At 51.0% G+C, this 57,671-nt stretch carries 36 protein-coding genes and 2 pseudogenes (2 of these 38 running past the window's edge); 11 read left to right on the top strand and 27 right to left on the bottom strand.

Going from position 1 to position 57,671, the window contains the following annotated elements; genetic code table 11:
• On the bottom strand, window positions 1–617 hold the 5' portion of the coding sequence (locus AC0LWT_RS04235) for a glycerophosphodiester phosphodiesterase family protein (RefSeq protein WP_474679967.1). The gene continues 256 nt to the left of window position 1, outside the view; only the first 617 of its 873 coding nucleotides appear in the window; it begins with the start codon at window positions 615–617; its stop codon lies beyond the left edge, outside the window.
• 261 nt (window positions 618–878) lie between these two features.
• Here AC0LWT_RS04235 and AC0LWT_RS04230 point away from each other — a divergent pair, with 261 nt between their 5' ends.
• Window positions 879–1,871: a LacI family DNA-binding transcriptional regulator gene (locus tag AC0LWT_RS04230; protein WP_474679966.1), complete on the top strand. Its 993-nt coding sequence runs from the start codon at window positions 879–881 to the stop codon at window positions 1,869–1,871.
• Between the two features lie 607 nt (window positions 1,872–2,478).
• Here AC0LWT_RS04230 and AC0LWT_RS04225 read toward each other — a convergent pair.
• The 10 genes from AC0LWT_RS04225 to AC0LWT_RS04180 all read right to left on the bottom strand — a co-directional run bounded on the left by AC0LWT_RS04225 (window position 2,479) and on the right by AC0LWT_RS04180 (window position 26,886).
• Complete coding sequence (locus tag AC0LWT_RS04225) at window positions 2,479–3,186, bottom strand: response regulator (RefSeq protein ID WP_474679965.1); 708 nt, start codon at window positions 3,184–3,186, stop codon at window positions 2,479–2,481.
• The gene (locus AC0LWT_RS04220; RefSeq protein ID WP_474679964.1) at window positions 3,173–5,866 is read right to left on the bottom strand and encodes an ATP-binding protein; all 2,694 of its coding nucleotides are present in this window, start codon (window positions 5,864–5,866) and stop codon (window positions 3,173–3,175) included. Before AC0LWT_RS04220 ends, AC0LWT_RS04225 begins: the two co-directional genes overlap by 14 nt.
• A 38-nt stretch (window positions 5,867–5,904) precedes the next feature.
• Window positions 5,905–8,229, bottom strand: a complete 2,325-nt coding sequence (locus AC0LWT_RS04215) for a histidine kinase (protein WP_474679963.1) — start codon at window positions 8,227–8,229, stop codon at window positions 5,905–5,907.
• Window positions 8,216–8,779 carry a potassium-transporting ATPase subunit KdpC gene (gene kdpC / locus AC0LWT_RS04210; RefSeq protein ID WP_474679962.1) on the bottom strand — a complete coding sequence of 188 codons (564 nt, stop codon included), beginning with the start codon at window positions 8,777–8,779 and terminating at the stop codon, window positions 8,216–8,218. Before kdpC ends, AC0LWT_RS04215 begins: the two co-directional genes overlap by 14 nt.
• Before the next feature lie 24 nt (window positions 8,780–8,803).
• The gene (kdpB, locus tag AC0LWT_RS04205; protein WP_474679961.1) at window positions 8,804–10,846 is read right to left on the bottom strand and encodes a potassium-transporting ATPase subunit KdpB; all 2,043 of its coding nucleotides are present in this window, start codon (window positions 10,844–10,846) and stop codon (window positions 8,804–8,806) included.
• A 29-nt stretch (window positions 10,847–10,875) separates the two neighbouring features.
• Window positions 10,876–12,549, bottom strand: a complete 1,674-nt coding sequence (kdpA, locus tag AC0LWT_RS04200; protein WP_474680252.1) for a potassium-transporting ATPase subunit KdpA — start codon at window positions 12,547–12,549, stop codon at window positions 10,876–10,878.
• Between the two features lie 45 nt (window positions 12,550–12,594).
• Complete coding sequence (locus AC0LWT_RS04195) at window positions 12,595–12,672, bottom strand: potassium-transporting ATPase subunit F (RefSeq protein ID WP_474680251.1); 78 nt, start codon at window positions 12,670–12,672, stop codon at window positions 12,595–12,597.
• A 471-nt stretch (window positions 12,673–13,143) separates the two neighbouring features.
• Window positions 13,144–13,611 carry a hypothetical protein gene (locus tag AC0LWT_RS04190; protein ID WP_474679960.1) on the bottom strand — a complete coding sequence of 156 codons (468 nt, stop codon included), beginning with the start codon at window positions 13,609–13,611 and terminating at the stop codon, window positions 13,144–13,146.
• A 260-nt stretch (window positions 13,612–13,871) separates the two neighbouring features.
• Window positions 13,872–21,029, bottom strand: coding sequence for an S-layer homology domain-containing protein (locus tag AC0LWT_RS04185; protein ID WP_474679959.1), 7,158 nt, complete (start codon window positions 21,027–21,029; stop codon window positions 13,872–13,874).
• 70 nt (window positions 21,030–21,099) lie between these two features.
• Complete coding sequence (locus AC0LWT_RS04180; protein ID WP_474679958.1) at window positions 21,100–26,886, bottom strand: Ig-like domain repeat protein; 5,787 nt, start codon at window positions 26,884–26,886, stop codon at window positions 21,100–21,102.
• A 578-nt stretch (window positions 26,887–27,464) separates the two neighbouring features.
• Here AC0LWT_RS04180 and ppsA point away from each other — a divergent pair.
• Window positions 27,465–30,062: a phosphoenolpyruvate synthase gene (gene ppsA, locus AC0LWT_RS04175; protein ID WP_474679957.1), complete on the top strand. Its 2,598-nt coding sequence runs from the start codon at window positions 27,465–27,467 to the stop codon at window positions 30,060–30,062.
• Between the two features lie 27 nt (window positions 30,063–30,089).
• On the opposite strand, the gene AC0LWT_RS04170 is transcribed toward ppsA, so the two are convergent.
• The gene (locus AC0LWT_RS04170; protein WP_474679956.1) at window positions 30,090–33,275 is read right to left on the bottom strand and encodes a DEAD/DEAH box helicase; all 3,186 of its coding nucleotides are present in this window, start codon (window positions 33,273–33,275) and stop codon (window positions 30,090–30,092) included.
• Between the two features lie 119 nt (window positions 33,276–33,394).
• Entirely contained in the window at window positions 33,395–34,012 is a 618-nt protein-coding gene (locus AC0LWT_RS04165; RefSeq protein ID WP_474679955.1) for a hypothetical protein, read from the bottom strand.
• Window positions 34,013–34,558: 546 nt separating this feature from the next.
• On the opposite strand from AC0LWT_RS04165, the gene AC0LWT_RS04160 reads away from it, so the two are divergent.
• Window positions 34,559–35,947, top strand: coding sequence for an MFS transporter (locus tag AC0LWT_RS04160; RefSeq protein ID WP_474679954.1), 1,389 nt, complete (start codon window positions 34,559–34,561; stop codon window positions 35,945–35,947).
• Between the two features lie 55 nt (window positions 35,948–36,002).
• On the opposite strand, the gene AC0LWT_RS04155 is transcribed toward AC0LWT_RS04160, so the two are convergent.
• From AC0LWT_RS04155 to AC0LWT_RS04130, 6 genes and pseudogenes are all read right to left on the bottom strand, one after another.
• Complete coding sequence (locus tag AC0LWT_RS04155; RefSeq protein WP_474679953.1) at window positions 36,003–36,725, bottom strand: alpha/beta hydrolase; 723 nt, start codon at window positions 36,723–36,725, stop codon at window positions 36,003–36,005.
• Between the two features lie 144 nt (window positions 36,726–36,869).
• The gene (locus tag AC0LWT_RS04150; protein WP_474679952.1) at window positions 36,870–37,130 is read right to left on the bottom strand and encodes a metal-sensitive transcriptional regulator; all 261 of its coding nucleotides are present in this window, start codon (window positions 37,128–37,130) and stop codon (window positions 36,870–36,872) included.
• A gap of 87 nt (window positions 37,131–37,217) precedes the next feature.
• Window positions 37,218–37,700, bottom strand: coding sequence for a DsrE/DsrF/DrsH-like family protein (locus AC0LWT_RS04145; protein ID WP_474680250.1), 483 nt, complete (start codon window positions 37,698–37,700; stop codon window positions 37,218–37,220).
• A 28-nt stretch (window positions 37,701–37,728) separates the two neighbouring features.
• A pseudogene (locus AC0LWT_RS04140) lies at window positions 37,729–37,923 on the bottom strand (sulfurtransferase TusA family protein); the annotation flags it as partial.
• A gap of 54 nt (window positions 37,924–37,977) precedes the next feature.
• A pseudogene (locus AC0LWT_RS04135) lies at window positions 37,978–38,544 on the bottom strand (sulfurtransferase TusA family protein); the annotation flags it as partial.
• A 16-nt stretch (window positions 38,545–38,560) separates the two neighbouring features.
• Window positions 38,561–39,694 carry an MBL fold metallo-hydrolase gene (locus AC0LWT_RS04130; RefSeq protein ID WP_474680249.1) on the bottom strand — a complete coding sequence of 378 codons (1,134 nt, stop codon included), beginning with the start codon at window positions 39,692–39,694 and terminating at the stop codon, window positions 38,561–38,563.
• 418 nt (window positions 39,695–40,112) lie between these two features.
• On the opposite strand from AC0LWT_RS04130, the gene AC0LWT_RS04125 reads away from it, so the two are divergent.
• The 6 genes from AC0LWT_RS04125 to AC0LWT_RS04100 all read left to right on the top strand — a co-directional run bounded on the left by AC0LWT_RS04125 (window position 40,113) and on the right by AC0LWT_RS04100 (window position 42,218).
• A complete protein-coding gene (locus tag AC0LWT_RS04125) occupies window positions 40,113–40,547 on the top strand; it encodes a hypothetical protein (protein ID WP_474679951.1) in 435 nt (144 codons plus the stop codon).
• Window positions 40,548–40,933: 386 nt separating this feature from the next.
• Complete coding sequence (locus AC0LWT_RS04120) at window positions 40,934–41,257, top strand: IS66 family transposase zinc-finger binding domain-containing protein (protein WP_474679950.1); 324 nt, start codon at window positions 40,934–40,936, stop codon at window positions 41,255–41,257.
• A 171-nt stretch (window positions 41,258–41,428) separates the two neighbouring features.
• A complete protein-coding gene (locus AC0LWT_RS04115; RefSeq protein ID WP_474679949.1) occupies window positions 41,429–41,533 on the top strand; it encodes a hypothetical protein in 105 nt (34 codons plus the stop codon).
• Window positions 41,496–41,639: an IS66 family transposase gene (locus AC0LWT_RS04110; RefSeq protein ID WP_474680248.1), complete on the top strand. Its 144-nt coding sequence runs from the start codon at window positions 41,496–41,498 to the stop codon at window positions 41,637–41,639. Before AC0LWT_RS04115 ends, AC0LWT_RS04110 begins: the two co-directional genes overlap by 38 nt.
• A gap of 133 nt (window positions 41,640–41,772) precedes the next feature.
• Window positions 41,773–42,015, top strand: a complete 243-nt coding sequence (locus AC0LWT_RS04105; RefSeq protein WP_474679948.1) for an IS66 family transposase — start codon at window positions 41,773–41,775, stop codon at window positions 42,013–42,015.
• Window positions 42,012–42,218, top strand: coding sequence for a transposase domain-containing protein (locus tag AC0LWT_RS04100; protein ID WP_474679947.1), 207 nt, complete (start codon window positions 42,012–42,014; stop codon window positions 42,216–42,218). Before AC0LWT_RS04105 ends, AC0LWT_RS04100 begins: the two co-directional genes overlap by 4 nt.
• Window positions 42,219–42,656: 438 nt before the next feature.
• Here the strand turns inward: AC0LWT_RS04100 and AC0LWT_RS04095 are convergent, their stop codons facing one another.
• The 4 genes from AC0LWT_RS04095 to AC0LWT_RS04080 form a co-directional block, all read right to left on the bottom strand.
• On the bottom strand, window positions 42,657–43,367 hold the full coding sequence (locus AC0LWT_RS04095) for an SIR2 family NAD-dependent protein deacylase (protein WP_474679946.1): 711 nt from the start codon (window positions 43,365–43,367) through the stop codon (window positions 42,657–42,659).
• 573 nt (window positions 43,368–43,940) lie between these two features.
• On the bottom strand, window positions 43,941–44,513 hold the full coding sequence (locus AC0LWT_RS04090; RefSeq protein WP_474679945.1) for a TetR/AcrR family transcriptional regulator: 573 nt from the start codon (window positions 44,511–44,513) through the stop codon (window positions 43,941–43,943).
• 67 nt (window positions 44,514–44,580) lie between these two features.
• Window positions 44,581–44,973 (bottom strand): MerR family transcriptional regulator, encoded by a 393-nt coding sequence (locus AC0LWT_RS04085; protein WP_474679944.1) that lies wholly within the window; start codon window positions 44,971–44,973, stop codon window positions 44,581–44,583.
• Window positions 44,974–45,157: 184 nt separating this feature from the next.
• Complete coding sequence (locus tag AC0LWT_RS04080; RefSeq protein ID WP_474679943.1) at window positions 45,158–46,198, bottom strand: NAD(P)-dependent alcohol dehydrogenase; 1,041 nt, start codon at window positions 46,196–46,198, stop codon at window positions 45,158–45,160.
• A 572-nt stretch (window positions 46,199–46,770) separates the two neighbouring features.
• Between AC0LWT_RS04080 and AC0LWT_RS04075 the strand changes: the two genes are divergently transcribed.
• On the top strand, window positions 46,771–47,244 hold the full coding sequence (locus AC0LWT_RS04075; RefSeq protein ID WP_474679942.1) for a hypothetical protein: 474 nt from the start codon (window positions 46,771–46,773) through the stop codon (window positions 47,242–47,244).
• Window positions 47,245–47,728: 484 nt separating this feature from the next.
• Entirely contained in the window at window positions 47,729–53,461 is a 5,733-nt protein-coding gene (locus AC0LWT_RS04070) for an invasin domain 3-containing protein (protein ID WP_474679941.1), read from the top strand.
• An 87-nt stretch (window positions 53,462–53,548) separates the two neighbouring features.
• Here AC0LWT_RS04070 and AC0LWT_RS04065 read toward each other — a convergent pair whose 3' ends face one another.
• The 4 genes from AC0LWT_RS04065 to AC0LWT_RS04050 all read right to left on the bottom strand — a co-directional run.
• On the bottom strand, window positions 53,549–54,508 hold the full coding sequence (locus AC0LWT_RS04065; RefSeq protein ID WP_474679940.1) for an ABC transporter permease: 960 nt from the start codon (window positions 54,506–54,508) through the stop codon (window positions 53,549–53,551).
• Window positions 54,508–56,013: a sugar ABC transporter ATP-binding protein gene (locus tag AC0LWT_RS04060; RefSeq protein WP_474679939.1), complete on the bottom strand. Its 1,506-nt coding sequence runs from the start codon at window positions 56,011–56,013 to the stop codon at window positions 54,508–54,510. Before AC0LWT_RS04060 ends, AC0LWT_RS04065 begins: the two co-directional genes overlap by 1 nt.
• A gap of 25 nt (window positions 56,014–56,038) precedes the next feature.
• Window positions 56,039–57,034 carry a substrate-binding domain-containing protein gene (locus AC0LWT_RS04055; RefSeq protein WP_474679938.1) on the bottom strand — a complete coding sequence of 332 codons (996 nt, stop codon included), beginning with the start codon at window positions 57,032–57,034 and terminating at the stop codon, window positions 56,039–56,041.
• Window positions 57,035–57,154: 120 nt separating this feature from the next.
• A protein-coding gene (locus AC0LWT_RS04050) for a sugar ABC transporter ATP-binding protein (RefSeq protein ID WP_474679937.1) crosses the window boundary here: on the bottom strand, window positions 57,155–57,671 show its end. The gene runs 968 nt beyond the window's last position; 517 of the gene's 1,485 nt are visible here — the last part of the coding sequence; its start codon lies off the right edge, out of view; it ends in the stop codon at window positions 57,155–57,157.

Below are 57,671 nucleotides of genomic sequence, written 5' to 3'. Positions count from 1 at the left end.
TTGATTCGCGCCAGCAGATCATCCAAGTGCCCGAGCAAATGCTGATTGGATTCATCGATAATTTGCATATATTCCGGGCGCTCCGCTTTGTTTTCGAGAAACTCCCCGACTTCTTCGATCTCTGCCGTGCTTTTGAACAACCCCTGCTTCACCGTTCCGGTCTCCATCAAAACCCGATAAACCTCTTCGCGCACGTTCCAGCATTTATCCAAATTGATCATAATTTTATCTTTTGCCAACAGCATGGCCTCGGCCAGCGTAGGAATCGTTTCGTCAGTCAGCATGGCATTCCGTTCGCCTTGACCCTCCTTGAGACGAAGCGCCCGAAGCTCGTTAAAAGTGAGGTCGCTGATCCGGCCGGAGCCGTTCGTCATGCGGTCGACCGTTTCGTCATGCATCAGGATAAGGCAGCCGTCTTTCGTTGGCTGCACATCAATTTCGACCATATCTATTCCTGCATCGATCGAATGTTGTATGGCTTTCAAGGAGTTTTCAGGCGCCTGCCTCCAATTCCCCCTGTGCGCCACAATCATGGTCCTGCCGCTGCAATCCAGGAAATCGGAATAAATGTTTTCAAAAATCGTTTGATTAGCTTGTTTGCCTTGTTTGCGGTTCAATTGCTTCAGCCTCTATTCTGTGTCTGTTTTTAGGGTAAGTAGTTCGAAAATGACAAAAAATAGCTTGATTAAAGTAAAATTATTATCTTTAATATAGTGTTTAATTTACTATAGTATTGTAAAATCTAATCATCGATTATATTAATGTTTTGTGAATACGAATGGTCTTAACACTTCCCGCTTCCCATTTATAGGAATATTGATTATAATGAGTTGATATGAAGTAAAATTATCACTAAAATTTTTAGGAGTTTGATGTACATGGCAACAATTAAAGATATCGCCCAGCTAGCCAATGTTTCGGCAACTACCGTATCGCGGGTGCTGAATAACGATCAGTCTCTGAGCGTTTCCGATAAAACCCGGAGCAAAGTGCTGGAAGCCGCCAGGCAGTTGGATTACAAAACCGTCGTGGAACGGTACGCCAAAAAATATTACCGGCTCGCTCTCATATACAAACCGAGCATCTTCTACAGCCATCTGGAAAATGATTTTCATTTCTCGATCCGCAACGGCATCGATAAAATTTGCCTGCAGTACGAAATCGACATCGTCAACGTATTCAATGTGTCCAACACGTCTTTTGAAAATTTGCACGGCGCCATCATTCAGGGAAATTACACCAATGAAGAAATCAGGGAAATGACGGCCGGGCTTCAAGCAAAGCACGTTCTGATTGTCGGCAGATGCCCGGACGACAACAAATACGACTGCGTCTGGTTCGATGCGAGGCGGGCCGTTTACTCGGCGCTGAACTATTTAACGGGGCTCGGGCACCGCGACATCGGCTTTATGGGATGCTACGAAAGCCCGGATCTCGACATGGAGGATCGAAGAGATCAAATTTTTCTTCGCTATATGTCGAAGTTTTCGGAGAATGCGGCTTCGCGGGTATATGTAGGGGAACACGGCCTTAAAAACGGCTACAAATTAATGGAGCGCGCCTTTCATGACGGACCGCTGCCGTCAGCCTTTTTCATTGCGAACGATCCTACGGCGCTCGGGGCGTTGGAATTTTTGAAGGAGCACAACATTTCGGTTCCCGAAACACTCAGCATCGTCAGTTTCGACGGCCATCACATGACGCAATATACGACCCCGGCGATGTCGACGGTGCAAATACCGACGGAATACATGGGCAAAGTTGCCGTACAGACGATCATCGAAAAAATCGAGGAAACCCGCAGTTTGACCAAAAGGGTGCTCGTTCCGACGGAATTGTGCATCCGCGACAGCTGTAAAGCTTACAAGTAATGTATGGCTTTGCCCGGGAAGCTTCGTTTGCCGGAACATGCAAAACGCGCCGTACGCAAGCCCCTCTTCGGAGGAGCCGGCATACGACGCGGCCATTCTTTTGCTATTTATAGCACCGTTGAAAGACGCATCGGTTTGTTGTTGCGGCAAGGGCGGTTTTGGCTATAAGAAAGGGAACTATTGACTGAGTTTAACTAGTTTTTGCGAAAAAAAACATGCAGTGTGTTCGGATCAAGAACCGGATCTGAAGGAACCGGAAACCCACGCGCCGGAGCCGGTCGCCAATCTGCCTGGTTGCGCGAAGAAAACCTGCAAAAGTGCAGTTTTTGCTCGATGGATACGCCGACTACGACAAATTCCTGCAAATGTGCAGGCTTTTCGCTGCGAACATGGGTTCAGATTCAATTTTGCGGAAAATTCCTGCACAATCGCAGGTTTTTCGCCAAAATGAACCATTTACATGGAAAAAACCTGCATTTTTGCAGGTTTTACGTTGCCAAGCCGACTTGTCCCCCCACTTCAGCTCCACAACCTATGAAGGAGAGACGTGGTCCACTTCAGCTCCACCCCCGTGCAGAGATATTTCAAAAGAGCTCGGCTATCGCAATCACCCCTCCGGCAAATGGGGCAGGAAGCGGTAGCCGATGCCAGGCTCGGTTTCGATAAACTTCGGCCGCGTTGGATCTTCTTCCAGTTTCTTCCTCAGATGACCGATGTAGATGCGCAAATAGTGGCTATCCGATTCATGATGATGCCCGCCCCATACTTGCTGGAGCAGCTGCCGCTGCGTGACGACTTTGCCTGCGTTGGAGGCGAGTGCTTTCAGAAGATCGTATTCCGTCGGCGTCAGCTTTACCCGGCTGCCGTCCAGCTCTACTAACCGCTGGGCCAGATCGATCACCAGATTGCCGAATTGCAAAATCGGCTCGTTCGCCGTTTTCGCCACGTGCCGCAGCGCTACGCGGATTCTGGCGACAAGCTCCCCCATGCCGAACGGCTTGGTGACATAATCGTCGGCTCCGCTGTCCAGCGCGGCGATTTTATCTTCTTCACGGTCTTTCGCCGTAAGCACGATAATCGGTATCCGCGACCATTCGCGGATTCGGTGCAGCACCTCCATCCCGGACATGCCCGGCAGCCCGAGATCCAGCACGACGAGGTCCGGATGCACGATGCTCGCCTGATATACGCCGTCTTCTCCCGATGCCGATTCATGAATCTCAAAGTTGTGGGCTTGCAGGGTCACTTTTAGCAGCTTCCGGATTTGGGGCTCGTCATCAATGATTAATATGCGTGCTCCATTAGTCGTTGTCATGATGTTCATTGTCCCCTTCCGGCATTGGTCTATGAAAAAAACGATGATCTCCCTTGGGCAAAACAATCGTAATGACAGTGCCTTTGTCTACATTCGGTTCCGCGGCGATCGTTCCTCCGTGGGCTTCGACGATGCCTTTGCAAATGGCAAGCCCCAAGCCTGTTCCGGGTACGTGCCTTGTCGCGACCGCGCGATAAAATTTATCAAAAATCCGCTCGCGGTCGGCAGCCGCAATCCCCGCCCCCGAATCGGCCACGGCCATCGTTACGCGGTGCTCGTCCTGCCCGACGGTGATGACGATTTCGCTGTAATCCGGCGAATATTTGATCGCATTGCTGACTACGTTCACCAGCACCTGCTCCAGCAGCACTTCATCGCCCAGCAGGAACGGGGCGGGCTCCGGCAGCATGACGCGGATTTTGCGGTGCTGCTGAAAATCTTTCACCTGCGCCAGAACGACGCCGATGATGTCCTCGGCATCGCACCACTTTTTGCGCAGCCGGAGCATGCCGCTTTCCAGCTTCACCATGCCGAGCAGGTTCGTGACCAGCCGGTTCATCCGCAAAGCGCCGTCCCTGATCGTCGCCAGCAGATCGAGCCGGTCCTCCGGCGAAAAAATGCGATCGCCTTCGATCAGGCCGGTCGCCGATCCGATGATCGTCGCCAGAGGCGTGCGCAGCTCATGGGATACGGAATCGAGCAGCGCCGTTCTGATTCTCTCCGATTCGGCGGTCAAATGGGCAAGCTTGGCCTCCTCGCCCAATTTCACGCGGGCGATGGCGCTTGCGGCCAAGCCTCCGATCGCTTCCAACAGCCGCACATTTTCCGGCGCGGCGCCTGCATCCTGGCCCTCCATATCGAGATTGACGGCCAATACGCCGTAAACCCGATCTTCCGTGCGCAGAGGAACGTATAAGCCTGGGGATTCCCTGAGCGTGTTGGACCCCCTTCCGGCCATTTCGCCATGCTCATATACCCACTTCGCTATTGCCATTTCCGATTCTCCCCTCCCCCAGTCCGAAGGGCCGGGAGAATAGACGGTCACCGCCAGCTCGTCTTTGCTGTCCGGCAAAAAAATCGCGACTTGCGTATGGATCGTATCGGACACTTGGCGGGAAACGTTCTCCAAGAGCGAATTCAAATCCGTTATCGCCGTCATTTGCCGGCTGATCGCATACAGGGAGGCCGTCGTCGCCTCCCTTTGCTTGGCAAAATTCAGCTGCTGTCTTAGCCGGGCGGCGAGACTGGCTGTCAGCGCGGCGACGGCCATATACACGGCAAAGGAAAGCACATAGCGCAAATCCGCGACCGTAAAGCTGAGAAAAGGCGGGACAAAAAAGAAATCGAAAGCAAGCACGCCCGCGCTGGCCGCGTAGATAGAAGGTCCGAGTCCCCAATATACCGCGCTAAAAAGAACGGGCAGCAAATACATCAACGCAATATTGACCGTGTCAAACGATTGCTCGAAAATGCCCAGGATAACGGTTAAAAGGATAACGGCAAAAGTAACCCATGCATAAGGCTTCCAACCGAAAATGCGCGGCGGGCGGGCCGCGCCTTCTTTGTCCGGGGACCCTTTCGGCTTCCCCGGTATGACGTGGATGCTGATCCCGCCGCTGCCCCGGATCACTTGCTCCACAACGGAACTGCGGAACCATTCCACGATGCGGGAACGGTTCGGCTTGCCGATAATGATCTGCTTCACATTGCGGGCGCGCGCCAAAGACAGCAGCTCTTGGGCGACATCGCTGCCTGTAACGGACATCACCTCGGCGCCCAATTGTTCGGCCAGCTGCAAGTTGCGCGCAAGCTGGTCGTGCTGCCCTTCGCCGCCCGGCATCCCTCGCGGCGTCTGCACGTAGACGGCTATCCAGTCCGCTTTGAGACTGGCGGCCATTTGCCGCCCCGTCCGGATAAGCTGATAGGAGAAGGGGCTTGCGCTTACGCAAACCATCACCTTCTCCGCAACGGGCCAGGGGCCTGCAATATCCTTGGCGTGCATATACCGCTCAAGCTGGCTGTCCAGCCGCTGGGCGGCATAGCGGAACGCCATTTCGCGCAGCGCGTTGATGTTCCCGATGCGGAAAAACCGCTGCAGCTCGGCTTGCTTTTTGCCGCCATGAAACAGCCGCTCCATTCGCCCGATCCACTCGTCCGTCGGTATATCGACCAACTGAATTTGGTCCGCCCGCTCCAGAAAAGTATCAGGCACCGTTTCGGCGACTTCGCTTCCGATAATCCGGGTCACCGTATCGTTCAAGCTTTCCACATGCTGGATGTTGAGCGTAGTGTAGACGTCTATTCCTTGCGAAAGAACGGCCTCCACGTCCAAATAACGCTTGGGCTTCAAAGCACCCGGCGCATTCGCATGTTCGAGGCGGTCGATGAGCACCAGCCCCGGACGTCTCCTTATAATTTCTTCCGTATCCATTTCCCGGGCAATGCGGCCCCGGTACTCAACGGCGCGGGGCGTTACGCGCGGAAACATCTCCCGGGAGAGCAGCTGCTGCGTTTCCGGGTAATCCCCGGCGTCCACCCACCCGAGCAGAACGTCTGTCCCTTTGTCTCTTTGCCGTTTGGCTGCCGCAAGCATCGCGTATGTTTTGCCCGCACCGGGAGCGGCGCCCAGAAATAAAGTTAATTTCCCTCTTTCATTGCGTGAGGAATCGATCCTGATCACACCCTGTGCACACTCGTATATTCAACTGTTCCATTCCATTATAATGCGATATTGGGATCAAAATCAGCTACAATTAAAATATCCCTATGTCTGGAAAAACGAATCAGCCGCTTCACAACGGAGCCTCGCCGCAGCTCTTCCCGCCAAGAAAGCTTCGATTGGCCGATCACCAATTGCGTCGCTTCCGCCTCATCCGCTTTCGCTGATAAAACTTTGGCGATATCCCCCGGCGTATCGCTTTCATGAACCGCAAACTTGCCGCCCAGTCTGACCGTCAGCCTCTCCATGGCTTCCAGCCTCTGCTTCAGCTCATCGGTAACGGCGCCGCCGGCCTGGACGTAATTGACGTACCATGGGGCCTTCAGCCGATAAGCGGTGCGGAAGCCGCGCCGAATTAACCGTTCGGCATGCGGCGTGCTGTTCACGCACACGAATATCACTTCTTTTCTTCTCCACGGGCCGCGGAGCGAGCTTTTTCGTTCCAGCGATTCCAGCCTTTCGTCGACATCGTCGGCGATTTCGCGCAGCGCAAGCTCGCGCAAGGCGATGAGATTTCCCGTTTTAAAAAAGTGATGCAGCGCCTGCTCGATTTTGGCCGCGGCATATATTTTCCCCTCGCGCATGCGCTGCTGCAGCGCTTCCGGGGCGACATCGATCAACTGCACTTCATCGGCCATTTGCAAAATGCTGTCCGGCACCGTTTCCCTGACGCGGATGCCGGTTATTTGCTCCACAGCATCGTTCAAGCTTTCCAAATGCTGCACATTCACAGTCGTAATAACGGATATTCCCGCATCCAAAATTTCCAGAACATCTTCATATCTTTTTTTGTTTTTGCTCCCGGGGACGTTCGTATGCGCGAGTTCGTCGACCAGCACGACCTCAGGACAGGCGCGAATGATCGCCTGCGTATCCATCTCCTCCAGCGTTACGCCCTGGTACACCGTGCGCTGCCGCGGGATGACCGGCAAATTCCCGGTCTGGGCGATCGTCTCTTTGCGGTTGTGCGTTTCCAGCAGGCCGATTCGCACATCGATGCCTTTTTTCAGATGGTCGTTGCCCTCGCGGAGCATCATATACGTTTTCCCTACGCCGGGCGCGGCTCCGATATACACTTTGAACTTGCCGCGCTTGATTTTGCCGATTTTTTCGGCGACCTCCTGCTCGCTTAGCCGGCGGTATTTGTGCTGTTCTTTGGCGGCTACGATTTTGGCCGGAAGAATCCGTTCGCCTTCATGCTCCGCGCGGTCGGCTACCAGAAAGACGTCGATATTTTTTACAATTTTCAAAAGCGCGTTGACGACGGAACCCTGCCAAAACTCCTGCCATCTCGTATGCTTCGTATGGCCCATCACGATGCGCGTGACATGATGACGGGCCGCGTATTGAACGATCGTTTTGGGAATGCGACGGCGATTTTGAAAAGGATGCTCCGCGAACTCGCCGCCGACTTTTTCCACGAGCTTGATCATATTTCTGCGAAAAGTGGCCGCTTCTTTCGATAACGGCTTTTTAAAATCGCGGAACGTGATCACCGCCAGATCGCCGTTCAACCTTTTGGCCACTTGCTGGCCCCTGCGGACGTAAATCGAGCCGTTCCAATGATACTGCGTGGACACCAGAATGCGCTCGGCGGCTCCGGACGGGCCCAGAAGCCCCATTTCTTCCCGGTGCTCCTTCAGGGACTCGTTCACATCCTCGGCGACCAACCGCAGGGCAAGCTCCCGCAAAACGCCCAAATTGCCGCGCTCAAAAACCGGCGCATCCTTGTTTATTTTCAGATGCCCCTCGGCAAGCCGGTTCAGAACCGTTTCGGGCGTAACATCGATGAGCCTTACTTCGTCGGCAAGCTCCAGCGTGTCCGCGGGAACGGTATGCTCGACCTCGATCCCCGTCAGCTTTTGGGCAAGCTCGGTGTACCCCTCCAATTCATACACGTTAACCGTCGTGATCACGCTAATGTCATGGGCGAGCAAAAACTTGATGTCGTCCAGCCTGGTCGGAAAACGGGCTTCCGGACGGTTCCGGTGGGCCAGCCCGTCAACGAGCACGACTTCGGGATTTCGCGTGAGTAAGGCATCCAGATTTAAATCTTTCATTTCGGTATCATGGCGGAACCAATGCAGGCTGGAAACCCTCTCCAGATCGCCCAGCTGCTCCACGGTCTCGGGCCTTTGCAGCGTTGAAACCGCGCAAATGACGACGTCGATCCCCTGCTGCCTGAGCGTATGTCCTTCGCGCAGCATATGATACGTCTTCCCGGAACCGCTGACAGGACCGATATAAATTTTTAAAGTGCCGCGGTGGAGCTTGGAAATTGAGTGCAAAATTTCTTCCGGCGTCTTTCTTTTAAAGCTTTCCACTGCCTATCAGCTCCATGTTCAATTCCGTTACGTTCACGCGCGGTTCGCCGAAAATGCCAAGCTGCCGGGCTTTCGTATGGGCGTCGATCATTTGATACAGCTGCCGGCTGCCGATTCCCGTTTCCCGGCTGATTCTCGGAACTTGCGCCCTCGCCGCTTCCGGGGACAGATCCGGGTCGAACCCGGAGCCGGAAGCCGTGACCAGATCGGCGGGGACGCTTTGCATATCCGGGTTCTCTTTTTTCACATCGCCGATTTGACCGGCGACGCCTTTTACATAATCGTCGGAGGCGACCGCCACATTCGAACCGGCGGAAGCGGCAGGATCGTATTTGGCGTTCGACGCTCTGGGGTGAAAAAGCTTCGGCGACTCAAAATTTTGCGCCAACAGCTCCGAACCGACCGTTACGCCTCCCGATTCGATCAAACTGCCGTCAGCCTGCTTGGGGAATAGCGCTTGAGCGACCCCGGTCGTAACCAGGGGATAAATGAGTCCGCAAATAAGCATCAGCACTACGGATACGCGGATCGCAGTCCATATCGTTTTCATATTCATATCTCCTAATTTATGTTTTTAGACGATGTGCAGCCCGGAAAGCACCAGATCAATCGCTTTAATGCCGATGAACGGAACGATCACGCCGCCGACGCCGTAGATGAGAACGTTGCGCGCAAGCAGTCTATCCGCTGTCATCGCGCGGTATTTCACGCCTTTCATCGCAATCGGGATGAGCAGCGGGATAATGACGGCGTTGAAAATCAATGCCGATAAAATGGCCGACTGCGGCGAGGCCAAATGCATGATGTTCAGCGCCGCGAGCTGCGGCATCGCCAAAATGAACATAGCGGGAATGATCGCAAAATATTTGGCGATATCGTTGGCGATGGAAAAGGTCGTGAGTGCGCCGCGCGTAATCAGCAACTGTTTGCCGATGGAAACGACGGACAGCAGCTTCGTCGGATCGGAATCCAGATCGATCATATTGGCGGCCTCTTTGGCGGCCATCGTGCCGGAGTTCATCGCGAGCCCGACATCCGCCTGCGCAAGAGCCGGGGCGTCGTTCGTGCCGTCGCCGGTCATGGCGACAAGCTTGCCCTCCATCTGCTCTTTTTTGATCGCAGCGATTTTATCCTCCGGCTTCGCTTCGGCGATGAAATCGTCCACGCCCGCCTCCAGCGCGATCGTGGCCGCGGTAAGCGGATTATCGCCCGTGCACATAATCGTCTTGATCCCCATCGCCCGAAGCTCCGCGAACCGGTCTTTCAACCCGGGCTTTACCGTATCTTTCAGGTAAATCACGCCATAGATGCGCTCGCCGACCGCTACGGCCAGCGGCGTGCCCCCGGCCTTCGCGATGCGGCTCGCGATCTCTTCCAGGTCGGCGGGAATCCCGCCGCCTTGGGCCAGCACATGCTTCCTGATCGCATCGACCGCGCCTTTGCGGATTTGCGCGCCGCCGGCCAGGTTAAGGCCGGACATCCGCGTCTCCGCCGTAAACTCGACGGCTTCGGCGCCGGCATATTCGCTTTCGGCCCACGATTCTCCGAGCTTGCCGGCAAGCTCCACGACGGAACGCCCTTCAGGCGTTTCATCCTTGACGGAAGCTTTCAAAGCGGCCAAGGTCATTTCTTTGGACGATACGCCCTTGACGGGCACGAACTCCGCGGCCATCCGGTTTCCGTAAGTGATCGTCCCTGTTTTGTCCAGGATCAGCGTATCGATATCACCGGCCGCCTCAACCGCTTTGCCGGACATCGCCAGCACGTTGAACTGCGTAACCCGGTCCATCCCCGCGATGCCGATCGCGGACAGCAGCCCGCCGATCGTCGTCGGAATCAGACAAACGAGCAGGGCGATCAAAGTCGCCAGATCCAATTGAATGTTCAAGTACTGCGCCATGGGAACCATCGTCATAATAACAATAAGGAAGATGAGCGTTAATACGGCAAGCAGCGTCGTTAAAGCGATCTCGTTCGGCGTTTTTTGCCGTTTGGCGCCTTCGACGAGGGAAATCATCCGGTCCAAAAAAGATTCGCCGGGGTCGGTCATCACTTTCACGACGATATAGTCCGAAGCGACTCGGGTTCCCCCGGTAACGGAAGAAAAGTCCCCGCCCGCTTCTTTAATGACCGGCGCGGATTCCCCGGTTATCGCCGATTCGTCGATGGAGGCGAGCCCTTCGACGATTTCGCCGTCCGTAGGAATGATTTCGCCGGCATCGACGCGGACGATGTCTCCTTTTTTCAATTGAGTGGACGATACTTGCTTATAAGAGCCGTCTTTTTGCACGAGCTTCGCCATCGTCTCGGCTTTCGTTTTGCGCAGCGTATCGGCTTGCGCCTTGCCGCGGCCTTCCGCCAGCGCTTCGGCGAAATTGGCGAACAGCACCGTGAACAGCAGGATGAAAAATACGGCGATATTGTAGCCCCGGCCTGCATTTGAAGCGACAAAAAGATCCGGCTTGACCGACAGCAGCAAAGTGATGAAAGTTCCTACTTCTACAATAAACATCACCGGATTTTTAATCATTGTTGCGGGATTGAGCTTTTTAAAAGCATCGATGATCGCCTGTGAGACGATCTCTTTCGTTAATGTTTTTTTACGTGCAGCAGCCATATGGATCCTCCCTCTTCTCTGCGCCGCGCTTAATGCGGCATGGCCAAATGTTCGGCAATCGGTCCCAATGCAAGTGTGGGGAAGAACGTAAGCGCCCCGATCACGACGATGATCACCACCAATATTCCGGTGAACAATGGGGTATTCGTCCGCAAAGTCCCTGCGGTTGCCGGAACCGTACGCTTGACGGCCAAAGAACCGGCGATCGCCAGCATCGCAATGATCGAAATATACCGGCCGAACAGCATGACGAGCCCAATGCCCACATTGTAAAAATCCGTATTTGCATTCAAGCCCGCAAAGGCGGAACCGTTATTGGCAGCCCCCGACGTAAAGGCGTAAAGCACTTCCGAAAGGCCGTGCATGCCCGGGTTGGCAATCGAAGCGACCGCTTCCGGACGCATGAGCGCCAAAGCCGTAGGCGCAAGAATGATGATCGGATGGACGAGCAGCGCGATGGAAGCCAGCTTGATCTCTTTGCCTTCGATCTTTTTGCCGAGAAATTCCGGCGTCCGCCCGACCATCAGACCGCAAATAAAAATGGACAAAATAAGATACAATAAACCGTTCAAAAGCCCTACGCCTTTGCCGCCAAAAACGTTATTGAGCATCATCTCGGCAAGTGCGGTAAAACCGCCCATCGGCGTCAAAGATTCATGCATATTGTTGACGGAGCCTGTCGTCGCGGCGGTCGTCACCGCTGTGAACAGCGCGGATTCCGCCAGCCCGAACCGGACCTCCTTGCCCTCCATGTTGCCGTGAACGCCCATTGCATCAAGCGCGACAACTCCGCGGTACTCGGAGACAAACACCGTCGTCAGCATGACCAGAAAAATGAAGCCCATCGCCGCAAATACGGCCCAGCCCTGCTTTTTATTTTTGATCATGAGGCCGAACGCATAGACTAGCGCCGTCGGCAGCAGCATCATGCAAACGATTTGGACCAGGTTGGCCAGTGGAGTCGGGTTTTCAAAAGGATGCGCGGAGTTCGTACCGAACCACCCGCCTCCGTTCGTGCCGAGATGCTTGATGGATTCAAGCGATGCTACAAGCCCGCGTGTTATCGTCTGCTGAGCGCCTTCCAGCGTCGTCGCCGTCACTGCGCCCTGCAGCGTCTGCGGTACGCCCTGGAACACCAGGAATAGGGCGACAATAAAACTGAGCGGCAAAAAGATGCGCGTAATCGAGCGGACCAGATCTACGTAAAAGTTGCCGAGATTATCCTCGCGGCCGATTAATCCGCGAATGAACGCGATCGCCACCGCAAAGCCAGTCGCCGCCGACGTGAACATCGGAAACGTGATGGCCAGCATTTGCGATAAATACGACAGCGCATTTTCCCCACTGTAGGACTGCCAGTTCGTATTGGTTATAAACGACGACGCCGTATTAAAAGCTTGCGCGGCCGGCATATTATCAATCCCGTCCGGATTGAGCGGCAAATACTTTTGCAGCCGCAGGACGAGAAACAGCAGAATGAACATAATGAAATTAGAAAGAAGCATGGCTGCCAAATATTGCTTCCAGCCCATGGACTCCTGTTCGTGGACTCCCATCGTCCGGTAAACGATCCGCTCGAACGGACCGAAAACCCGGTCCAGACCGGTCTTTTCATGACTAAACACTTTAACCAAATAGCTGCCCGCAGGCTTAACCAATAACATGATGATGATCAGCGTTACGGCTACCTGTAACAATCCCATGCCCATGCAAGATTTCCTCCTCGCTCGACTAAACCCATAATCTCTTTAAAACTTCTCCGGCTTTACCAGAACAAACCCAAGGTACACGATCAAGGCAAAAGCAATAATCCCTATCACCGTCATGGGGCTACCTCCTCTTGGCAACAACTGTCGATTAAGCCCGCTTTCCCTTAAAGAATCAATCGCATGCGAGCTCCCCCTCGTCGCCACAGTGAAATCTTAATACGGATCGGCGTAAAAAGGGGGTAAATAAACGGGGCCAGGGTGTAAAAAAAACATAAAAATCGCACGCAAAAAGTGTATCCGCAGCGAAAAGGGCAACTGCCCTTTTATCCGATGCAAAGGGCTGGGAGGGGCGGCCGGTGAGGCGAACGCCGCCATGTAGCGGTACGCTACGCGCCGGGATTCGTTGGCTCCGCGAACCCCGCCCGTTGGGCCCGCACCATGCTCCTCCACACCTGCCCGCCGGATTCGCGGGCTCCGCGCTACGCGCCCGTGCCTTCCCTCGCGGATTACGTCGCCGCAAGACGGGCGGTCCGGCAAGACGAAATCAGGAAAAACCTGCAAAAATACAGGTTTTCCAGCGGAAATGATTCATTTTGGCAAAAAGCCTGCAAAAGCGCAGGCTTTTTCGGCGAAAATGAACCTGAGCCTATGTGCGCGGCGCAAAACCTGCACAATTGCAGGAATTCTTCGCGGCCGGCGTAAAAAGGGTGCAAATTCATGTATTTTTGCAGGTTTTCTTCGCGCCGCTAGGCATCCGCTAGCCGGAATCAGGAAAAACCTGCAAAAGTGCAGGCTTTTCAGCGGTAATGATTCATTTTGGCTAAAAGCCTGCAAAAGCGCAGGCTTTTTGGGCGAAAATGAACCTGAGCCTATGTGCGCGGCGCAAAACATGCACAATTGCAGGAATTCTTCGCGGCCGGCGTACAAAGGGCGCAAATTCATGTATTTTTGCAGGTTTTCTTCGCGCCGCCAGGCAGATTGCGGCTGTTCGGCTCTGGCGCGGGGGTTTTTAGGCTTGATCTCGCTGTCGGTCTGCCTGTCGGGCGGCTGCGCCATCTTTGAGCGGCATGTGGCCAACCGACCGCCGTCATGCAGCGCGACACCGCGCGCTGGGAGCTGCGCGCGGTGCGAACCGCCGCGAACCGCCGCAACCCACCGCCGGACGAGCCTCGGGTAGGCTTCGGGCGAGTCACGGACGGGCGCCTGCGACACCATCGGATGAAGGACATCGGTGAAGGCGTCGAGTTTTTAGAATAAAAAAAGACAGACCCCAAAGGATCTGTCCCAAAGTTACTGCCGCCTTGCAAGAAGGCTGTTTATTTATCCAAATAACTGATCAATCTGTGAATCAATACGGCTGTTTCTTCCCGGGTCATCGGGTTCGAAGGCCTGAACGTGCCGTCTTCGTAGCCGTCCATGAATCCGCTCTGACGAATTTGCTTGACATAGGAACGCGCATATTCCGGTATGTCGGCCGCATCTGCGAACGGCTTCCCGTCTCCCGCCGCACTGCTTGCGCCGCTCACAACTCTGCCCAAAAGCGCAACGGCTTCCGCGCGCGTAATCGGCGCATCGCTATCCAGCACGAGTCCGCTAGCGGTTTGACGGCCTCCCATAATATTTTGAACCACGGACGTATACAGGTAAGGCTTGGCCCAGTCTGCAATTCGATTCCAATCTTTAAACTCATTCTCCAGATTGCCGTTTTGCAAGGCCAGTTTTTTCGCCGCAACGAGCAGTTTCATAAATTCCGCCCTTGAAATGCTGCGCTCCGGCTCGAAAAGGAGATTATCGCCTTGGGAAACGCCGTCGACGACGCCCAGCGATTGCAGCGCGTAGATGCCTGCGGCGGACCATCTGCCTTTGGCAACATCTTTAAAGTTGACAGGCTGTGCGACATTAAACAATGCAAACTTGCCCAGACGCCCGGCCTGCACGGTGACCTCGCCGCGAGCGGCGTCGTTCACGCCCTGAACCATTTCCCATTTTTGCATATAGTCGTTAAAACGGTATACCGTCAAGCCGCTTGAATCCGGGAATTGCGAAGCGTCGTAATGGAACTTCACTTCGGCCGGCTTGCTCGTCTGCTTGCCGCTGCGGACAATACCCAGCTCATAAATGCCGGAAACAAGCTGTTTGGTGCGCTTCTCTTCGCTGCTGACGTATTTGCCGGCGTCGCTTGCTTTGCCGACAACCAGTTTGTCAGCCTGGCTGACCGTACCTTTATAGATGGAAACGGTAATTTCTTCAACCCGCTTGCTTTGCAAATCGGTATCCGGGTACAGATCGAATACGCCTGATTCCTTAATGCCTTGCGTTTTGAAGCGGTCGAGCATTTGCTGCAGCAGCGCATCCAAATCCTTGTTCTTGTCCTTGTTTCCGTCTTCGGCGGGAACAACCGGACCGGTGATCGGCGGTGTGCCGCCGCTATCCGAGGAATCGCTTTTCGCCTCGATCTTAATCGTCTTCGTATCCTGCAAGGCGGTTCCGTTATCCAGCGTGTAGGTGGCGAGTACGCCGACATCGCCGGCCTGCAGCGCCTTCAGCTTGCCGGATACATCTATAGATGCGATCTCTGAGCCTTTGGTCAGCTCCCACTTGATCTGATCCGGTTTGAGAGCTACCGTGGAACCCTCGTCATCGATGCCGGTAAGCTTCAGCTGAAGCGATTCGCCTGCTTGCATTTTGGACACATCCGGCGACAGTTTGACGCTAACAAGCTGGATCGTCTTCGGATCTCTTTCAATATGAATCGTCATTTCATCTTGGACCGTTACGCCGCTGCTCAGCTTGTAGGAAGCGCGGACAGTAACATCGCCCTTGGCAAGCGCCGACAGGCTGCCGGAGCGGTCGAGGCTGGCGAAGGTATCGCCGCTCGTAAGCTCCCAGGTCACCCTGCTGTCATCGAGTGTGACGGCGGTGCCGTCATCCCTCAAGCCGGTGAGATCCAGCTTGACCGTATCGCCGATGAACATTTTTTGCACGGTCGGAGACAGCTTCACTTTGCTTATCGGTTTGATATCCGTTTCCCCGCCGACCTTCACAACGACGGCATCCTGGAACGAATACGTATCCGCCACTTGATACGAGGCTAGGAGAACGACATCCCCTTCCTGGTTCACCGTCAGCTTCCCGCTCGCATCCACTTGGGCGATCGACTCGCCTTCCATGAACTCCCATTTCACATATTCCGGATCGACGACCATTTCAGTTCCTGCGGCATCGTTTTGAATGCCGATCAGTTGAAGCTGCACGGAATCCCCGGCTTTCATCTTCTCCACATTCGGCGTCAAGCGCACTTTCTTGAGCGGCTTGATGGAGCCGTTGATAACCTGCAGCCTGGAAGTAGTCGTATTGCCTACGGCGTCCGAAGATGAAACGGCAATCTGACTTTTATACTGATTGCTCAGCGGTATGGACGCATGGAATTTGCCTTTGTCGTCAACGGACACTTCGCGGCCGTCAACGACCACTTTGGCGCCCGCTTCCGTACTGCCTTGAATTTCCGCGGTGCCGCTTGGCGCAATCGAATCGGATGCAGGGCTATCGAGCATCACTACAGGCGCCTTCGTATCGACGACGAACTTCACCCGCTTCACGGCGATGTCTCCGTCTTTGTTTTTAGCGACCACATCAACATAATGAATGCCGTCCGTCAGCTGATAGAGGGTAAGCTCATCGCTTGTGCCCTGCAGCTGCTTGCCGTACTTCACGGAATCGACGTAAATGTCGGCCGTAACTTCTTCCCCGGCGCTCAGCTTCAGCTTCACATCGCGTTCGCTCACGCCCGTCATTTGCGGAGCGGAGCCCTGTACGATGTCGATGGCTTCCGTATCGGCGATAAGGACGCCCTCCTTCGTTTTGCCTGCGACGCTGACCGCAATCTGCGGAGGATTAGGCTTCGGCAGCTCCACGGCGGCGCTGATGACGGTCGGTCCGTAAAAAGTTTTGCTCTTCTTGTTGTCCTGACTGTCCGTCTCCTGTCTTACCGGCGTAACCCCGATCTTGTAAGTTTTGCCAGTTTCCAGCCCGAGAATTTCAGGCGTTTTGCTGGCACCGGCCGGTCTTTTGTAAGTACCGCCAATAATGACGTTGTAATTGCCGTTCTGGTCTTTCGTCGTATTTTTCGCGTCAACGTAGGCGGCGCCGAATGTGTCGACCGCCTTGCCGGCCGCGTCGAACACTTCGATATTGTAGCCCGTAGTCGCCGGATCGGCGCTTGCCGGCCAGGTGGCGCGCAGCATGCCGTTGCCGTTCTTGGCGCCCTGCACGGAGCCGACGGCTGCCGGAGCTTTCGGATTCACGATATGCAGCAGCTCCGAATCCTTTTCGCTGTACGACATTTTCTCCGTCGACAGACCGAAGTGGACGTAGTAATCGCCGGATTGCACATTGTCCGGAATATCGATCGTCTGCCCGCCTGACTGCGGGTCCAGTGTGGCGATCACTCGGCCGGCGTTCTCCTTCTCCGTGGACAAGGAGACGATAAGCTTCGACGCTTCGTTGGGATTGTCCGACGTTTTATAATGCTCGCCGCTCCAGCTCAGCTGCAGCTTGTTGCCGGCTGCAAGCTCCGCGCTTGCGGCTGTCAGTTTCGGCACAGGCAGCACCTGCGCCAGCTTCGTTTCGACTTCGCGGTCGGAAGTCAGCGTATAGACGCCTGCCGCCGGCTTTTCGAAGCCGATCACCATGAAGTGCTTCTCGACGCCGTCAACCGTGGCCTTGCGAATGAAGTAGTTGCCTTTTTCTACAAGATCAATAGGCGTGCCGTCCGGCTTGGTAACACTCACCTGAGGGAGATCGCCCTCATACGCCACTTCGACGAGATAGCTGCTGGAAGCGTCATTCATCGCAAAAGTATGCGTCTTTTTGTCGTCGGCTGCCGCAAGCGCCGCGCCCGTGCCGTAGATCGGCGACTCGTTGTCGAAAGTTACGCCGTTCTTCGAAGCCAGCAGCGATGTCGGCTTCGAGCTGCCGATGATCCGCATATTCGTGCCGTACATCATCGTGCCTTTTTGGTTCCCTGTTCTGACCGGCATGGAATAAATGCCTCGGCCCCGGCTCGTGCGAGGAATATAATTCGGATCGGAAGATGCGATACCAACCCCGACGTCCAGACCGCCTGACCAATAATAATCGGCCGACAGTTCGATGGACAAGAGAAGCAGGTTGATCTGCGCCGCGGCCCAAATCTCCTCGTTATTGATGCCCGCGGAAGCTCTCGCCAGCGTTTCCCCGCCGACAAAAGGAACCGCATCCGGGATTTTCAGCTCAATGCTGGCCCTTCCGTCAAAACGCTTGTCAGATATATAAACACTGCCGCCGCCGCTAACAACCCCGTCCAAAATATCGATCGTGCCGCCGCCGGTGACATAGAAGCTCTCATCCGTCCCCGTATCCCAGGAAGCTTCCAAATAGGCTTTTTTGAAAATTGGCAGGGAGGCAACGTCCAGATTGCCGTCGATGCGCATTTTTCTCCGGTCGAATTTCCCTTCGAATTCTCCCTTGAACACCATATCTCCCTTGATGTCCTTTATCGCGCTAATATCGCTGAGCACGACCACCGTGAAAATATCGGCTCCGCCGTAGTACGGATTCGTCAGCTCGGCCAAATTCTCGACGCCGCCGCCCAGCTTCGTCACGTACACGCTGCCGGGAACGACCGGAATACCGGGATCGCCCTCGCCCGAAAGCACGAGCTTGTTCAAATACCACGTATCGTTTTGCCGTTCGCGGATAATCTCAAAGCTGACCTCCGCTTTCACGACGCCGATTTCCGCCGACCCGTCCACTGTGTAATGGCCGTTGAAGGTGTCGACGCCCACGTTAGCCTCGACGCCTTTGACTATCCCGTAGTTGGATAGCGACAGCTCGCCCTTGGCGATCAGACCTTCATAGCCTTTGCGGGAGAAAAGAATGTCCTTCGCATCGATGGACAGCGTTCCTTTCGATTCTTCTCCGTCCGCATTTTTCTTGCCGCTGCCAAGGAACGGCAGAGACACCTTCGCGCCGAAGGACAACACGTCCTTGTCATTGCGGTTCGCCAAAATCAAATCGTTAACGTCGACCGGCAAACCGGACAACATGACGTTCAGGAACTTGCCGACTCCGTCCATATGCACGACGACTGCCTCGTCCTTCGCCTTGTCGCGATCCCCGTCCAGCGTATATTTGAGGCCGTCCTGCAGCGCAATGTTGAAGTTGTCGTACCAGAAATCAAAGCCGTTCTTGGCGTTAACGCTGAGCAAGCCTTGTCCTTGAATATACACGTACGTTGCTTTCAACTGGCTCATTTGATCCTTATTCAGCCCGGATTGACCGCTATTATAAGGATAATCGATATCAAAGCCTGTGTTGGTCGAAGTAAAGACCTTGTTGAAGCCGACCTCCGGCAGACCCAGATCGGCGTTCGCGGCAGGCTTCACTTCCGTTCCCTGCTGAAGCGGACTGCCGATGACATCGAAATTCCACCGGAAGCCGGGATCGAAATTCGGCTCCAGATCGTAAGCAAAGCCGAAATTGTAAGTGCTGTCGATGTTGCGCACCTGCTGCTTGTTGTCCGAAATGATCATCGGAACCGGCGAGCTGTAAGTCATGACATCGTTGATAATGGCCTTCTTGTTCGCCGAGTAAACCAAATATTTCGATACTTGCCCCGCCGGAGTGCGCACCTCGCGAATATCGCCCTTAATGGTGAGAAGCACGCTGCGTTCCGGATCGCCGAGCTTATGCTTGGCAATAAGGTTCGCTTTGAGCTGCTCCAGCTGACTTTCGTCTTTAAGCGGCAGAACGCGGTAAATAAACGTCGGCTCGCTGCCCGAACCCTTGAGCGCAAAATCCTTGAGAACGGCAAGAACGCCGTAATTTCTCGAAATATACGATTTATCGTTCGTAGACATCAGCTTGAACGGCAGTTGGGTTCTCGTGCCGTCGTTCTGTTCGACAATAATGTTGTATTCGCCTACCGGCTGCTCATCTTCCAACGTTGCCAAAATGGTCGTATCGTCAGGCACCGAAATTTGGCTGGACGGAACTTTCAGCTCCTGCTTGGTGCCCGTATGCTGCAGCAGCAGCTTCCATTTGGTCGTGTCCTTGTACATCTCGAAGCCCGTTCCTTTAATCGTAAACGAACGTTTGCCGCTGTAGTAGAGCTTGTCCGGGCTTACGGTATTATAAACCGTTTTCGGCGGTCCGCCGTTCACACTTGGCAGCAGGACGAAACGACTGGAAGTGTAAATGTCCGAAGTACTTACCTTGCCGTCGGCCCCGATCTGCCTGCTGTCGTACACATCGACGCGATACTTCTCCATTTTGTAAATATCCTGGGGCAAAGCCTTAACCCGCCATGTAAACGCCTGCTGCTCGCCGACCTTGAGAAGCCGCTTGACCTTGGTGCTCTCCTCGCCCTTGACAAGCTGCAGCCCTTTCTCAAAGCTGATGGACGCCGTGACATTGTACACCTCGGCCGAGTTCGGAAGATTATTTTCGACAAATGCCGTAATCTCGAACTCTTCTTCCTTATAACCGTCGTACGTATCGTTCACATTCAGCTTGGAGATGGAAGACAACTGTACATTATAGCTGTACGTCTTGTCAGGCACTTCCCCGATGCCGTAGTACGTTTCAAAAACGGTGCGCTCTCCGCTCGGAAGCTCTGTAGGATTCCAGTAAAAAGCGACAGCCGTATCCTTCTTCCCGTAGCTTGACTCTATCGTAAAATTGAGATCGGGATTCGCCTGGTAATCCCATGTCGATTTGGATAACCCCTGCCAGTGTCCGATGATCATCGAATCCGGCGCTTTGTTGCCCCAACCGCTGGTCAACCCGTATGAAACGACGTTTGGCGCAAATTCGTTGTCGCTCGCGCGCCAAATTTTGGGCACGTCGCCGCCTTTGAAAACCTTCTCGGTATCGATAAATTGATTCCCGATCTTGATGCCTGCGCCGTCATTCGTTCCGGTCATCAAATCAAGCAGGATGCGGCTGCCGACCTGTACGGACGCCGCGGATTTGTTCGTTACGCCGTATTGAATGAACACATTGCCGTAATTCGGATTTTCCTTATCGATGATGAGCTCCAGCTTCTGCTTGATCTCGACGCCATCGACATCCCACGTCGTTACAATCGCTTTGCCTTGAATTTCCGGGCGGCCCTGCAAAGCGGCCTTGCGCGCCAGACTGAACCCGTAGCCCTCCCCGAAAATGTAATCCTCGTCATTGATCCGGAACGTCGTGAACGACGTATCCGGACTTTTATCCTGAAACAACAGCCATTTGTCATCATCGCTCTTTCTGAGCGGGTTGCCTTGAACGGTTTTGATCGTATAATGGCCCTTGCCGTCAACGACCATCTTCACAATCCCGTTGTCCAGCTCCAGAGGCGGATCGGTTACGACCGCCGCATGAACCAATTCAGCGGAAGAATACATAAACAGCATGAGGACGACTAAAAAACTGCTAATCCATTTGTACACAGCCTGGCTCCTTTCTCACCACATAAGAATGCGTTCGCTCATCCTCGAAATCCTTCGATTGAAGTTTTTCTCATTGGCCTCCAAGGAAGTAAATGTTGATCGTCACCGTTCTCCGGTTCAAATCCTGGAAATAAAACGTATGCCAGCCTGGCTGCTTGGCCTGGAATTGGATTTCCTTGGCGACAGGCGCGCCGTTTACGTCGTGTTCCAGCGTCTCCGGGCTGAGCTTGAAATCTCCGCTTTTAAGCATGCCGTCGCCCTTTTTGTAGAAGGCTTTGTACTGCTCGACGAAGTTCACGATTTTAAAAGTGGCCTGATTGCCTTCGACCATGTACTGCGCGCTAGGCTCGAATTGGCCGTTCACCAGAACAAGAAAATCGCTCGGCGACAAAACTTTGACAGGCCGCTTCACCTCGGCGGTATTGCCTGCCTGGTCCGTCGTACTGTACGTGACTACGTACTCGCCGCCCTTCGAGGTATCCAACTGCGGCGGATTCAACGTAACTCGGTCGGGAGCAATCGCGCCGTCCCGGTCGTCGTAAGCTTCAAAATCATTCAAATTGATCGTCTCGCCCGGCATGAAAACCATCACGGAATTGGCGAATTTGACGACAGGCGCCGTTTTGTCGATGTTTTGCACCTTCGCGCCGACACGGACCCGATTGCCCGCTTCGTCCGAGACGATGAAGGTGAAGGAGCCGTTTTCCTTAAATACGAGACTCGTTTTCTCGTCGTTATTAATGCCAATCAGCTTTTTGCCATTCTCGCTGTACACGGAGGCCGTGACGCTCTGATTGGTCAACTTCGTCTCGCTGTACTTGACGGTGACGATTGGCGGCGTTCTGTCGATCTGGTTGACCGTTGCTTTCACGGACGACGTGTTGCCCGCTTCGTCCTGCAGATCAAACACGAACTCGCCGTTCTCTTTGAACACCACCTGCTTGCCGCCGTTGTTGTTTAACACCTTGAAGTCTTCGCCAGCCGTCACTGTGGCGATTACGTCTTTGTTCGTAGGGCCGTCCGTGCTGTAAATGATTTGCCCGACCGGCGCTTTGCGGTCGATATTGCCTACATGATACGTGAATTCCGCCGTATTGCCGAGCGCATCGGCTGCTTGGAACGTATAGTCGCCGTTTTCATGCGCCGCCATCGTATTGCTGCCGCCGTTATTGACAATATCGCCCCCGTCCGGCAAATTCAGCGTCAGCGTGACATCCTCCCGGGTAGGGCTAGTTTCGGAGGCGGTGATCGTTCCGCGAGGCGGCGTTTTGTCGATCCAATTGACGCCGGCGACGACAGTTCCCTCATTTCCGGCTTTGTCTCTGAAAGTGTAAGTGAACACGCCGTTTTGCTTAAACGTATGCTGCGGGCCGCCGTCACTCGTGATCGTCACCGGTTCGCCGCCGTCGTCAACCGCCGTCAAATTGACGACTACATCCTGGTTCGTCAACGATTTGGTGCTGTATACGACAGTTCCTGTCGGCTTGACCTTGTCGATGTTTCTAACCTCGACGGGGATGCTGCTTTCGTTGCCGGCCTGATCCCGAATGATGAAAGTAAAAGTTCCGTTCTCCGTAAACGTATAGCTCGCCTGTCCGCCGTTATTGACAATCGTCACAGGCGCACCGCTGTTGTCCGCCGTTTGAATGGTCGCCGTGACCGGCCCGTTCGTCGGCTCCGTCGTGCTGTAGGCGACCGTGGCGGTCGGCGCTTCTTTATCGATGTGAGTGACCTCCGCCGTCACGGAAGACCGGTTGCCCGCCGCATCCTGGAACTCAAACGTAAACGTGCCGTTCTCCTCCAGAACTATGTAATTGCTGCCGCCGTTGTTCAAAATGGTCGCAGGCGACTCATCCTCCAACTGGAGCGTGACGCCGACGCCGCTTCTTGTCCAGCCGGTGCTGCCGTAGCGGAGCGTCGCGACCGGCGCCGTTTTGTCGATGTTCCACACCGGCACCTTGACCGGCTGATCGGCCACCGCTCCGGTCGTATCCCGGAGAACGAAGGAAATGATGCCGTTATGCGAAATGGTGTACACGGACTCCGTGACCGACAGGCCGTTCGTTTGGCTGCTGACGAGCTGCTCGCCCATCCCTGTTTCGAACGTCATATCCGCCAACGAAAAGCGGTTGTTGTATGTGGCGATCGTAACCGTAACATCGTCTTTCGTAAGGTCTGTCGTCGAAAAGGAAACATTCGCTTTCGGCAGCGCCGGATTGATCTGATCGACCGTCGCCAGGGCGCTGCTGCGGTTGCCCGCCTCGTCCTCATATTCAAAGGCAAAGGAACCGTTCGCGTTGAACGTATAGTACGGGATACCTCCCGGCGTATTGAGTACGCGAACGCCGGCTTTGTCAAACGTGATATGCGCCGTTACCGTATTAGCCGTAGGCTCTGTCATCGAATACGCAATTGACGCCATCGGCGCAGTCCGGTCGACAATCAGTTTGTCGCTCGTTCGAATAGCCGCATTGCCCGCTTGATCGACCGCCTTCACGTGCAAATACCATTCCCCGGACTCAAGGCCGCTCTCGGTAATGACGGTTTCGTTCGCCGCAGCTATCCACCCGCCGTCCGATGCGTCAGGCGCCGACTGGGATTTCGCCCATTGGTAATAAACCTGTAGATCGCCCTTGGAGGTCCGATTATCGTCGGCATAGACGGCAGCGCTCACAGTTTGGCTCGGCTGCTGCTGCCTATCGGCGTCGATGCGGATATTCGGAGCGATGTTATCGATGTTCGCCACCTGCACGGGAATCAAACGCTCGTTGCCGGCCTTGTCTACTACCTTGAACGTATAGCTGCCGTTCTCCGCGAACACATGGCTGTCGCCGTCAGGTGTTTGCAGCTCATTCGCAGGCGTCACGTTGTCGCTGAGATTCGCCAGACGAACCGTGACCGGCCCGCGGGTCAGCGCCGTTTCGCTATAAACGGCTTCGGCGACGGAAGGCGTCTTGTCCACGACGATGGACCGGGGTACCGTATCGCTGCGGATGCCGACTTCATTTTCAAAGCTGAAATCATACCCGTAGGTCCCTTCGGCCGCAGGCAGCCCCAGCGTAAATAACGCCGAACCGTCCGTTACCGGGCCGCTTTGAATTTCTTGCCCGTTCCGGTCTGCAACATGATACATATAAGGCTCCTTCGATGCCGTGCCGATCCTTATTTTCACTTCACTCGCGTTCGTTTGCTCCGGCATGTCGATCTGAAAATCGGAGCTTTTCGGCGCCGTATTGCTCAACTTGAACACCCGGGAGGTGCTGATGCTTTCATTGCCGAACGAATCCACCGCTTTAATATGAAGGTACCAGTCGCCGTCGGCGCCACCCTTCGTTAATGCGGCGCCGTTCGTAAAGGAAGCCCAGCCGGCATCCGTCGAAGGAGGCTTGCCCTCGGAGCTCGTCCATTGGTAGTACAGCCCCGAGATCGTGTTCGCATCCTTCACCTTCACAGCCGCCTTCGCTTCCTTGACCGATGCGGTCACCGACGGCGCATATTGAAAAACAACGGAAGGCGGCGTATTGTCAACGTAAAACGCCCTGCTCTCCACGGCCTCATTGCCCCAAACGTCCGACGCCCGGACATGCAGATACCAGATGCCTTCCATCGGCTGGCTCTCATTGTCGGTCGAAACCTCGTACTGGGAGCCGAGCTCCTTCCATACCGCATTTTTCGCTTCGGCGTCCTGACTCCAGAAGTACTGGATCGGCTTCAAGGTGCTGTTGGCGTCCACGGCGCTGATCCTTGCTTTTTGCGTCCGCTGCTGCGTTAAATTGCCGTTAGGCGTCATGCTGATTTCCGGCGGTTTCGCATCCAGATAAAAGGGCAGCGTAACAGCCTCGGATTTGTTCCCTGCACGGTCAAAGGCGCGCACATACAAGGTGTATCGGCCGTGCTCCGGGAACTGAGGCGTCTGCACAGGCTGGCCGTTGCGGAACGGAAGCCAGGCGGTTTCGCTGAGTTCGTCGTCGTAATACACCCACTGATACTCCAGCCGGGTGTCATCCGGACCGGCCAGTGCATCGGTGACCGTCACTTGCGGTGTCAGCGAACCTAGATAAGCGCCACCGCTTCCGTCAGGCGTAATGGCAATGTCGGGCTTGACGTTGTCAAAGCGAATGGCCGGACTCGTAATCCGGTTGACGTTGCCGGCCTTGTCCTCCAGCAGGACCGTTACAAACCAGTCTCCGTTGGTATTGTCTTTGAAGACGGTCGGCAATTTGCCGTCCATGACCCCATATGTCACCCATGCAACGCTCTGCTGGTCGGGGGACTGCACCCATGCATACTTGAGAATATCGCCCTTCAGGCCCGACCCTTGCTCGATCACATTCAGCTTGACCGTATGCTGGCGCTCATAGGTGCCGTCCGTATCCGGCAAAAATTGCACGGTCGGCAGCTTCGCATCGACGCAAATCGCTTCGCCTTCAAGAGACAACGGGGGCGTATAGTTGTTTTGCACTATCGCCGTATTGCCGAAATCGTCGGTAACGCCCAGATTCGCGACGAAGTTCTTGTAAGCCAAATCGTTGCCCTCGTCCTCAGGCTGCACCACGTATTCATAGGTTACTTCCTTCGTGCCGCTGCCCGATTTGTAAACGGCTCTTTTGCCGTTGTTGAATTCGATATACCCTTTCGTTCCCGTAACGATATCGTCCAGCAGCAGCTTGACCGTGAGCTTATCGCCGGCCTTCAAATATTTCGTTCCGGTGGACGTCGCCACTTGAACTTCGTTAATGATCGGCACGACGCCGTCCACCTGCAACATGCTGCTGTCCAGTTGGTTAGAGTAACTGGAACCGCCTGTGTAATTGTAAGAAGTATCATACTTACTTTTCCAATTCATAGGATTTGCCATCGTACTGCCCAGCATCTCATTGTCGGAGAGATCCTTCACATTTGGCGGGAGAATCGAGCCGATTTTGTCGTCTCCGCCCTGCTGGCTGTCCCATTCGCTAGCAGACCGGGTGCCGATGCCGAGATATCTTCCTTGATTGTAAGGCTTTTTGCCAACGTCGCTGCGCGTCATATCGTCCGCTGCGACGGTGTAGTGAAACGTAATGTCTTTCGTTCCGTTGCCTGAATAATAGACGGCTTTTTTCCCCGTGTTCATCGGCAGCTCGAATGACGTGTCGATATTCACGATCTCATCAAAATGCAGGACGATGTCGATCGTCTCGCCCAGATGGAATTTGCCGCTGCCTGCGTTCGGCACGGTGATGCTCTGCAAGCCGGGTCCAACAGTATCGACAAGAGACAACTTTATGCTCTCAAAATAACTAAGAGGAGTCCGCGAATCGTCCAGCACAAATTGAACGCTATTGCCGCCGGGTTTAAAGGGAGTCCACCCCGAGGTCATCGAGTACGACACCGCTAGCCCTCCGTCATCGCTATTTTTTTGTCTCTTGACCTGGTCTCCGTTTGTGACCAGAATCATCGTATCGTTGTCATCAATCCTTACCGAGGTGTCGACCTTGAATTCCAACTGTCCCATCTTCGCAAGCTCCATCAGAGGCGCCGGAAGATCCGCAGGCGAGATCGTTCCGCCCAGGGCAAATCCATCGTCATCAGAACCTGAATTTTTCGTCCTTAAGCTCAGATTGTTGGGAAACTTCGGAATATAGGATGCATTTGCCTGCAAATTGCTCTCGTCATAGTCGTCATTTTCATTCGAAAACTTGGACAACGCGCTGTTGTAAGTCACATATTGAAGAAAATTATCATCCGCCCAGGCAGGTTTGGCTTCCACCCTATCGGCCAGCATCGCATGCAAACCCAGCGCCGCCAGCATGGCAACGAGATAGGAATATTTTTTCTTCATCCTTTCCTTTTTTCTGCGCTTCCGTTTCTGTATCATTCGCTGTTCCTCCTTGGAAATGAGATGGTGGGATCCTTAGAGTCATTTTGCATAGTTCCTTTTACCCAGAAAACACTTTCAAAATGTGACAAAATATTTATTGTCTTGGATATTACCACATGCGTCTCTCAAAATTCTCACAAACAGCCCCAATTATTTCCTGAAACAAAAAAAGAGCAAGGAGATCGCTCGCTCTAAACTGGTCCGAATAGACTGGACACTTAGAAAAAAGGTATTTAGGCTGTGGGAAGCGCGGAACGCTGGAAGAAAGCCTACGAGAGGGGCGGAATTATTGGACTCACGGCTGTATAGAACCGTAAGGTGATTATGCCGTGACGGAGTCGGCTTGAACTAGTTTTTTTGGTGTGACTAACGGTGGTGGAAAATCAAAAAAGAACCTAGGAATTTTCACCAGGTTCTTTTTGTATTGCAAATAAAAAATCACGATGATATAATCGGATTACGACTTTTTATATTTGAAATCACAAAGTTATCGCATCTTACAATTTTATTGTACCACGTCGGGCTAACTCTTGTCAAATGGTTTTTCTCATTTTAATAGTTAGGAGAGATGTAGAATGTGTTCTTTGGTTCTCGGCTTTCAGGAAATGGAAAAAACGCAGCTTTTGCTCGTTGGCGGAAAAGGGTTAAACTTAGGGGAATTATCAAAAATTGAAGGAATACAAGTACCAGAAGGATTTTGTGTTACAACAGCGGGATATCAAAAAGCCATCGAACAAAACGAAACGTATCATGCTTTGTTGGATCAACTAACCGTGCTAAAAGTAGAGGATCGAGCGCAAATTGGTGAAATCAGCCGGGAGATTCGACAAACCATTATGGGAATAGAAATTCCATCCGATGTTGTAAAAGCAGTTACTCACTATCTCTCCCGGTTTGGCGAGGAACATGCATATGCAGTACGTTCTAGTGCGACTGCTGAAGATTTACCGCATGCCTCTTTTGCCGGTCAACAAGACACCTATTTAAATATCATCGGCAAACAAGCAATCTTGCAGCATATCAGCAAATGTTGGGCTTCCCTATTTACGGATCGCGCGGTAATCTACCGTATGCAAAACGGATTTGACCACAGCCAAGTTTATTTATCCGTAATCGTTCAGAGGATGGTTTTCCCGCAGGCTTCAGGGATTTTATTTACCGCTGATCCGATTACCTGCAACCGAAAGTTGTTATCCATCGACGCCAGTTTTGGACTTGGAGAGCTACTTGTCTCTGGCTTGGTATCTGCCGATTGTTATAAAGTTCGCGATGGGCAAATCGTCGATAAGAGGATAGCAACCAAAAAATTGGCGATCTATGGACGAAAAGAAGGCGGAACCGAGACGCAGCAGATCGAACTTGATCGGCAAAAGACTCAGACACTTACTGAACAACAAATTTTACAACTGGAACGCCTCGGAAGACGGATCGAAGCTTATTTCGGCCAGCCGCAAGATATCGAATGGTGTTTGGCCCATGATACATTTTATATTGTCCAGAGTCGTCCGATCACGACTTTATACCCGATCCCTGAAGCGAATGATCAAGAAAATCACGTCTATCTATCTGTCGGTCACCAACAAATGATGACAGATCCCATGAAACCGCTGGGATTGTCTTTTTTCCTGTTAACGACTCCTGCACCCATGCGCAAAGCTGGTGGAAGGTTGTTTGTTGATGTTACATCCAGGCTGGCTTCACCTGTCGGCCGGGAGACTTTATTAAATACCCTGGGATCCGATCCGCTCATAAAAGGCGCACTCATGACCATAATAGAGCGAGATTTTATAAAATTGTTACCAAATGATCAAACAGCACCGAGTCCGGGCAGAAGCAATACAGATATGCTGGCACAATTCGAGAACGATCCGACAATCGTTTCTGATTTGATTAAGCGTAGTCAAACATCGATAGGAGAGTTAAAACAAAACATCCAAGCGAAATCGGGTTCCGATTTATTTGATTTTATTCTGGAAGATATCCAGCAGCAATTAAAGAAGATTTTATTTGCCCCACAAAGTTCGGGTGTGATTATGGCTGCTATGGATGCTTCATCATGGATCAATGAAAAAATGAACGAGTGGTTAGGTGAAAAAAACGCAGCAGATACGCTTTCTCAATCCGTACTGGGCAATATTACTTCGGAAATGGGTCTGGCGCTATTGGATGTCGCAGATGTGATTCGTCCTTATCCGGAAGTCATTGATTATTTGCAACATGTAAAAGATGATAACTTTTTGGATGAACTGGTTAAGTTTGACGGTGGACAGGAAGCCCACGACGCTATCGATGCTTATCTCAGCAAATACGGAATGCGATGTGCCGGAGAAATCGATATTACTAGAACTCGTTGGAGCGAAAAACCAACTACACTTGTCCCCATGATTCTTGGTAATATCAAAAACTTTGAGCCTAATGCCAGCAATCGGAAATTTGAGCAAGGGCAACAGGAAGCTTTGGCAAAGGAACAAGAGTTATTAGATCGATTGAAGCAACTACCGGATGGTGAACAAAAAGCCAAAGAAACAAAACGAATGATCGACCTCGTCCGCAATTTCATCGGGTATCGGGAATATCCCAAATACGGCATGGTTACTCGCTACTTCGTTTATAAGCAGGCTTTGCTGAAAGAAGCCGAGCAGCTCGTACAAGCGGGCGTTATTCTTGAAAAAGAAGATATATACGATCTCACTTTTGAAGAACTTCACGAAGTTGTACGCACAAATAAACTGGATTATCAGATCATCACCAAACGAAAAGACGATTACAAGTTTTTTGAAAAACTAACTCCCCCACGTGTAATCACGTCTGACGGTGAAATCATTGCAGGTAAGTACAAACGTGAAAATCTGCCGGCCGAAGCTATTGTAGGTCTACCTGTTTCTTCCGGAGTTATAGAGGGACGGGCACGTGTCATTTTAAACATGGAAGATGCCGATCTGGAAGATGGAGATATATTAGTCACCTCCTTTACAGACCCTAGCTGGACACCATTGTTTGTATCCATAAAAGGCCTGGTCACCGAAGTTGGCGGACTGATGACCCACGGAGCAGTTATCGCACGTGAATATGGCTTACCGGCAGTTGTCGGAGTGGAGAATGCTACCAAGCTGATAAAAGACGGGCAACGAATTCGCGTGCATGGAACAGAAGGGTATATCGAAATATTGTAAATACGACAAGTATAAATTCCTTGAACACTAAATCATCAAAAGCTCGCGAATTTCGTCTTCCGACAAGGCGGACAAACCTTCTTGCCCGGGCTTAATCACTTCATCAATCAAGTTCTGCTTCTTCTGCTGGAGCGCGTACATCTTTTCTTCCACCGTGTCCTGGGTGACGAGGCGGATCACTTGGACTACGCTTTTTTGCCCGATCCGGTGCGCCCGGTCCGCCGCCTGCTGTTCCACCGCCGGATTCCACCATAGATCGTACAGGATGACGGTGTCCGCTCCGGCCAAGTTCAGCCCGGTCCCCCCGGCCTTCAAGGATAAAAGAAACAAATCCCGCTCGCCTGCGTTAAATTTGCCGCACAACTCAACACGTTCCGCAGCGGGGGTCTGCCCGTCCAGGTAAAAATACGGCACACCCCGACGCGAAAGCTCGCGGCCGATAAAGCCCAGCATCTCGGTGAACTGCGAGAAAACGAGCATCCGCTTCCCCATGCTTCGGAACTCTTCGATCAGCTCCATCAGCTGATTGAACTTGGCCGAACCTCCCGCGTAGTCCTGCACGAACAAGGCCGGATGACAGCACAGCTGGCGCAGCCGGGTTAAACCGGCCAATATTTTGATCCGGTTTTTGTTAAAGCCGTCCGTGCTCAAATGCATCAACGTCTCCTGCTGCAATTTAGCCAAATAGGCCGCGTACAGCTTCTTCTGCTCAGGCAGCAGCCGGGAAGCTTGCAGCGATTCGATCTTTTGCGGCAGCTCCTTCAGTACGTCGGTCTTCAGCCGGCGCAGCAAAAAGGGACGCACTCTTTTCGCTATAGCTTCCCTGGTCAATTCGCCGAAAGACCTTCTGTCCGGAAATAGCCCGGGCATGACGACATCGCAAATCGACCAAAGCTCCTCCAGCGAATTCTCGAGCGGAGTTCCCGTGAGGGCGAAGCGGTGCCGGGCTTTCAACATTTTGACCGCCTGCGCCGTTTGCGTAGTATGGTTCTTGAAAGCCTGAGCCTCGTCCAGGATGAGCGTATGGAAGGAAACACCGGCGTAATGCACAATGTCTCTCCGCAGCAGCGGATACGAGGTGATGACCGCGTCTACCCGGGATACGCCATTCAGCGTACCGCCCCGGCTTTCTTTGCTGCCATCGGCAATGACGGCGCGAATTTCGGGTGCGAATCGCTTGAGCTCGTTATGCCAGTTGTACATTAGCGAAGCAGGCGCGACGATCAGCGCCGGCATTCCCTCATTCCGGATTACAGGCAGCTCGGCGGCCACAAAAGCGATGCTTTGGACCGTCTTGCCCAGACCCATCTCATCCGCCAAAATCCCCCCGAACCGATAGTGGGCAAGCGTCTTCAGCCATTGATAACCGTACTTCTGATAATCCCGAAGCGTACGGACGAGCCCGTCGGGAACCGGAAAATCCAGATAGTCCGGATTCCGCATATTTTCCAAAAGGCGGCGGAGCGGTTTGCCTAATTGTACGGCATTTCCCGTTTGAAAGGCGTCCACAAAATGGAGTCCGCGAACGGCCGGAAGACGAAATTGGGCCCCTTTTTCATCCATTCGGTGTAGACCTATATCGTTGATTAGGCGAATCATTTCTTGAAACTCGGCGCTTTCCAGCGGCATTAACGAACCGTTAGGCAGACGATGGTATTTGCGCCTTTCTTCAAGCGATTTAATGAGATTGCGAATCTCCGATTGCGGAATTCCGTCGATATCGAACTGCAGCTCCAACCAGTCGGTTCGTTCATCTACGTCGACTTTGACTTTCGGAGGGACATCGCCGGGGTGAAGTCTGACTTTCACCGCTGATGTTGCATAGATGTGGACCAGCTTTTCCAGCTGTGGAACGATATGATACAGAAAATGGTATTCCGCTTCTTCATCAGCCAAAAAATACCCGCCTTCGGTCTGAATGAAAGAACTGCGCTCGATAAGCTCCAGAATGCGCCGCTCCCGGTCTCCGTCCCGCAAAAGCAAGCGCCCCTCGCCGCGGCTGCGGCCGCCCGTTTCCAACGGATTGATAATCACATCGCCATATTGAAACTCCAGGCCCGCAAGCAGCCGGTCCTTCAGCCTGTCCAGGAACAGCTTGGCTTTCAGCGGCGTTTGCTCCATCCGGTCCGAAACGGCTTGTGCGATGGTAACCCTTCCCAGCTTCATCAAGCCGGGAATTACTTTTTCCAAATAAGCTTCCGCTTGCTCCGGCATGATGTGCAGTTGGTGTTTGCGGGCCTCTCCGAATATTTGCTTTAATTCCATTAAACGCTTGAGCTGATCTGCCGCTAGTTGAAACAGCTTTCCTTCCGCAACGGCAACTCCGTATGATTCCATAACTGTAATTGCATCCAAACCTTCCACGTCCAGTTGATAACTTTCTGCCGGGCCTGGAGTGCGGTCGAATGCAAAAACGATCGGAACCGGTTCGTCCGTTACACAAATTCCGTGATAAGTGTTTTCGTTGTGGCCGAGTTTTGCCGATGGAGCTTGAGCAAGCAATGAAAGAAGCTCTTCCCATGAGGCTGGCGGAATCGCAAGCATCCGGTCGGCATCCCGGCTTCCGGGCCCATTGTAAAAAGGGGCGCTGTCCCCGATTCGGATTAACATATGAATGACCGCATCATCGGCCGCCTGAAAACTGTGGAGCTCCGGATCGTAAGTGAAATGCCTGGAGACGGCGCAGCATCCCCTTCTTTGGATCTGATGCAGAAATTCCCTCACATGCCGTACGGCATACAACCGTTTAGTCCCGACCTTCATCTCGATGCCGAACATGTGCTTCCGATCCTTGTACAAAAAAGGTTTGCAAATAAACTCGACCTCCAGAACTTTCCTGGAATCGAAAAGCGAACGGGCCCCCGTCGGACGGAGCGGTTTGTCGCTAAATAGCTCCAGCATTTTGTCCGCCAATTCCATTTGTTCCAGCGGCCTATGCTCAGAATCGCCTATGCTGAGCAGAACGGCGGCGATATGCTCACAGTATTGGTCGTCAGGATGAAATACGGGACAGGAACATGTGGCAACCGGCTCCTCCCGCGAGCAATCGACGGAAACCTGAATGTTTCCCTCGACCGCCGCTTTGAAGAGCGATGCTTCGGGCTCCGCCGTCGTAAACGTTACTTTGCCGGCTTGGCAGAGAGCCGTGCCGGCTTCATAAGAGAATCGGCCGCACAGCCGTCTGATCACCTGATCGTTTAATTGAAAGCTCATCGTTTCAATCCTGCCTTTTAGATTCACATGAGATGTCCCGGTAGGGTTCTTTTCTACATGTTAACATATATAAGCAGCGGCCGCCGCCTGTCATTTTCCCCGCGCGATTAAGACTTCATCTAGCCGGCAAACAATGGTATGTTTGGAAACTGTTCGTGCCATTCTTGCTTCAAAGCTGCCAGGATCGCTGTTTTTTCTTCATGCGTTATCCCATAATTGATGAAATTGGATCGACTCCAAAACGGATAATTCATGAAAATACATTTCCATTGCTCTTTAATCTCCTGCTTTAAAATATCCAGTTTATGTATCTCTCTCCAAATCGCGAATTGCTCCATAGGGTCTTTAGCTTCAAAATTCACTCCTCCCGAAGTTAACCCCTCATAGTCCCGACCATAAAATACATCAACTAATTTGATTTGACCGATGATGTTGCGATTGAATTCATCCATCTCTTCGGCAGGGATCCATAATTCGTTATGCTGACTGCTCCCGACCACTTGCTCCTCAAATCGATCAATATAGGGACTGGCAACTTCAAATTCGGTTACAAAGCCGACATATCCCGAAAATTTGTCTTTTGTATTCCACTCCCGTGCGATTTGATCCGCATAGAGCTTATTGAGCACAGGATAAAAAATGGGCTGCTCCGGCAGTCTTGGCGGGAACCCTCTCAAATCCAAGTCCAGAATCAACTTCATCTCAAAAAGTCCAACGGGTCGATACAGTGTCTTCATACTTTTACTTCCTCTCCGTCTTCCGCAAAATAAATTAGGGCAATATCTTGGGTAAAAGATCACGAAAAACGCTTGAAAAAATCAATGCACAAAAGCCTAACAAACCATTGCTACGACTGGGTTTCCGGTTGAAATAACATTCGAGATAAAACCGAAGAATCCCTGCATTGTTGCCGCGGTGAATGAAAAGGACCGGAACAATGCCTTGAGAAACGACTTTGCAGGAATTAGTGTATAATTATGGAACTTCTACATCAAAAGATTTTATAGCCGGGGCAATGATATGAGCGATGTGAAACGATTAATTCAAAAAGCAAGGACGCTTGGCGATTGTGAAGTTTACCCAGCCTCCGGCTTACCGAAAGTACGGGCATCACATGTTTTACCACGAGAACTGATTATATAGTATAATTTACTGGACTACTCGAATTGGGAGGCGTTACGATGAGGTACAACTTGCAGAAAAGGGCACAAAAAATAGGGGAATTCGCATCATTGGCCCTATAAACTGCGTGATTCCCCTTGAAAGATTAAGGGGCTATCCAATTGAAAAAGTTATTCAAGGCGGCCGGCGATTCCAAATCGATCGTTTGGCTTAGTTTTATTGCGTTTTTCAGCGTTCTCAATGAGACCATATTTAATGTGTCGTTGCCGGATATCGCTGCCCAGTTTGACATCGCGCCTTCGTCTGCGAATTGGGTAAACACCAGTTTTATCCTTACGTTCGCAATAGGTACTGCACTGTATGGAAAGCTGTCCGATTTGTATGGTGTGAAGAAACTGCTCCTGTTCGGTCTGTGGATCTACGGTGCGGGCTCCTTGATCGGAATTTTATTTCATTCGTGGTATCCGGGCGTCTTGACGGCCCGATTGATACAAGGGGCAGGAATATCTGCGGTTCCGGCATTGATCGTGGTCATCATTACCCGGTATATCGATACGAAACACCAAGGAAAAGCTTTTGGCATGATAGGTTCGATGGTAGCCTGCGGCGAAGGAATCGGCCCTGTGATTGGCGGGCTCGTAACCGAATATCTCCATTGGTTCATGTTGTTCCTTCTGCCGATGATGACGCTTCTCACGATTCCTTTTTTCATGCGAACGATGCCTGACGAAACTGCAAAAAAAGGAAAGACCGATATCATCGGTGCCTCTTTGTTAAGTGTCGGGATTGTAGCTTTTACGCTGTTCACAACCGTATACCAATGGGGATTTCTAGCCGTTTCTTTGCTGCTGTTCATCGCGTTTGGCTTGCGTATTCGATATGCGGAGCAACCTTTTATAAAACCTTATTTGTTTGAAAAGCGCACGTTTATTGTCGGTGTGCTCACGGGAAGCTTGCTGTTAGGCACAGTCGCCGGTTATGTATCCATGGTTCCATATATGATGAAAGAAGTTTATCAACTGCCGACAAGTTTTATCGGAGTCGGCGTCCTGTTTCCCGGGACAGTCAGTGTGGTACTATTCGGATTTGTCGGCGGGGTGTTGGTCGATAAGTTAGGGACAGTATTCACCATGTTGGTCGGCTTATTCATGATCGGCGCAAGTTTTCTGAGCGTTTCATTGTTCCCGGATCAAACGCCATGGCTTGTTTCCGTCGCCATGGTTCTGACATTCGGCGGACTTTCGTTTGTGAAAACCGTCGTATCCGCCAGCGTTGCGGGAGCCTTGGATTCCGAGGAATCCGGTTCGGGCATGGGCTTTTTGAACTTTGCCTGCTTCCTGGGCGAAGGGATTGGCGTGGCCGCTGTCGGAGGCTTGCTGACAAAATCTTGGCTCGCCTTCCCTCTCCTTCCGACTGTGACCGTTGCTGCCGCATTTCATTACAGCAACTTGATGCTGATCTTTATTGCAGCTCTGGTTGTGGGAGCGATCGGCTTCCTTTATGGATACGGCCAGTCACAAAAATCATCCGAAATGACGTCCGCAAGGTAGTTTGAATCGAAGAACGTCCCGACCTTTCCCACGAAAGGCGGGACGTTATTGTTCTCTAATTTGAAAAACCTTGCTTTTCCAGCCACCGCTGACAACGCTGCGTCCAATATTTGGCGCTGGGGTGATCTGCTGCGAGCCCTAAACCGTGACTTCCACCCTCAAAAACGTGCATTTCGCACGGCACCCCATGTTCTTTAAGAACAGAGGCAAAACGCAAATTGTGCTTGACCGGTACCTTACTATCATTTTCAGTTATCCATAGGAATGCCGGAGGTGTTTCCGAAGTGACGAGCTTTTCGTTCGATAAGAGCATCACCGCATAGCAAAGAATCATCAGATCGGGCTTCGAGCTTTCTCTCTCAACGGGATCATCGGCATCGGGCGTACCGGCATCGTAGCGGGTCCCGACCATAGCGGCCAAATGGCCGCCTGCGGAAAAACCCATGATGCCTATTCGCGATGGATCAATGTTCCATTCTTGCGCTTTGTTACGAAGAAGCCGGATGGCCCGTTGCGCGTCCAACAGAGGGCATGGATAGTCATAAGGAGCCACGCGATAATGAAGGACAACGGCCGAAAAACCAATCTCATTCAACCATTTCGCAATGTTCATCCCTTCTTTGGGCTCTGCCAGATATTTATTGCCACCGCCAGGACACACGATGATGCAGGAGCTTGGTCTATCGCTTTTCAACAAGTATGCAGTCATTGACGGGCAATCTGCGGGTTTATTACTTCTCGCCAGCGGCGCGCCATTGGGCCACAAAAGGATAGACATGGAATCACCTCCGTCATTAATTTACCTCATTTGTATGTATAGAGCACATGGTGTTATTACACTAAATTGTTGTCCAGTCCAAGTCATAAGCCTAAACCTAAAAATGACGCCCCGATTCCCGGGACGTCATCTTTGCCTTCAATATTAACGGCTTTTGACCAATAAATCGACCGCTTGTCTGACCATTTTGCTTGTATCTCTTCCGGCTTCCTTTTCCTCGCGAATGCAGTTCTCCAAATTAACCGCAACAATGTAGGCAATCGCTTTATCCGCCGCACTTCTGACAGCAGAGATTTGACTTACCACATCCTTGCAATCTTGCTCTTCTTCCATCATTTTTAAAACTCCGCGAATTTGCCCTTCCACGCGTTTTAGCCTTTTTTTTACATCGTCATCATATTTCATAGCAACCCTTCCTTCCAACATACCTGTATAGGTATATTATTACCGATGTAACTTCGGAAAACAATATAGAGGAAGCGCAAGGAGAGACTAAATAAACAGATTCACTCTTGCATCCGAGGCGTCACCCAAATAGGCGGCAACGCCTGCGTAATGTATGCCGTCCATCAACTCTTCCGCCTGCAGGCCAAGCAAGTCCATCGTCATCGTACAGGCTACCAGTTTGATGCCTTGTTCTTGAGCCAGTTCAATTAATTGCGGCAGCGTCAGCGCATTGTGTTTTTTCAAGACGTGCTTGATCATTTGGGGGCCTATTCCGCCGAAATTCAGTTTGGACAATCCGAGTTTATCGGCGCCGCGAGGCATCATTTTTGCAAACATGTTCTCCAGCCAGCCCTTCTTGACTTGAACGGCTTCATCTTTGCGAAGTGCGTTAAGACCCCAAAACGTGAAGAAAATCGTAACCTCATGATCATATGCCGCGGCGCCGTTAGCTATAATAAACGCAGCGATCGCTTTGTCGAGTTCCCCGCTGAAAAGAACAATCGTCGTTTTTTCCTTTGCCGAATCCATTTCGTTCACCCACGCCCCTGTATCGTTATCATTTTTTCACTATAAACGTAAATACTCCGTTCTCTTCTTTTGCTTCAATCAGCTCGTGTTTGGTTTGCCGAACCCATGCCTGAAAATCTTTCATCGAACCTTTATCGGTCGTCTGAAGTTCCATGATTTGTCCTGGTTCCAACGCGGCCATACCCTTTTTAGCTTTTACGATCGGCATCGGACATGCAAGACCTTTAGCATCGACAATTAAATGTGGCATTTCTGTTCCTCCTGCAAAATGATTGTTTTTTTCCACTTCGTGCTCCCATTGAGACATGCCGGGCAAAATATTGACAACACTTTTGAACCCGTTTTCCGCAAGCTTCCGGCAGGCCATATCGCTCCGGTTGCCGGTACGGCATACCAAGTAATACGTTTTGTCCGGGTCCAGCCGGGTCATTGTTTCTTCCAGATCTCCCAGAGGGATCGAAACCGCGCCGGGGATATGCCCCGAATCATATTCGGAAGGCTCCCGCACATCAAGGATAATCAATTGCTCTCCAGTCATTAACTTGGATTGAACCTCCAGATTCGTCGCCGTATGCGGATGGTTGATTTCTTCATGCGTCTCGGATACGCCGGCCTTGCGAATGTAGTGATGAATGACGCCATTCTCTTCATTTAGCCCAAGATAGTGATGTCCTGTACGAGCGGCCCACCCCCGAAGATCGGCAATAGAGCCTTTATCGGTAGCCCGAATCTCCAGCACTTCTCCGGGATTCAGTTCCTCTATCGTTTTCTTGGTTTGAACTACCGGAAGCGGACAAGCAAGTCCTTCACATGCTAAAATGCGGTCTGCACGCCAACTAGTCATCGGTTAACCTCCTTTTTTAATCTTGGATTGCGCATCGGTTCGGGCCGATTTCCATTTCCCGTTGTTCTTCCGGCGAGGGCGCGATTTTCCCCATATTGGCGAGCCTTATCTGCACATAAGAATTAGGTTGCGGAGGAAGATTTTCGGTTACAGCCCGCCTAAATGCTGATTCGTTTGCTATTTTCAATCCATCGTTATCTTGATATAAGTCACCTAACCGCGCCGAAACTTTGCCGCCTTCACCCAATTCCGAAACACGGCCAAAATGAGCCGGAAGCACGATCAAATGCTCGGGCAATTGTTTATACCGCTCATATAATGTTTTTCTGAGGTCTGCTACCCAGTCTTCCACTTTGCCAGCCAAATCGGGACGCCCAATCGATCGGACAAATAAAATATCCCCTGTAAGCAAATACTGATTATCGACGATCAAGGATGTACTGCCAATGGTATGGCCCGGCGAATATACGGGTTGAATGTGGATTTCCGTATTTCCTACTGTGAAAACATTTCCTTCTTCAAGCTTCATATAATCGAACACAACTTCATCTGCATCTTTAGGCGGCAGCCAATAAGAAGCTCCTGTTTGTTCGGCCAGCTGCAGACCGCCGGAAATATGATCCGCATGAAGATGAGTATCGATCGTATATTTAATGCTTGCATGACGAGCCTTGGCAAAATCTTCAAACACGCCGGTCATCCGGACGGCATCAATGACGGCTGCTTCATCGTTTGAAATGACCATATAAGAAAGGCAGCCTTTACCGATCCGGACAAATTGATAAATTTCGCCTCCGTTCTTCAGATCGCCTACTTTTACAGGTTCCAGGTGCTCGCTCCATGACTTCATTCCGCCTTTTAAATAGGACACATTGTTTTGCCCATGCTCCACCAACTGTTCCGCCACAAACATGGAAGAACCTTCTTTCGCACACACGACCACAATCTCACGATCGTCCGGAAGCCGGGGAATAACAGCATCGACACCGTCCAAAAGATCAAAATAAGGAACGTTGATCGAATCAATTTCATTCCCTTGGATTTTCCAGTCGTTATAGTCCGCTTCATTCCGCACATCCAGAATAAAAATGGGTACGTTGGTTATCGTTTTTTTAGCAAGTTCCGATGCCTGCATAGCCTTCAAATGAATATTTCCCATGAATAATCCCTCCATGAATCAAGTTAAGATCCGAATTGCCACTAGGCCCGCCACATACCCCATAGGGTATTAAAAATCGCAAAAAAATTCCTGTTTAACACAGGTGCTCACCCCTTTAATTACATATACCCGTATACGTATATAGACAATATAATAAAAGTTCTCTGCTTCGTCAACCCTTGCTATTAAATAATCATACAAAAAAAGCGGATCAACCATTGAGACAAGACGTTATATAGATTTATATTTTTAACCAATACATATATATGAAATCTATTAGTGAAAATTGTATTAGTAATATATGAAAGTTACTGGTAAAAATTTCATTAGAAAAATATGGGTGATATAATCGGAATTGGAGAGGGATTTTACAAAAGTAGGAAAAAATACTTGTTTAGGAGGATTTAAAATGAATAAATTTATTAAGAGGACAGCTATTGCACTATCTTTAACCATGGGGATTAGTGGTCTTTTGTCTGTAGCAAATATTGCTACTACTAGTGCATACGCAAGTGATTATATCAACAGCGGAAGTGCAACAACGAGCAGCGACGATTATGTTGTGCTTGGCTCTTACTACCTTTCAAAAGACCAAGTAAAAGACCTGGCAGCTAATATGAAAGGTTTAACAAGTCCATACGCAACAGTAGCAGAAGCTTTAGCAAGCTTTTTAGGTCCTAATGCATGGTTACCTACGCTAGCTGCAACACTTTCCGCTAATACACAGTATAAAAATGAAGTGGTGTATGCAGCAGATCACGATATGAGAGTCTTAGTTACCATTAAAGACGCGAAAGTGCATACTTCGTATTCAACAATCGTAACATACGAGGCAGTTTATTAATAAATTAAGCCCCACGCAAGGCGTAAGATGCTTTAACAGAAACATCTTAAATCAAGTCATCAAATATTTTTCGTAATTCTAAATAACTACTTTTTCTGCCCTCAACCAAACCATGAATTTTTAATAAACCAAATCTTCATCAAAAATTTTAGTTTCAGAATGGCCCGATAAACCCACGTCAATTAAACTTGACGATGGGTTTATCCTTTTTCTTTTTTTATGGGCTTCAGCCCGTTTCCCACGCGAAGCGCGGGAAACGAAAAACCATCTGCTATGCACGCACCTGGTGGCAGAGGTAGCCCGTGAGCTAAAGATTAACGACAATACTCTTCTTTAGGGTTGGACTTAGAAATTCGGGAGCGCAGAAACAGTTGAAGGTCTATTCCATGAACAGCAGCATGAACTGTAAAGAAAATTGTTATGACATTGCTCGTATCGAATCGTTTCACAGTAATCGGAAATGCTGGCCACGCCTTGAGGACAAGAGCCTGAAATGGAGAAGGGCCTACGAGTATCGGAAAACGACCGGCAAGCGTGAAAAGGATCTATCCAAGCTACCGATTGAAACGGTAACGTACGAACTTGCGGAAGGCGAGCAAATCTGTGCCTGTTGCGGCGGTTCGCTGCATAAGATGAGTAACGAGACTCGCAGTGAAATCGCCATCGTGCCTCCGCGAGTAAAGGTCCTTCGTCATGTAAGACAGGTGTAGCTTGCCGTCATTGCGTACGCAACGCAATCAAGACGCCGAGCGTGACCGCTCCGATGCCAAAGCCTGTGTATCCGGGCTTTCTGGCCTCACCTTCGGCGATGGCTCATGTGATGTGTCAGAAAATACGTAGACGACCTGCCCCTGCATTGGCAGGAGCGGCAGTTTGCCCGATTGGGTTATACGTTATCGCGACAAACGATGGCAAACTGGATGATCTATGGAACTGAGCAAGTGGCTGATGCCGATGGTGTCGGAAATGAAGCGGTATCTGCTTGAGCAAGACAAGCTACATGTGGACGAGACGACACTACAGGTATTGCCGGAGCCAGGGAAGTCGGCGGAATCCCACCTCGTATCTGTGGTTATACCGAACGTGGGATGACGCAAGGCCTGGTGGGGTGTTGGACGCATGCACGGCGTAGATATGACGAAACGATAAAAGCGGCACCGGAGGCCAAAGGCAATCCGGAAACCGAATATCAGCCCAATGACTGGCGTATTGCAATCAGCTCTTTGTGATTGAGCGAGATCTGCAGGGAAGCTACACCCGGAGAGAGCCACCTGGAACGGGCCGAGCGATGCAAGCCGTTTACTATGCGTGGCTGCGCCAGCAGAAAACCCGGACGATGCCCAAGAGCCTGATCGGCCAAGCGATTGCTTATAGTCTGAATCAGGGGGAGAAGTTGACCGCGTTTCTGAAGGACGGGCGTCTTGAAATAGACAACAACCGCAGTGAACGTTCGATCAAGCCGTTGTGATTGAGCGCAAAAATTGGTTGTTTGTGAATACCCCGCGGGGAGCTGCAGCAAGTGCAGCCATTTACAGCGAGATTGAGACGGCAAAAGAAAACGGCCTGCATCCGTTCAGGTACCTTGTATACCTGTTTGAGCAATTGCCTCAGCTTGCAAATCCGAAAGAAAAATCTCTTTTCATCATACACTCGCTCCCATTTGATTACTAGGTGGGGGCTATTTGACGCTCGCTCTTGATTTTATAGCTTTCGAAATTCAGGGGTTATTAGTTTTTTTTTCTTTATTTTTTTTCTCAATATGTTCCCAAATATAATGTACTACCCAAAATACTACTGCTACAATTAATGTAAAGGGTCTTAATTCCCGTGGTAAATAAAATGCCATAAATATTGCAACCAACAAAAAAGGAGGTAAAAGGATCCAATATTTTTTATTTCGCACAGTTCAACACTTCCTTCCTATCGTTAATGTATTTACCACTACTATTTTACCACACTACCTTAATTTCCAAAAAAAACTTATCTAAAAAATGTCATGAAGTTTATGACATTTCTTTACTTAGAATATCAAAATGAGTCATCAGACGGTGCGGCAGAGCCGCTTGGTTATTGAATGGAAACGGATGGTAACACATTCCCCCTCTACTCCTAAACCTTCATTAAGGCCGATACAACCTCTTGCATGTCTTCGGTGAATGCCACGGCGCTATCTTCATTTTCCTCAAAGCTCCCCGGATGATCTTGTTTCAATCGGATTAGGTTCTCACGCTCAACACCCAACTCCATATAGACCCTCTTCTTTCCTACGGAATCCAGTACGAAGTCTTTGTACAGCGCTTCTAATTCATCCCACTTCTCATCGTGTACACAGTATCGGTTGATTCTTGGAACCATCTCGCCGCCACAGACAGGACATGTGGGAACGAGCTCGGATGGTATTTTACAATCAACTGTCGTCTCAATCATGTCCTTTACCAGTCCTTCATTAGGATACAGCTTGTCATGGCAGCCTTTTGCACATTGCAGGTAGCCGCAATTGCCCTGGAGCTCGAATACTTTGTATGGCGAAAATCCCGCCTTCTCAAACTGGCTTTCGACATTGGTTGTAATAACGAAATATTTTTTGTTTTCAACCAACCGATATAAATCCTTGTAAAGCTTGGTAGGGCCGGTTTCATAACGATTGAGGCTGATATGTTTGGCCCAGTACGCCCATCTTTCCTCCTGTGTACGAAACGCGTAAAAAGCCGACGAATACATGTCGGCAGATAAGCCTGCCCCACCGCCTAACAACATATATTCAGCCTCTTCTATCGCCTTTTTTGCCTTATCTATGCGCGTCTGATAATTTCCCTCCACTCCTGTTCCTCCCAATTATGGATTTAAACTATCGTACACTCTGGAGTTAACTCCAAGTCAATACAAATCAACACGACTGGCTGTTCATTTCTTTTTTTCGGCACACATATACGAAAGCCGGAGGGATATTTCCCATGACTAAATGAATGTCGACAATATGAAAATCCCGTGAATGAATCGGGTAACGGGCCCTGTGCCGGCTCCGAGCTCTGCGGCGTGATGCACCTCATCCCAAGGGATGGAGGAAACCATCTTTTTCGCCAATGCCTTTGAGCTCGGAATAACGCTCCCTATTTGTTTAGGAAAACGGAGGAACTTAAATAGAAATAAACACTTTTGACAGGTTGAAGCCATCGCAGTCATTTGAAACCTCTTCCCCCTTATTTTCAGGTCCTCCAAAAGCATGCAGGCGAACGATTTTTGTCATTTGAGGTACTCCTTTCAGTTATTTCAAAGATTGCGTTTGGGTTCAGAACATAATCACCTCCTTTCGTAATATCCATTCTCCAGAGAGGATAACATAATTTTAATCGAACGTTCGTTTATTTACGATCAAAATAAAGAGGGACACACTTATGCTTTAATGGCATCCCAACACATTTGAACCAAGTCCTTCACATTCTTATCTGTAAATTCAAAATCGCCCTTGAAATGCAATTTAGCCAGTTCTGATAACGGATTTTGAATATATACGAACAACAAACTATCATTGCAATCTTTAAACAGCAGTTGTTCCCTGCCTTTCTCAACTAGCCTATAAAACGGCTTGGACATCAAATCGACGTCTTCCAGATTCAAATTCTCAACAAGCGGTGAATTGTTAAATTGTTCAAGGAATAAAAAATCATCTTTATGTTCAAAAATAAACGTGATGTAGTTTCTAATCACTAACTCAAGTCCGGCTTTGACGGGCATGGATTCATCTATTCCCGCAAACATTGTCGAACTCATTTTTTGTTTCACATTCAAAAACAGCTTGCCCAGCATGTCCTCCTTGTTCTCGAAATACACATAAATGGTCGATGGCGACACGTTCGCTCGCTTGGCGATCTTGGACATGGATATATCGGAAAAGCCTATCTCGTTCAGCAGTTGAATCGTCGCTTGAAAGATCGCTTCGTTTTTGTTTTCGTCTTTATGTCTCATGAGTTTATAATAAACGTTTATTCGATTAAAAGTCAACTAGCTCATAGAGCAGCTATCGATTGCCGTTTTATTCCTGCGGTCTTTTTAGATTTTTTTCTGTTTCGCCTATGGTCTCTTCATATCTTGAAATTTTGTAGTCCAGACGTTCCAATGTTTTCTTCATAATTTCCATTCTTTCAGCGAGCTGCTTACGCTCCTCGATCAACAGCTCTTTCCTTGTCTCAGCGGTCTCATCGCCTTGTTGAAACAGCCCGACATATTCAATCAATACTTCAATGGAAAGACCTGCACCTCGCATACATTTGACGAATTCGACCCACCTGCAATCTTCTTCCGAATAATCTCTGATTCCGCTTTTATTGCGGTTCACACGAGGAATCAGTCCGATCCGTTCATAATAGCGGAGCGTATCCTGCGAAAGATCAAATTTTTCACTTACTTGTGCAATTGTCACCGCCATGCGGTTTCACCTCCTGATATCAGATATTATTGCATTTGGAGCTAACTCCAAGTCAAGAGGAAAAAACACCTTTTTTAAATTGCGTGAAACTTAATTTCAGGAAATAAAAGATGGGCTAACCAAATAACTGGCCAACCCACCTCTCATCAAAGCCGCTTCAAGATGATAAAAGCATCTTTACAAGTTACAGGGTAGAGATGTCAATGACGAATCGGTACCGCACATCGCTGCGGAGAACACGCTCATAAGCTTCGTCTACCTGGTCAGCGCGGATTACCTCAATTTTAGGGGCAATGCCATGTTGAGCGGAGAAATCGAGCATTTCTTGCGTTTCCCGGATTCCGCCAACGAGTGAACCGGCAATGCTGCGACGACGCATGATTAAGGAAAATACATGGTATTTATCCGGTTGGCTTGGTGCGCCAACATTTACAAGCGTTCCGTCTACACGAAGCAGGGATAAATACGCATCAACGTCGAGATTTGCAGACACGGTATTTAAAATAAGGTCAAAACGACCGGCTAACTCGCTAAATGTAGCGGGATCGCTGGTTGCAAAGTAATGATCCGCACCAAAACCGAGAGCTTCGTCTTTCTTGTTCAAAGACTGACTCAAGACCGTTACTTCCGCACCCAAAGCATGCGCATATTGCACCGCCAGGTGGCCAAGCCCGCCCATTCCTACAATGGCAACCTTCTTGCCCGGACCGGCGTTCCAATGTTTCAAAGGAGAGTACGTGGTGATGCCGGCACACAAAAGCGGGCTTGCAACATCCAAATCCAGTGCGTCCGGAATGCGGACAACGAAATCTTCCTTTACAACGATTTTCTGGCCGTAGCCGCCATATGTTAGATTGCCGTCGTAATCCAATGAATTATATGTGTTGATTACACCTTTTGTACAAAATTGCTCCTCGCCGCGAAGACAATATTCACATTCTCCGCAGGAATCAACAAAGCAGCCAACGCCAACGCGATCGCCAACGGCAAATTTCGTAACTTTCGGTCCGACAGCCGTCACGACACCTGCAATTTCGTGACCGGGAACCATCGGGAACATGCCGCCCCCCCATTCATCGAATGCACTATGAATATCGGAATGGCAAATACCACTAAACTTAATATCGATTAAGACGTCATCCGGTCGTAATTCTCTCCGCTCAATAGTAGTCCTTTCAAATGGCGCTTTAGCATTTGAGACACTTAGAACATGGGTTCTGCACATGATTTCTCTACTCCTTCTCTCTTGGAAAATGTGAGGCCGCTGACCTATTCAGCCACCTGCAATTTAATGAACAAATGAAATTAAATGTCATTTATCAAATCCTCTCTCCGGTTATATAGAAAAGTTTACAATCTGGAGTTAACTCCAAGTCAATACCCTTCTGCATGATATGCAGCTTGGGACTTCCACCCTAAAGATGACACCAAAAAAGCATCATCATTACCTGATGATGCTTTCTCACGCAAAAGGCAAATGTAAGCGATGCATAATTGATTTCCGCAAAAAATAACACCGGCGAACTCAATTTCTTTAAACAGCAGTGAAATTTTGCATTGCATACAGATCATAATCTGATTTATAATTTAAAAACAGCCAATATTTAACAAAGGACGACAATTAAGCCAATAATTTGACACATTCTAACAACAAATACTGTCGAAAATTACCAACTTTTGTCCTATTATTATTTCATATCATTCTTGAATTCGTTTTTAATCCGGCAATTGTGATCCCACCAAAATGGCTAAGCTGTTTTGGATACATACATACCCAAATGGCAAAGGAGAGAAAGTATGAAAAAAATCACTCATCTATTTTTAGCACTGACTGCAATCCTATTGTTGGTTCTTCCAGGTATGGCAAGTGCCAGTACAACAACGGCTCCGCAATGGTTGAATAGCGCTATTGCCTCCAAAGTCAATTTGGAGACTCAATATTACGTGTTTGGCCAAAATGAAACGGGAACAAAATACAGCCTTCTTATTGTCGATAAACAAACATTTGACACCTCTGCTGCAAAAGACGGCAAACAAGTATTTCGTCATGACGGTCAAGTTCTCTACTCTGACCACTCTCCGAACATTCCCGCAATCGTTTATCAATATGATGCTTCGGGAAATCTTGTAAAAACTTATGCTACTTACAAAATTGGCAGCCAATTCGGAATCAACGGCGGTGGCGGTTTAAACTTGCCAAACTTGATTCAAAGCAATAAAGACATCCTCAATTACAACACAGATGATATCACTCTTGCCGCCACTAACTAATTAACATTTTTCAAAAAAACTGGGCTTGGGATCACCCAGTTTTTTTGTTGCGGTTTTCGTCGTGTTCTTCAAGTTCATCACTTAGCCGCCATCCGTGCGATTCACCGCATAGCCCAAAGCTTTTCTCTCAGATTGCACCCTCTATCTTGACAGAAGTCCAACTACATTCTATTGTAAAGAAAGTCCTTGAATTTATTGACAAAAAACGACATAAACAAACATTTTTTTAACGATACAGGTTTTTCTCAAAATTATAGAAAAAGTTCCATTTCGTAGATCTGGACGCGGTACAATATAGAGGGGAGCGGGTGTGTTGCGGAGCGAAAAAATATGCCGGAAAACTTTTGGAGGAACGCAGATGCTTGATTTTGTCGAATAATGGCAGCGGTAAGCGCGGGGTGTTTCCGAGAATAACCGGGGGCTTGGCTGAGGGTAATTGAAATGCAAAAGTCTGTAACATCGAGGGCAAGAACGGAGGATATGGATGAAAGGCTCGAATCAAAATAAGCGGTGGATTCTTGTATTCGTGCTTATTTTAGGAGTGGCTCCCGGCGGGAATGGATTTGCTGCGGATTCGCCTGTTTTAGATCAAGAGCAGGCAAATAAGGCAGGAAATGTATGGGTAGTAAATCGCGATTCCCCCCGTCATCAAACTTTTACCCCGGCTATTACGGGCGAGCTCAATAAGATCGATCTATGGATAGATAATATTTCCGGATCGCCCGGCGCAATAAAGGTGAGTATTTATAAGAACGATAATCTCGCAACACCGCTTGCTACAGCACAATTGACGTCGTACAGTGCAGGCTGGATAACGGTCGATTTCTCAGGAGCGCCGCCTTATTTGAAGAAAGCTACGTTGTATAGAATGGTTGTTTCTTCGGAAAATGGAGGAAGCACTACGGGTTTTGAATGGTACGGCAGTACTGGCGATCCTTATAAACGAGGATACTCCTTTGTTGCGGGATATGACCTTGCCTTCAGGACCTACATGATTCCGGATTATTCGTTATCCTTGGAGGAGAGTAAGGTTTACAGCGCGCAGTCCAGTCTCGCAGCCAATGGGACAAGTAAGACGACAGTTACCGTGAGGTTGAAGGATGCGCAGGGCAACGATTGGAAGACCGGGGGGCTGCCTGTCACCATCACTTCGACGGCGGGGACGGTTGGCCCCGTAACGGACAACAATAACGGTACCTACACGGCGACGATCACTGCTTCGGCCACGGTCGGTACGGCGACGATCACCGCAACGGTCGGCGGTAGTGCGATAGCGTCGACGGCCAGCGTTCAGTTCGTGCCGGGCCCGCCGTCGGCGGCGAACAGCTCAGTTGAAGCGGGCAGCACTTCGCTTACCGCTGACGGGACAAGTCAGACGGCGGTGACCGTCAAGCTGAAGGACGCTCAGGGACGAGCCATGACGACCGGAGGGTCGGCGGTCGCCATCACTCCGACGTTAGGTACGCTTGGCCCTGTGACGGACAATAGAAATGGTACCTATACGGCGACGCTCACGGCTCCGACGACGATAGGTACGGCGACGATTAGCGCAACGGTCGGCGGTAGTGCGATAGCGTCGACGGCCAGCGTTCAGTTCGTGCCGGGCGCGCCGTCGGCGGCGAACAGCACTGTCGATGCGGGCAGCGCTTCGCTTAACGCCGACGGGACAAGCCAGACGACGGTGACCGTCAAGCTGAAGGACGCTCAGGGACGTGCTTTGTCGACCGGAGGGTCGGCGGTCGTCATCAACTCGACGTTGGGCACGCTGAGCTCCGTGTCGGATAATGCCGACGGCACCTATACGGCGACGATCACGGCTCCGACGACGATAGGTACGGCGACGATCAGCGCATCGGTCGGCGGCAGCGCGATTGCATCGACGGCCAGCGTTCAGTTCGTGCCGGGCGCGCCGTCGGCGGCGAACAGCACTGTCGATGCAGACAGCGCTTCGCTTACCGCTGACGGGACAAGCCAGACGACGGTGACCGTCAAGCTGAAGGACGCTCAGGGGCATGCTTTGACAACCGGAGGGTCGGCGGTCGTCATCAACTCGACGCTAGGCACGCTAAGCGCCGTGTCAGATAACGCCGACGGCACCTATACGGCGACGCTCACGGCTCCGACGACGATAGGTACGGCGACGATCAGCGCATCGGTCGGCGGCAGTGCGATACCAGCGACGGCCAGCGTTCAGTTCGTGCCGGGCGCGCCGTCGGCGGCGAACAGCACTATCGAAGCGAGCAGCGCTTCGCTTAACGCTGACGGGACAAGCCAGACGGTGGTGACCGTCAAACTGAAGGACGCTCAGGGACATGCTTTGTCGACCGGAGGGTCGGCGGTCGTCATCAACTCGACGTTAGGCACGTTAAGCGCCGTGTCGGATAACGCCGACGGCTCCTACATGGCGACGCTCACGGCTCCGACGACGATAGGTACGGCGACGATCACCGCATCGGTCGGCGGCAGCGCGATACCAGCGACGGCTAGCGTTCAGTTCGTGCCGGGCGCACCGTCGGCGGCGAACAGCACTGTCGATGCGGGCAGCGCTTCGCTTACCGCTGACGGGACAAGCCAGACGACGGTGACCGTCAGGCTGAAGGACGCTCAGGGACATGCTTTGTCGACCGGAGGGTCGGCGGTCGTCATCAATTCGACGCTAGGCACGTTAAGCGCCGTGTCGGATAACGCCGACGGCACTTATACGGCGACGCTCACGGCTCCGACGACGATAGGTACGGCGACGATCAGCGCATCGGTCGACGGCAGTGCGATAACGTCGCCGGCCAGCGTTCAGTTCGTGCCGGGCGCGCCGTCGGCGGCGAACAGCACTGTCGACGCGGGCAGCGCCTCGCTTACCGCTGACGGGACAAGCCAGACGACGGTGACCGTCAGGCTGAAGGACGCTCAGGGACATGCTTTGACTACCGGAGGGTCGGCGGTCGTCATCAACTCGACACTTGGCACGCTGAGCGCCGTGTCGGATAACGCCGACGGCTCCTATACGGCGACGCTCACGGCTCCGACGACGATAGGTACGGCGACGATCAGCGCATCGGTCGACGGCAGTGCGATAACGTCGACGGCCAGCGTTCAGTTCGTGCCGGGCGCGCCGTCGGCGGCGAACAGCACTGTCGATGCAGACAGCGCTTCGCTTACCGCTGACGGGACAAGCCAGACGACGGTGACCGTCAAGCTGAAGGACGCTCAGGGACATGCTTTGTCGACCGGAGGGTCGGCGGTCGTCATCAACTCGACACTTGGCACGCTGAGCTCCGTGTCGGATAACGCCGACGGCTCCTATACGGCGACGCTCACGGCTCCGACGACGATAGGTACGGCGACGATCAGCGCAACGGTCGACGGCAGCGCGATACCAGCGACGGCGAGCGTTCAGTTCGTGCCGGGCGCACCGTCGGCGGCGAACAGCACTGTCGATGCGGGCAGCGCTTCGCTTACCGCCGACGGGACAAGCCAGACGGTGGTGACCGTCAGGCTTAAGGACGCGCAGGGACATGCTTTGTCGACCGGAGGGTCGGCGGTCGTCATCAACTCGACGCTAGGCATGCTAAGCGCCGTGTCGGATAACGCCGACGGCTCCTACACGGCGACGCTCACGGCTCCGACGACGATAGGTACGGCGACGATCAGCGCATCGGTCGGCGGCAGCGCGATAGCGTCGACGGCCAGCGTTCAGTTCTTGCCGGGCGCGCCGTCGGCGGCGAACAGCACTGTCGATGCAGACAGCGCTTCGCTTGCCGCTGACGGGACAAGCCAGACGGTGGTGACCGTCAAGTTGAAGGACGCGCAGGGACACGCTTTGTCGACCGGAGGGTCGGCGGTCGTCATCAACTCGACGCTAGGCACGCTGAGCGCCGTGTCAGATAACGCCGACGGCTCCTACACGGCGACGCTCACGGCTCCGACGACGATAGGTACGGCGACGATCAGCGCATCGGTCGGCGGCAGCGCGATAACGTCGACGGCCAGCGTACAATTCATGGAGAGAGACATGAGCGCATCTCACTCAACGCTCACCGCAAGCGATCTGGTCGTTCGGGCAGATGGCAAAAGCACCGCTTCGATCTTTGTAACGCTCAAGGACGCAGACGGTCATCCGCTAGCCGACAAACGAGTGAGTCTTCAAGCGAAAAACGGACGGTCGATCATCCAGGCAGTTTACGGAGTAACCAATGCGGATGGCATAGCTGCCTACACGGTGAGCAATACTGAAGCGGAGAACGTTGTTTATTTTGCAAAAGTAGAAGCAAGCGGACTATCGCTAGATCAAACCGTGGAGATTATGTTTACTTACGATCAGCCTCCGGGTATCCGACTGCAAGAGGATCCTGCCGGCCCAACCTTTGGGAGTGTGACCATAACGGTTACTGCATCCGTATACGGTGAATTCAATAGCGTTTCGTCGGTCAAATGGGCGGCAGGAAGACGTTCGATCGCCGATTTCGATAAGATGGGTGTGGAAATCACGGACCGTTTTACCGTGCAAAAGAACGGGATTTATTCGGTCTATGTGGCAGATGCGGCCGGCAATGCGAACGTCAGCCTGATCGAGGTTACGAACATCGTTCCTTTGAGCGGCAATGCGAACTTGACCGGCTGGCAGCTTACAGGCTTGGGTGGGGCGGCGAAGTTTGATTTTAATCCGGGGATTACGAACTATACGTTGAATGTAAATCATTCGGTATTCGGTTTGAAAATGATGCTGACAACCTCGGATGTTTATTCCGCCGTCTATGTGAACGGATTGCAGGTAGCAAGCCATTCGATTACAGATGAATATCCGCTTGTAACGGGCCAAAACACGTTCGAGGTCATTGTCAAAGCTCAAGACGGTTCAACTAAAACGTATACCCTCAACGTGATTCGTTCAACCGAAAGCTCCAATTCCCTTCCCGGTTCCGGTTCTAGTTCCGGTTCAACTAGTCCTTCAGGCGCTGCAAATCTTTCGAGCGATTCGTTTCCGGACAATTGGCTTCTGATAGGGATAAATGACAAAAAGGTTTCCGTGAAAGCCTCGGTTCAAATAGATGCGAATGGATTGAAATTCATCGATATTCTATTAGATACAGACATTCTAAACAGAGCGCTTGACCCGTTATCTGCCGCAATTCAAGCGAATCTATCGATTGCGGTTGAGGATGTGGCGGACAAAATAACTCTACGGCTTCCCGGCAAAGCTGTCACGCTCATTGCTGAGAAAGCAACTGTCATTGCTTTAAAAACACAACACGGCCAATATCGCCTGCCGCTTTCTGAGATCGTAAACCGGGAATCGGATTGGACGAACGATACGGAAGCTCAAATAACGATCGGGCGTGGCAATGACGAAGCGATACTTGGACTGCAGGATGCGGTAAATAAAGGCGGTTTCCGGTTGGCGGCGGGTCCGATTTATTTTAATGTGCATGTAACGCGTCATGGCGAGACAAAAGAGATTTCCAGCTTCAGCCGTTATGTGGAGAGGATCATTTACTTGCCGACGGATGTCGGAACGGTTTCAACGGCCATGGCTTGGGATCGGAAGCCCGATGTGCGTCCGGTGCCGACGGAATTTACCAAAGTAGATGGTCGGCAGGCCGCCGTTATTCGCAGTTTCTCGAACAGCGCTTTTGTACTGGTATACAAACCGTCCCAATTAACAGACGTTCAAGGACACTGGGCCCAAGCTGAAATTGGCGATATGAATAGCAGAATGATCGTACATGGTGTAGATGGAACCCGATTCGCTCCTGAAACTGCTATCACTCGCGCAGAGCTCGCTTCTTTGCTTGCAAGGGCGTTGGGTTTGCCGGAAAAAGGAGATTACGCCGTTTTCCGGGACGTAGCCAAGTCGAGCTGGTACAGCGGCGCTGTTGCAGCAGTTAAAGAATACGGAATTATGGATGGCTTCGAAGATGGAACGTTTGGTCCAAATCAGGAGGTATCGCGCCAAGAAGCGATCGTAACGTTCTTTCGAGCACTGCGACTGGCCAATGCCGCTTCGATAACTCCCGGTAAGCAAACGGATTTAACCGCCTACGCCGATAGCCATCAAATTGGCGACTGGGCGCGCGATGCGATGCGTACAGCTATTAAAGAGGGTCTGGTGAAGGGGTATGGACATGAGCTGCGTCCTCAAAAGTCATTGACTCGTGCCGAGACGACCGTGCTCCTTTACCGGGTGCTATTAAAAGCAAGATTAATCAATGAAAAAAAATGAAACAAAAGACGAGCCGGACGGCTCGTCTTTTAGATGTATGGTCATCTTGACTATCCTCAGCAATTTATGGAAAAACCCCTTCCGCTTCTAATCTTTCTTTTGCAGCAGCACGGCAATAATGATAATTAGCCCTTTAACCAGACCTTGAAGATAAGGCGACACGCCTATCAGATTCATCATATTATTTAAAATGCCCAGGATCAAAATTCCGAAAAATGTGCCGATGACCTTGCCGCGCCCGCCTGTCATTCGGGTGCCGCCGATAATAACAGCTGCAATGGCATCCAATTCGTACGATAATCCCGAGCTTGCGGAGGATATGGAGTTCAGTCTTGAGGATTCGATAACGGCAGCCAATCCCACAAGTATGCTGCATAGCATGTATACGCCGATCTTCACCCGATCGACCCGAATCGCGGAAAGCAGCGCCGCCCGTTCATTGCTGCCAATGGCGTAAACATATCTGCCGAATTTGGTTTTATGCAAGAGTACATAAATCACAATGGTAACCGCCAGGAAAATGATGATCGGATATGAGATGCCAAAAAGCTCATTGTTCGCGATCAAGGTGTAACCCTTGACTTTCCCGGCAATGCTCCCGCCATTCGCTATGTAGAGCCCTAACGACCTGGCTGCAGCCATGACACCGAGAGTAGCGATGAATGAAGCAATCTTCCCCTTGGTAATCATGATTCCATTAAGGAATCCGATGGCCGCCCCCGCCCCGAGCGCTGTCAATAATGCGATGGGAATGCTTCCCGTATCGTTCAGTATAATGATCGTAATGGCCCCGATAAAGGCAAGAACCGCACCGACAGAAAGATCAATGCCCCCGGATAGCATCACCACCGACATGCCTAGCGAAATAATCCCAATAATGGAAACTTGGCGCAAAATATTTACCAGGTTGTTATATGAAGCAAAATCTCCTCCATTCACGACGACTGCGAACAGAACGATCACTACAAAGGCGATGATTACGCTATATTCCGACCATAACCAGTTCATGTGACGCATAAAAGGTTGAGTCCTACTATTCAGGTTCATTATGCTATTCCCTCTCTTTTGGCGCCGGTCGCATAAAGCATTACCGCTTCTTCAGTAATTTCATCTCTGCACAGTGTGGCTGCGATCTCGCCTTGGTACATGACCTTCACTTCATCGCAAAGCTTCTGCAGCTCGGGAACTTCAGACGATAAAAGAATAATGGCCTTGCCCTTTTCCGCCAACCCCATAATCAAATGATAAATTTCGCTCTTCGCTCCGACGTCGATCCCCTGCGTTGGCTGATCGAACACGAGAATGTCTGAATCAACCTCAAGCCATTTCGCAAGAATGACCTTTTGCTGGTTTCCTCCGCTAAGTGCGGTAATCAGGACACTGGGGTCGGTCACTTTAATGTTCAACATCTCTTGATATTCAGCAAATTTCGCTTTTTCTTCTTTCGATCTAATCAAACCGCTCCGCGAAAAATGATCCAGTGCAGAGATGCTCATATTTTGCAACACGTTCATATCCTTAATGATGGCATTTTCTTTTCTATCCTTTGGAACGAAGCCAATTCCCGCTTGCAAAGCCTGTCTGGTATTTTTTATATGGCGAGGAACGCCATTGACGGAAATCGTACCCTTCGTTTTATTTCGGAATCCAAAAATGCTTTCAAACAACTCCGTTCTTCCATCGCCGGCCAAACCGACAAAGCCGAGAATTTGACCTTTATGCACGGAAAAATGAATATTTTTGAAAATCCGGCCGCAGCTTAGCTGTTTCACACTCAACGCTTCCGCGCCTATATTCCTTTGCCGGTAATACTCGATTCCGCCCACCGTTTTCCCGACCATCAGCTTCGTAATGCTTTCCTCATCGGCATCCCGGATATCTCCTGTACCCGCTACATAACCATCGCGCAGTACCGTGAATCGGTCGCAAATTTGAAATATTTCTTTTAGCTTGTGTGAAATATAGATGATGCTTACTCCGGATTCCTTCAATGTGCGCATGATTCGCATGAGACTCTCAACTTCGTGCTCGGTTAAGGATGTCGTCGGTTCATCCATGATGATGATCCTCGCATTATCCAATAAAGCCCGAGCGATCTCAATAATTTGCTTATAAGATGCTCCGATGTCTCTGACATATTTTCTTGGGTCGATCTCGATTCCCATTCGATGGAGTGTTTCCGTCGTTTTACTGCACATATCAGCTACATTTAAGAAGCCAAACCGGTTCGTCAATTCATTGCCTAGAAACATATTTTCATATACCTTCAAATCGGCAACGACATTCAGCTCCTGATGTATAAAGCTGATCCCCTTCTGCTTCGATGCCCGAGGATTCGCGAAATGAGCCTTCTCCCCCTGAACGGCCACATCTCCCCGATCCGGCTGCAATACGCCGCCCAAAATATTCATCAATGTGGACTTGCCGGCCCCATTCTCACCTAACAAAGCGTGAATTTCGCCCTTTTGGACAAGCAGTTCAACGCCTTTCAGAACGGGAACTTGATTAAACGATTTGTAGATATCCAGCATCTGCAGTACATGTTCCTTCATCCGCTTCTCCCCGCATTGCATGTAATCAGTAGTTGGCATTCGGATCGTAATATTGATTCACATTGTCCTTCGTTATTCGGTTCGCTTCCAATGTGATCACTTTATTTGCGGGACTGTCGCCATTCAAGATTTTCACAGCTGTTTTTACCGCATCTTTAACCATCAGAGGCGAATATTCAAAGGTTGCCTTGATCAGACTGTTGCCGTCTTGAATCATTTTGTACACTTCCTTGTTTCCGCCTGTCCCGGTGATCACTTTAATATCGGTGCGGTTGGCTTCTTTAACCGCTTGCAGTACGCCAAGAGCCATCTCGTCATCATGAGTAAATACAGCGTCGATTTGCGGTTGAGCTTGCAGTATGTTTTGCATCACGTTCAGCGATTTTTCCTTCTGAAAATCACCGGGCTGGCTTGAGATAATCTCCATGCCCGGGTAATCTTTGATCGCTTCTTTAAAGCCTTCGCTTCTCATTGTCGTTACACTTGAAGGTACACCGATGATTTCAACAATCTTCCCTTTTCCTCCCAGAACTTCCGACAAATATTTCCCTGCGCCTCTCCCGATTCCTTTATTGTCGCCTTTAATTAAAGCAGTAAAATTATCGCTGTTGATTTCCCTGTCCACTATGATCAAAGGAATGCCCGCCGCCTTGATCTTCGCCGCGGCAGGCGTTATCGCGTCACTTTCGATCGGCAGCAGCACAATCGCATTGACTTTCTTGGAGATCAGATCCTCAATGTCGTTCGTTTGCTTGTTCGGATCGGCTGCTGTCGTAATGACATACTCGATCCCTTGAGCCTTGGCTTCATCCTTCGCATTGCTGATGATGGCGCCCAGCCATCCATGGTCGGCAGCCGGGAACGACATGCCGATCACTTTTTTGCCGGCCTTATTATTTTCGCCGGAAGAATTACCGCCAGCACCTTTGGCATTGTTCTCATTGTTTCCTCCGCAAGCAGCCAGCGCCAACATCATAACGAGCGCCAGGATGGCGACGACCCCTTTTTTCACCATTTTCATTGCTGTACCCTCCCAAATTATGAATGTTTGAATCTCGCTTACACGTTCCATTTTCCGGGATTTGGAAGCGAATTCACAGACTGTATCTTGCGCCATCCTTATGGTTTTTTGCGATATACTTTACTCAAGCGGAGATCCTGTAGCAAGCCTGTATATGTTCTCTTCCGTCGCTTCATTACGATGCAATTCCGCAACCATCGTACCCTCATACATGACAGCTATCCTTGTACATAATCCGAGTAACTCCGGTACATCGGAGGAAAAAACAATAATGCCCTTCCCTTCCGCCGCCAGCTCGTGAATCGCAGCATAGATTTCACCCTTGCTCCCCATATCAATCCCCCTGGTCGGCTCGTCAAGGATAATAAGATCGCATTCCGATACGAGCCACTTCCCGAGCATGACCTTTTGTTGACTGCCCCCGCTTAAATATCGAACCTCTTGATTCATGTAATCTACCTTAATGCCCAGGTCAATTACCGTATCCAATGCTGCATCCAGCTCGCGCCTCGGGCTTAACAGCCGGCCTTTCAGCATCTTGTCTAATGCGGATATGGTCAGGTTGCTTTTCACACCCATTTCGTGGAACAATCCTTCCTCCATCCGATTTTGGTGGACCAGCCCAATACGAAACGCC

The sequence above is a fragment of the Paenibacillus sp. sgz302164 genome (assembly GCF_056120505.1).
Note: the sequence above shows the minus strand (reverse complement) of the source record. Positions and strands in the feature narration are given on the sequence as shown.

What these genes read in the sequence shown, in the direction of transcription:
- ppsA (WP_474679957.1), top strand. Translation starts at nt 27,465, where the DNA reads ATGTGTTCTTTGGTTCTCGGCTTTCAGGAAATGGAAAAAACGCAGCTT.
- AC0LWT_RS04065 (WP_474679940.1), bottom strand. Translation starts at nt 54,508, where the DNA reads ATGAACCTGAATAGTAGGACTCAACCTTTTATGCGTCACATGAACTGG.
- AC0LWT_RS04110 (WP_474680248.1), top strand. Translation starts at nt 41,496, where the DNA reads ATGCCGATGGTGTCGGAAATGAAGCGGTATCTGCTTGAGCAAGACAAG.
- AC0LWT_RS04080 (WP_474679943.1), bottom strand. Translation starts at nt 46,198, where the DNA reads ATGTGCAGAACCCATGTTCTAAGTGTCTCAAATGCTAAAGCGCCATTT.
- AC0LWT_RS04170 (WP_474679956.1), bottom strand. Translation starts at nt 33,275, where the DNA reads ATGAGCTTTCAATTAAACGATCAGGTGATCAGACGGCTGTGCGGCCGA.
- AC0LWT_RS04060 (WP_474679939.1), bottom strand. Translation starts at nt 56,013, where the DNA reads ATGAAGGAACATGTACTGCAGATGCTGGATATCTACAAATCGTTTAAT.
- AC0LWT_RS04090 (WP_474679945.1), bottom strand. Translation starts at nt 44,513, where the DNA reads ATGAGACATAAAGACGAAAACAAAAACGAAGCGATCTTTCAAGCGACG.
- AC0LWT_RS04085 (WP_474679944.1), bottom strand. Translation starts at nt 44,973, where the DNA reads ATGGCGGTGACAATTGCACAAGTAAGTGAAAAATTTGATCTTTCGCAG.
- kdpB (WP_474679961.1), bottom strand. Translation starts at nt 10,846, where the DNA reads ATGGCTGCTGCACGTAAAAAAACATTAACGAAAGAGATCGTCTCACAG.
- AC0LWT_RS04145 (WP_474680250.1), bottom strand. Translation starts at nt 37,700, where the DNA reads ATGGATTCGGCAAAGGAAAAAACGACGATTGTTCTTTTCAGCGGGGAA.
- kdpC (WP_474679962.1), bottom strand. Translation starts at nt 8,779, where the DNA reads ATGAAAACGATATGGACTGCGATCCGCGTATCCGTAGTGCTGATGCTT.
- AC0LWT_RS04190 (WP_474679960.1), bottom strand. Translation starts at nt 13,611, where the DNA reads ATGGCGCAGCCGCCCGACAGGCAGACCGACAGCGAGATCAAGCCTAAA.
- AC0LWT_RS04195 (WP_474680251.1), bottom strand. Translation starts at nt 12,672, where the DNA reads ATGACGGTGATAGGGATTATTGCTTTTGCCTTGATCGTGTACCTTGGG.
- AC0LWT_RS04180 (WP_474679958.1), bottom strand. Translation starts at nt 26,886, where the DNA reads ATGATACAGAAACGGAAGCGCAGAAAAAAGGAAAGGATGAAGAAAAAA.
- AC0LWT_RS04165 (WP_474679955.1), bottom strand. Translation starts at nt 34,012, where the DNA reads ATGAAGACACTGTATCGACCCGTTGGACTTTTTGAGATGAAGTTGATT.
- AC0LWT_RS04225 (WP_474679965.1), bottom strand. Translation starts at nt 3,186, where the DNA reads ATGACAACGACTAATGGAGCACGCATATTAATCATTGATGACGAGCCC.
- AC0LWT_RS04055 (WP_474679938.1), bottom strand. Translation starts at nt 57,034, where the DNA reads ATGAAAATGGTGAAAAAAGGGGTCGTCGCCATCCTGGCGCTCGTTATG.
- AC0LWT_RS04070 (WP_474679941.1), top strand. Translation starts at nt 47,729, where the DNA reads ATGAAAGGCTCGAATCAAAATAAGCGGTGGATTCTTGTATTCGTGCTT.
- AC0LWT_RS04075 (WP_474679942.1), top strand. Translation starts at nt 46,771, where the DNA reads ATGAAAAAAATCACTCATCTATTTTTAGCACTGACTGCAATCCTATTG.
- AC0LWT_RS04120 (WP_474679950.1), top strand. Translation starts at nt 40,934, where the DNA reads ATGAACAGCAGCATGAACTGTAAAGAAAATTGTTATGACATTGCTCGT.
- AC0LWT_RS04230 (WP_474679966.1), top strand. Translation starts at nt 879, where the DNA reads ATGGCAACAATTAAAGATATCGCCCAGCTAGCCAATGTTTCGGCAACT.
- AC0LWT_RS04150 (WP_474679952.1), bottom strand. Translation starts at nt 37,130, where the DNA reads ATGAAATATGATGACGATGTAAAAAAAAGGCTAAAACGCGTGGAAGGG.
- AC0LWT_RS04125 (WP_474679951.1), top strand. Translation starts at nt 40,113, where the DNA reads ATGAATAAATTTATTAAGAGGACAGCTATTGCACTATCTTTAACCATG.
- kdpA (WP_474680252.1), bottom strand. Translation starts at nt 12,549, where the DNA reads ATGGGATTGTTACAGGTAGCCGTAACGCTGATCATCATCATGTTATTG.
- AC0LWT_RS04155 (WP_474679953.1), bottom strand. Translation starts at nt 36,725, where the DNA reads ATGTCTATCCTTTTGTGGCCCAATGGCGCGCCGCTGGCGAGAAGTAAT.